54 protein-coding genes and 6 tRNA genes (2 of these 60 running past the window's edge) are annotated in these 56,202 nt (G+C 59.0%); 35 read left to right on the top strand and 25 right to left on the bottom strand.

The window, feature by feature from the left end:
- The 4 genes from QD357_RS01655 to tig all read left to right on the top strand — a co-directional run.
- Window positions 1-888: the 3' portion of a DUF2157 domain-containing protein gene (locus tag QD357_RS01655; protein ID WP_107107898.1), read on the top strand. Its footprint begins 267 nt before the window's first position; only the last 888 of its 1,155 coding nucleotides appear in the window; its start codon lies beyond the left edge, outside the window; the stop codon is at window positions 886-888.
- Window positions 885-1,502, top strand: coding sequence for a GDYXXLXY domain-containing protein (locus tag QD357_RS01650; RefSeq protein WP_107107899.1), 618 nt, complete (start codon window positions 885-887; stop codon window positions 1,500-1,502). Before QD357_RS01655 ends, QD357_RS01650 begins: the two co-directional genes overlap by 4 nt.
- Window positions 1,503-1,646: 144 nt before the next feature.
- Window positions 1,647-1,731 (top strand) — tRNA-Leu (locus QD357_RS01645).
- A gap of 277 nt (window positions 1,732-2,008) precedes the next feature.
- Window positions 2,009-3,508 (top strand): trigger factor, encoded by a 1,500-nt coding sequence (gene tig, locus QD357_RS01640; protein WP_107108135.1) that lies wholly within the window; start codon window positions 2,009-2,011, stop codon window positions 3,506-3,508.
- A 142-nt stretch (window positions 3,509-3,650) separates the two neighbouring features.
- Here the strand turns inward: tig and QD357_RS01635 are convergent, their stop codons facing one another.
- From QD357_RS01635 to phaC, 7 genes are all read right to left on the bottom strand, one after another.
- On the bottom strand, window positions 3,651-3,785 hold the full coding sequence (locus QD357_RS01635) for a hypothetical protein (protein WP_414123940.1): 135 nt from the start codon (window positions 3,783-3,785) through the stop codon (window positions 3,651-3,653).
- A gap of 230 nt (window positions 3,786-4,015) precedes the next feature.
- Entirely contained in the window at window positions 4,016-5,419 is a 1,404-nt protein-coding gene (sthA, locus tag QD357_RS01630) for a Si-specific NAD(P)(+) transhydrogenase (RefSeq protein ID WP_107107900.1), read from the bottom strand.
- A gap of 104 nt (window positions 5,420-5,523) precedes the next feature.
- Window positions 5,524-6,120, bottom strand: coding sequence for a dual specificity protein phosphatase family protein (locus QD357_RS01625; protein ID WP_107107901.1), 597 nt, complete (start codon window positions 6,118-6,120; stop codon window positions 5,524-5,526).
- A 258-nt stretch (window positions 6,121-6,378) separates the two neighbouring features.
- The gene (gene radC, locus QD357_RS01620) at window positions 6,379-7,191 is read right to left on the bottom strand and encodes a RadC family protein (RefSeq protein ID WP_414124013.1); all 813 of its coding nucleotides are present in this window, start codon (window positions 7,189-7,191) and stop codon (window positions 6,379-6,381) included.
- A 42-nt stretch (window positions 7,192-7,233) separates the two neighbouring features.
- Complete coding sequence (gene map, locus QD357_RS01615) at window positions 7,234-8,070, bottom strand: type I methionyl aminopeptidase (RefSeq protein ID WP_107107903.1); 837 nt, start codon at window positions 8,068-8,070, stop codon at window positions 7,234-7,236.
- 2 nt (window positions 8,071-8,072) lie between these two features.
- Window positions 8,073-8,822, bottom strand: coding sequence for a DNA/RNA nuclease SfsA (gene sfsA / locus QD357_RS01610; RefSeq protein WP_107107904.1), 750 nt, complete (start codon window positions 8,820-8,822; stop codon window positions 8,073-8,075).
- 13 nt (window positions 8,823-8,835) lie between these two features.
- Window positions 8,836-10,677 carry a class I poly(R)-hydroxyalkanoic acid synthase gene (gene phaC / locus QD357_RS01605; protein WP_107107905.1) on the bottom strand — a complete coding sequence of 614 codons (1,842 nt, stop codon included), beginning with the start codon at window positions 10,675-10,677 and terminating at the stop codon, window positions 8,836-8,838.
- 158 nt (window positions 10,678-10,835) lie between these two features.
- Here phaC and QD357_RS01600 point away from each other — a divergent pair, with 158 nt between their 5' ends.
- The 4 genes from QD357_RS01600 to recJ all read left to right on the top strand — a co-directional run bounded on the left by QD357_RS01600 (window position 10,836) and on the right by recJ (window position 15,985).
- Window positions 10,836-11,297, top strand: coding sequence for a hypothetical protein (locus QD357_RS01600; RefSeq protein WP_107107906.1), 462 nt, complete (start codon window positions 10,836-10,838; stop codon window positions 11,295-11,297).
- Window positions 11,298-11,520: 223 nt separating this feature from the next.
- Window positions 11,521-12,741 (top strand): LL-diaminopimelate aminotransferase, encoded by a 1,221-nt coding sequence (locus QD357_RS01595; RefSeq protein ID WP_107107907.1) that lies wholly within the window; start codon window positions 11,521-11,523, stop codon window positions 12,739-12,741.
- 60 nt (window positions 12,742-12,801) lie between these two features.
- Complete coding sequence (locus QD357_RS01590; RefSeq protein WP_107107908.1) at window positions 12,802-14,121, top strand: homoserine dehydrogenase; 1,320 nt, start codon at window positions 12,802-12,804, stop codon at window positions 14,119-14,121.
- Between the two features lie 58 nt (window positions 14,122-14,179).
- Window positions 14,180-15,985, top strand: a complete 1,806-nt coding sequence (gene recJ / locus QD357_RS01585; RefSeq protein WP_107107909.1) for a single-stranded-DNA-specific exonuclease RecJ — start codon at window positions 14,180-14,182, stop codon at window positions 15,983-15,985.
- A gap of 62 nt (window positions 15,986-16,047) precedes the next feature.
- Here recJ and QD357_RS01580 read toward each other — a convergent pair.
- Window positions 16,048-16,122 (bottom strand) — tRNA-Glu (locus tag QD357_RS01580).
- A gap of 119 nt (window positions 16,123-16,241) precedes the next feature.
- Window positions 16,242-16,316 (bottom strand) — tRNA-Glu (locus QD357_RS01575).
- Window positions 16,317-16,532: 216 nt separating this feature from the next.
- Between QD357_RS01575 and QD357_RS01570 the strand changes: the two genes are divergently transcribed.
- Entirely contained in the window at window positions 16,533-17,732 is a 1,200-nt protein-coding gene (locus QD357_RS01570) for a succinylglutamate desuccinylase/aspartoacylase family protein (protein ID WP_107108136.1), read from the top strand.
- A 137-nt stretch (window positions 17,733-17,869) separates the two neighbouring features.
- Here QD357_RS01570 and QD357_RS01565 read toward each other — a convergent pair.
- The 3 genes from QD357_RS01565 to QD357_RS01555 all read right to left on the bottom strand — a co-directional run bounded on the left by QD357_RS01565 (window position 17,870) and on the right by QD357_RS01555 (window position 19,553).
- Window positions 17,870-17,944, bottom strand: a tRNA-Glu gene (locus tag QD357_RS01565).
- A 157-nt stretch (window positions 17,945-18,101) separates the two neighbouring features.
- On the bottom strand, window positions 18,102-18,845 hold the full coding sequence (locus QD357_RS01560) for a hypothetical protein (protein ID WP_245407455.1): 744 nt from the start codon (window positions 18,843-18,845) through the stop codon (window positions 18,102-18,104).
- Between the two features lie 267 nt (window positions 18,846-19,112).
- Window positions 19,113-19,553, bottom strand: a complete 441-nt coding sequence (locus QD357_RS01555; RefSeq protein ID WP_107107911.1) for a VOC family protein — start codon at window positions 19,551-19,553, stop codon at window positions 19,113-19,115.
- A gap of 197 nt (window positions 19,554-19,750) precedes the next feature.
- Here QD357_RS01555 and QD357_RS01550 point away from each other — a divergent pair, with 197 nt between their 5' ends.
- The 5 genes from QD357_RS01550 to QD357_RS01530 all read left to right on the top strand — a co-directional run bounded on the left by QD357_RS01550 (window position 19,751) and on the right by QD357_RS01530 (window position 21,693).
- Window positions 19,751-20,329, top strand: coding sequence for a cold-shock protein (locus tag QD357_RS01550; protein WP_028753855.1), 579 nt, complete (start codon window positions 19,751-19,753; stop codon window positions 20,327-20,329).
- 1 nt (window position 20,330) lies between these two features.
- Complete coding sequence (locus QD357_RS01545; RefSeq protein ID WP_107107912.1) at window positions 20,331-20,840, top strand: DUF192 domain-containing protein; 510 nt, start codon at window positions 20,331-20,333, stop codon at window positions 20,838-20,840.
- A 127-nt stretch (window positions 20,841-20,967) separates the two neighbouring features.
- Window positions 20,968-21,044: transfer RNA gene (locus tag QD357_RS01540), tRNA-Pro, on the top strand.
- 172 nt (window positions 21,045-21,216) lie between these two features.
- Entirely contained in the window at window positions 21,217-21,522 is a 306-nt protein-coding gene (locus QD357_RS01535) for an ETC complex I subunit (RefSeq protein WP_107107913.1), read from the top strand.
- Between the two features lie 94 nt (window positions 21,523-21,616).
- Window positions 21,617-21,693: transfer RNA gene (locus tag QD357_RS01530), tRNA-Arg, on the top strand.
- A gap of 639 nt (window positions 21,694-22,332) precedes the next feature.
- Here the strand turns inward: QD357_RS01530 and QD357_RS01525 are convergent.
- From QD357_RS01525 to QD357_RS01500, 6 genes are all read right to left on the bottom strand, one after another.
- Window positions 22,333-22,494 (bottom strand): hypothetical protein, encoded by a 162-nt coding sequence (locus tag QD357_RS01525; RefSeq protein ID WP_181316043.1) that lies wholly within the window; start codon window positions 22,492-22,494, stop codon window positions 22,333-22,335.
- A 155-nt stretch (window positions 22,495-22,649) separates the two neighbouring features.
- Complete coding sequence (locus QD357_RS01520; protein WP_107107915.1) at window positions 22,650-22,889, bottom strand: hypothetical protein; 240 nt, start codon at window positions 22,887-22,889, stop codon at window positions 22,650-22,652.
- Window positions 22,890-23,038: 149 nt separating this feature from the next.
- Entirely contained in the window at window positions 23,039-23,812 is a 774-nt protein-coding gene (locus QD357_RS01515) for an amino acid ABC transporter ATP-binding protein (RefSeq protein WP_028754999.1), read from the bottom strand.
- A gap of 17 nt (window positions 23,813-23,829) precedes the next feature.
- The gene (locus tag QD357_RS01510) at window positions 23,830-24,984 is read right to left on the bottom strand and encodes an amino acid ABC transporter permease (RefSeq protein ID WP_107107916.1); all 1,155 of its coding nucleotides are present in this window, start codon (window positions 24,982-24,984) and stop codon (window positions 23,830-23,832) included.
- A gap of 1 nt (window position 24,985) precedes the next feature.
- Window positions 24,986-26,176 carry an amino acid ABC transporter permease gene (locus QD357_RS01505; RefSeq protein ID WP_107107917.1) on the bottom strand — a complete coding sequence of 397 codons (1,191 nt, stop codon included), beginning with the start codon at window positions 26,174-26,176 and terminating at the stop codon, window positions 24,986-24,988.
- A 93-nt stretch (window positions 26,177-26,269) separates the two neighbouring features.
- On the bottom strand, window positions 26,270-27,295 hold the full coding sequence (locus QD357_RS01500) for an amino acid ABC transporter substrate-binding protein (RefSeq protein ID WP_107107918.1): 1,026 nt from the start codon (window positions 27,293-27,295) through the stop codon (window positions 26,270-26,272).
- Window positions 27,296-27,671: 376 nt separating this feature from the next.
- Here QD357_RS01500 and QD357_RS01495 point away from each other — a divergent pair, with 376 nt between their 5' ends.
- The gene (locus QD357_RS01495; protein ID WP_107107919.1) at window positions 27,672-28,862 is read left to right on the top strand and encodes a cystathionine beta-lyase; all 1,191 of its coding nucleotides are present in this window, start codon (window positions 27,672-27,674) and stop codon (window positions 28,860-28,862) included.
- Here QD357_RS01495 and QD357_RS01490 read toward each other — a convergent pair whose 3' ends face one another.
- Both QD357_RS01490 and QD357_RS01485 read right to left on the bottom strand, forming a co-directional pair.
- On the bottom strand, window positions 28,863-30,026 hold the full coding sequence (locus QD357_RS01490; RefSeq protein WP_107107920.1) for an FAD-dependent monooxygenase: 1,164 nt from the start codon (window positions 30,024-30,026) through the stop codon (window positions 28,863-28,865). It lies immediately after the preceding gene.
- A gap of 28 nt (window positions 30,027-30,054) precedes the next feature.
- Window positions 30,055-30,300 (bottom strand): zinc-finger domain-containing protein, encoded by a 246-nt coding sequence (locus QD357_RS01485; protein WP_028755005.1) that lies wholly within the window; start codon window positions 30,298-30,300, stop codon window positions 30,055-30,057.
- Between the two features lie 189 nt (window positions 30,301-30,489).
- Here QD357_RS01485 and QD357_RS01480 point away from each other — a divergent pair, with 189 nt between their 5' ends.
- Complete coding sequence (locus tag QD357_RS01480; RefSeq protein ID WP_107107921.1) at window positions 30,490-31,275, top strand: alpha/beta fold hydrolase; 786 nt, start codon at window positions 30,490-30,492, stop codon at window positions 31,273-31,275.
- Window positions 31,276-31,281: 6 nt separating this feature from the next.
- Here the strand turns inward: QD357_RS01480 and QD357_RS01475 are convergent, their stop codons facing one another.
- Window positions 31,282-32,082 (bottom strand): enoyl-CoA hydratase-related protein, encoded by an 801-nt coding sequence (locus QD357_RS01475; RefSeq protein ID WP_107108137.1) that lies wholly within the window; start codon window positions 32,080-32,082, stop codon window positions 31,282-31,284.
- 75 nt (window positions 32,083-32,157) lie between these two features.
- Between QD357_RS01475 and cysE the strand changes: the two genes are divergently transcribed.
- The 5 genes from cysE (at window position 32,158) to clpA (ending at window position 37,323) form a co-directional block, all read left to right on the top strand.
- Window positions 32,158-33,021 (top strand): serine O-acetyltransferase, encoded by an 864-nt coding sequence (cysE, locus tag QD357_RS01470; protein WP_107107922.1) that lies wholly within the window; start codon window positions 32,158-32,160, stop codon window positions 33,019-33,021.
- A gap of 128 nt (window positions 33,022-33,149) precedes the next feature.
- Window positions 33,150-33,353 (top strand): DUF3126 family protein, encoded by a 204-nt coding sequence (locus QD357_RS01465; protein ID WP_107107923.1) that lies wholly within the window; start codon window positions 33,150-33,152, stop codon window positions 33,351-33,353.
- Window positions 33,354-33,771: 418 nt separating this feature from the next.
- A complete protein-coding gene (locus tag QD357_RS01460) occupies window positions 33,772-34,140 on the top strand; it encodes a phasin family protein (RefSeq protein WP_107107924.1) in 369 nt (122 codons plus the stop codon).
- A 290-nt stretch (window positions 34,141-34,430) separates the two neighbouring features.
- Window positions 34,431-34,784, top strand: coding sequence for an ATP-dependent Clp protease adapter ClpS (gene clpS, locus QD357_RS01455; RefSeq protein WP_028755011.1), 354 nt, complete (start codon window positions 34,431-34,433; stop codon window positions 34,782-34,784).
- A gap of 10 nt (window positions 34,785-34,794) precedes the next feature.
- On the top strand, window positions 34,795-37,323 hold the full coding sequence (gene clpA / locus QD357_RS01450) for an ATP-dependent Clp protease ATP-binding subunit ClpA (protein WP_107107925.1): 2,529 nt from the start codon (window positions 34,795-34,797) through the stop codon (window positions 37,321-37,323).
- 123 nt (window positions 37,324-37,446) lie between these two features.
- Here clpA and QD357_RS01445 read toward each other — a convergent pair whose 3' ends face one another.
- From QD357_RS01445 to QD357_RS01430, 4 genes are read right to left on the bottom strand one after another with little or no spacing between them, the layout of a single operon-like run.
- Window positions 37,447-37,875, bottom strand: a complete 429-nt coding sequence (locus tag QD357_RS01445; protein ID WP_107107926.1) for an HIT family protein — start codon at window positions 37,873-37,875, stop codon at window positions 37,447-37,449.
- 41 nt (window positions 37,876-37,916) lie between these two features.
- Window positions 37,917-39,104, bottom strand: a complete 1,188-nt coding sequence (locus tag QD357_RS01440; RefSeq protein ID WP_107107927.1) for a GNAT family N-acetyltransferase — start codon at window positions 39,102-39,104, stop codon at window positions 37,917-37,919.
- Between the two features lie 12 nt (window positions 39,105-39,116).
- Window positions 39,117-39,848: a glycerophosphodiester phosphodiesterase gene (locus QD357_RS01435; protein WP_107107928.1), complete on the bottom strand. Its 732-nt coding sequence runs from the start codon at window positions 39,846-39,848 to the stop codon at window positions 39,117-39,119.
- Complete coding sequence (locus tag QD357_RS01430; RefSeq protein WP_107107929.1) at window positions 39,848-40,315, bottom strand: RidA family protein; 468 nt, start codon at window positions 40,313-40,315, stop codon at window positions 39,848-39,850. Before QD357_RS01430 ends, QD357_RS01435 begins: the two co-directional genes overlap by 1 nt.
- A gap of 232 nt (window positions 40,316-40,547) precedes the next feature.
- Between QD357_RS01430 and QD357_RS01425 the strand changes: the two genes are divergently transcribed.
- The 14 genes from QD357_RS01425 to lpxD form a co-directional block, all read left to right on the top strand.
- Window positions 40,548-41,372, top strand: a complete 825-nt coding sequence (locus tag QD357_RS01425) for a cell envelope integrity EipB family protein (protein WP_107107930.1) — start codon at window positions 40,548-40,550, stop codon at window positions 41,370-41,372.
- 223 nt (window positions 41,373-41,595) lie between these two features.
- Window positions 41,596-42,675, top strand: a complete 1,080-nt coding sequence (locus tag QD357_RS01420) for a toxic anion resistance protein (RefSeq protein ID WP_107107931.1) — start codon at window positions 41,596-41,598, stop codon at window positions 42,673-42,675.
- 5 nt (window positions 42,676-42,680) lie between these two features.
- Window positions 42,681-44,255, top strand: coding sequence for a substrate-binding domain-containing protein (locus tag QD357_RS01415; protein ID WP_107108138.1), 1,575 nt, complete (start codon window positions 42,681-42,683; stop codon window positions 44,253-44,255).
- A gap of 7 nt (window positions 44,256-44,262) precedes the next feature.
- Window positions 44,263-44,880: a 5-bromo-4-chloroindolyl phosphate hydrolysis family protein gene (locus QD357_RS01410; protein WP_107107932.1), complete on the top strand. Its 618-nt coding sequence runs from the start codon at window positions 44,263-44,265 to the stop codon at window positions 44,878-44,880.
- Entirely contained in the window at window positions 44,880-45,986 is a 1,107-nt protein-coding gene (locus QD357_RS01405) for a substrate-binding domain-containing protein (RefSeq protein WP_107107933.1), read from the top strand. The genes QD357_RS01410 and QD357_RS01405 overlap by 1 nt, the downstream gene beginning before the upstream one ends.
- A gap of 190 nt (window positions 45,987-46,176) precedes the next feature.
- Complete coding sequence (gene rpsB, locus QD357_RS01400) at window positions 46,177-46,944, top strand: 30S ribosomal protein S2 (RefSeq protein ID WP_028755022.1); 768 nt, start codon at window positions 46,177-46,179, stop codon at window positions 46,942-46,944.
- A gap of 374 nt (window positions 46,945-47,318) precedes the next feature.
- Window positions 47,319-48,245 carry a translation elongation factor Ts gene (gene tsf / locus QD357_RS01395; protein ID WP_107107934.1) on the top strand — a complete coding sequence of 309 codons (927 nt, stop codon included), beginning with the start codon at window positions 47,319-47,321 and terminating at the stop codon, window positions 48,243-48,245.
- Window positions 48,246-48,398: 153 nt separating this feature from the next.
- Complete coding sequence (pyrH, locus tag QD357_RS01390) at window positions 48,399-49,118, top strand: UMP kinase (protein WP_107107935.1); 720 nt, start codon at window positions 48,399-48,401, stop codon at window positions 49,116-49,118.
- A 56-nt stretch (window positions 49,119-49,174) separates the two neighbouring features.
- Complete coding sequence (gene frr, locus QD357_RS01385; protein ID WP_028755025.1) at window positions 49,175-49,735, top strand: ribosome recycling factor; 561 nt, start codon at window positions 49,175-49,177, stop codon at window positions 49,733-49,735.
- Window positions 49,736-49,840: 105 nt separating this feature from the next.
- Window positions 49,841-50,587 (top strand): isoprenyl transferase, encoded by a 747-nt coding sequence (locus QD357_RS01380; protein WP_107107936.1) that lies wholly within the window; start codon window positions 49,841-49,843, stop codon window positions 50,585-50,587.
- Window positions 50,587-51,420: a phosphatidate cytidylyltransferase gene (locus QD357_RS01375; RefSeq protein WP_107107937.1), complete on the top strand. Its 834-nt coding sequence runs from the start codon at window positions 50,587-50,589 to the stop codon at window positions 51,418-51,420. The genes QD357_RS01380 and QD357_RS01375 overlap by 1 nt, the downstream gene beginning before the upstream one ends.
- A 23-nt stretch (window positions 51,421-51,443) precedes the next feature.
- On the top strand, window positions 51,444-53,117 hold the full coding sequence (rseP, locus tag QD357_RS01370; protein WP_107107938.1) for an RIP metalloprotease RseP: 1,674 nt from the start codon (window positions 51,444-51,446) through the stop codon (window positions 53,115-53,117).
- Between the two features lie 197 nt (window positions 53,118-53,314).
- Entirely contained in the window at window positions 53,315-55,648 is a 2,334-nt protein-coding gene (gene bamA / locus QD357_RS01365; protein ID WP_107107939.1) for an outer membrane protein assembly factor BamA, read from the top strand.
- A 50-nt stretch (window positions 55,649-55,698) separates the two neighbouring features.
- Window positions 55,699-56,202, top strand: the start of a protein-coding gene (lpxD, locus tag QD357_RS01360; RefSeq protein WP_107107940.1) for a UDP-3-O-(3-hydroxymyristoyl)glucosamine N-acyltransferase. Its footprint extends 561 nt past the window's final position; only the first 504 of its 1,065 coding nucleotides appear in the window; its start codon is at window positions 55,699-55,701; its stop codon lies off the right edge, out of view.

Genomic DNA, 56,202 nt, shown 5'->3' with positions numbered 1-56,202 from the left:
TCATTCGTGCGCGGGCACTCGATTCTGGCCTCGGCGGTGCTGATTCTCGGTACGATGAGTTTCGGCGGCGCCATGTCGCTGGTCGGCCAGATGTATAATATGTCCGGCGATGAACTGATGATGATGATCGTCTGGTTCGCCATCGCCAGCATCGCCGCCGCGTTGTTCCGCTCAAGCGCGCAGGTCGCTCTTGCCGGGTTCCTGGCTTGGGGCTTTTGCGGCTTCTATCTTTGGGATCATTATGACCAGTGGTACGGCCTCATGCCCTGGGCGCCGCCGGTTATGGCGGCCGTGCTGATCGCTCTCGTCAGATACGTCGATGCGCCGAGGTCCCGGCATCTTGCCTATCTGATGCTTGTCGGCTGGCTGACATGGATTTTCGCGCAGTATGAGAGCCTGCACGCGGCTATCGTGCTCGCCGCCGCCGGCATGATTGCCTTCCTGGCTGTCAGCCTGCCGGTTTCGCCCCTGATGCGGATCGCCCGGACCGCCGGTGCTGCGCCGGCCTTTTATTCCTTCCTCATCGCCGCCATCGGCCTCTTCGCAATCCACGGGGAGATCGGTAGTGGTATTTTTGAGAATAATATATGGGTTGAAAACAAGCTGCCTCTCATCGCGATCGCCTTCGCGACGCTGGCAAGTGCCGTCGTTGCGATCATTCTGAGCGGCCGCGACAACGGTGCGGTACGCTATCTCGCCTACGCTGTTTTTGCCTGGGAGATCCTCTATCTCGCGAGCGAAACTGTCGGTTCGATCATCGGCACGTCTGGCTTCTTCCTGATCTGCGGCGTGTTGGTCGCCATCGCCGCCTGGCTGGTCATTCGCCTTGAGCGGCGATTTTCCCATCATGATGGCCCGCGGAGTGAGAGTCAGGAGGTGCAGGCATGACGATGACAGCCGAGACGGGCACCGTTGCACGCGATCTCAGCCGACGCATGTGGATCGCCGCCATTATTGTCGCAGCGCTGCAGACGGCCATCCTCGGCTATATGGTTGGCGAACGGGCTTGGGGCCTGAGGAGCGGCGTCGAAGTCCTGTTGAAAACCGCACCGATCGATCCCCGCGATTTGCTGCGCGGCGACTATGTGACGCTGAATTACGATATTTCACGGGTGCCGGTATCGACCCTGATCGGCGGGGCGCCGCCGGAGAGCCGACAAAACCAGGTTCTGTCCGTCCGCCTGAAAAAGCAGGATGACGGCTATTGGGGCATTGTCGAATCGTCCTTTGGACCATTGGAACCGAAACCGGACACCGTCGTTCTCAAAACCCTGCCTTTCGACTATTTTTCCTATGGCGATAGCGCGCCCCCGCCGGCGACGATCCCAGTCACATACGGCATCGAGCGCTATTATGTGCCGGAAGGCGAGGGCCGCACCATCGAGGATGCGCGCAATCAGGACCGCGTCGCCATTGCCGCCCGCGTCTCGGCGGATGGCGAAGCGCATATCAGAAGCCTGCTCCTGGACGGTAAATCCGTCTACGAAGAGCCGCTTTACTGACCGGGTTTCCGCAGAAAACCAAACAAGGTCCATGGACGGTCGTGGAACCGTCATTTTTCCTTTGCGTGGTTTAAAACGGGTGATATAGAGACGCCGCGCTCCGGAAGGCCTCATGGGCAGGCATTGCCGTATGCTTTTGGGAACGCGGGTATGGTGAAATTGGTAGACACGCCAGATTTAGGTTCTGGTGCCGCAAGGCGTGGGAGTTCAAGTCTCTCTACCCGCACCAAGGCTGCCTTGTGGACGGGAGAGGCTTAACGGCCTGTCTCCTGACCCGCTGTTGGAGGCGCCATTTTGCCTAGAGCATCCCGCTTTCTAGTGGAAAGTGGACAAGATGCCCTAGATTCCGAGAGGGGAGAGCGACCTTTTGCGCGTTCGTTCGAACGCGCGGCGCTCTAGCAGAATGATGAGGAATTGCATGCAAGCCACGCTCGGGATTTTCCGGCGTCGTGCTCATCGAAACGAACGGCTGTCTGGGCACGGCCGCCATGAATGAAGGTAGGACAATGCAGGTTATCGAAACGCTCGCTGAAGGGCTGAAGCGCGAAATCAAGGTGGTCATCCCGGCCAAGGACATGGAAGTTCGCATGAACGAGCGCCTGGCCGAGGTCAAGGACAAGGTCCGTATCAACGGTTTCCGTCCGGGCAAGGTGCCGGTTGCGCATCTGAAGAAGGTCTATGGCAAGTCGATCATGGCCGACCTCGTCAACGAGATCGTTCGTGACCAGCCGCCGGCAATCCTGACTGAGCGCGGCGAAAAGTCGGCAACCCAGCCGGAAATCGCAATGACCGAGGACAAGGACGAGGCTGAAAAGATCCTCGCCGCTCAGGCCGATTTCGAATTCACGCTCTCCTATGAAGTCATCCCGGCGATCGAACTGAAGTCCGTCAAGGGCATCAAGGTTACCCGCGAAGTCGCTGAAATCGCTGAGGACGAAGTCACCGAACAGATCCTCAAGATCGCCGAAAGCGCGCGTAGCTACGAGACGAAGAAGGGCAAGGCCGCCAATGGCGACCGCGTTACCATCGACTATCTCGGCAAGGTTGACGGCGTTGCCTTCGACGGCGGCAAGGACGAAGACGCTCAGCTCGTCCTCGGCTCCAACCGCTTCATCCCGGGCTTCGAAGAGCAGCTCGTTGGCTTCAAGGCTGGCGACGAGAAGACCATCACCGTAACGTTCCCGGCCGAATACCCGGCCAAGAACCTTGCCGGCAAGGAAGCCACCTTCGACATCAAGGTGAAGGAAGTTGCTGCTCCCGGCGATATCGAAATCAACGACGAACTCGCCTCCAAGCTCGGCCTCGAATCCGCCGACCGCCTGAAGGAAATCGTCCGCGGCCAGATCGAAAGCCAGTACGGCTCTGTTACCCGCCAGAAGGTCAAGCGCCAGATCCTCGACCAGCTCGACGAGATGTACCAGTTCGACACCCCGCAGAAGCTGGTTGACGCCGAATTCGCCAGCATCTGGCGCCAGATCCAGACCGATCTGGATGAATCGGGCAAGACCTTCGAAGACGAAGACACGACGGAAGAAAAGGCACGCGAAGAATATCGCAAGCTCGCTGAACGCCGCGTTCGCCTGGGCCTCGTTCTTTCCGAAATCGGCGAAAAGGCCGGCGTTGAAGTGAGCGAAGACGAAATGCAGCGCGCGCTCTATTCGCAGCTTCAGCAGTTCCCGGGCCAGGAAAAGGAAATCCTGGAATTCTTCCGCAACACGCCCGGCGCTTCCGCCAACCTGCGCGCGCCGATCTTCGAAGAAAAGGTCATCGACCACCTGCTGACCGAAGTCGACGTCACCGACAAGACCGTTTCCAAGGAAGCGCTGCTGGCTGACGACGAAGCCGAAACCGAAGACAAGCCGGCAGCAAAGAAAGCTGCTCCGAAGAAGAAGGCTGCTGCCAAGGCTGAAGCAACCGAAGCTGCCGCCGAAGGCGAAGAAGTTGCCGCTGCTCCAAAGAAGAAGGCCGCTCCGAAGAAGAAGGCTGCTGAAGACAGCGCCGAATAACTCGGTTCTCTTCCGTAACGAAATCAGGCCCTGCCGTTCGCGGCGGGGCCTTTTTTGTTGGTTGGAGAAAAGAAAAGCTCCCTCTCCCCGCCTGCGGGGAGAGGGCTGGGGTGAGGGGCAGAGCTATAGGCTTGCTGGAGACCTATGGTCTGTTTCGATATCGCGATAAGGACATCGACATTCCAAAAGCTAACGACGACCAGTCTTCCTCATTCATAAAGGCATCGCGCCGTAGATCCCGAGAACTATCGAGATGCTGGCTTCCATCGAGTTCCACAGCGAGACGTTTCTCCCTGGGGCGAAATCGGCAAAGTATGGTCCAGTGGGATATTGCCGAACGAACATAAAGCCGTTGACGGTCGCGCGGTTCGGACCAAAGCTTTGGGCTATCTGTGTCGTTTCCGATTTAGGGCCACGCAAACTGAGTGTCCCCGAGAAATGCCCCTCACCCTAACCCTCTCCCCGCAGGCGGGGAGAGGGGACTGTCTCGACAACTGCGGAGACCCCTCAAAGCTCCGACTTGATATCGCCCATCCGGTTCCACGCATCGAGGCCTGCGATTTTGTAGGCTTCGGCGAGCGTCGGGTAGTTGAAGGTGTTTTCGACGAAATATTCGACCGTGCCTTTGAGGTTCAACACCGCCTGGCCGATGTGGACGAGTTCGGTCGCGCCTTCGCCGACGATGTGAACGCCGAGCAGGCGGCGGGTCTTTAGCGAGAAGATCATCTTCAAGAGGCCGGTATCGAGGCCCATGATATGGCCGCGGGACGTTTCGCGAAAACGGGCGATGCCGCATTCATAGGGAATATGGCGTTCCTTGACCTCTTCCTCGGTAAGGCCGCAGGTGGAGATTTCCGGCACGGCGTAGATGCCGTAGGGAAAGTATTTCGGCGGCTCCTTGGCGATGGCGCCGACGGCGACGCGCGCAGCGATACGGCCCTGTTCCATCGACGTCGAGGCAAGGCTCGGAAAACCGACGACATCGCCGGCCGCGAAGATGTGGGGGACGTTGGTGGCAAAGGTCTCGGGATTGACGCTGAGGCGGCCGCGATTGTCCGCCTCCAGACCGGCCGCCGCCAGATTGAGCGTATCGGTAGCACCCATGCGGCCGGCCGCAAACAACACCATGTCGGTGACGATGTGGCGGCCATTGTCCAGCAACAGCTCCACTTTGCCGTCCTGCCGGGTGACCTTTTCGGCCTTTTGCCCCAGCAGCAGTTTCATGTTGCGGTCGCGTAGCTGATAGATGAAGTCCTCGACGATTTCCTTGTCGATGAAGTCGAGCATCGTCGATTTCGGATCGATCAGCGTCACCTGCGTGTCGAGCGCACTGAAGATCGTCGCATATTCGATGCCGATGACGCCGGCGCCGATGACGACCATCGAACGTGGCAGCTCCTCGATCTCCAGCAGCTCGTCGCTGTCGAGAACGGTCCTGCCGTCGAAGGGCATGTAATCCGGACGGAAGGGCTTGGTGCCGACCGCGAGCAGGATGCTGGCGCCGGTGACATGGATCACTTCGCCGTCGTCCTTGACGACCTGCATGGTCTGCGGATCGACGAAGCTTGCCTTGCCGCGAATGTGATGCACGCGATTGCGGGCGAATTGATGCTCCAGCACTTCGACTTCATGGTCGAGAGTGATCAACAGGCGGCGCCGCAAGTCCGAGGCGCTGATTTCCTGCTTTACGCGATAGGCGCGGCCGTAGAAGCCGCGCTCGCGCCAGCCGGAGAGATTGAGCGCGGTTTCACGCAGCGTCTTCGATGGAATAGTGCCGGTATGGACGGAAACACCACCGACCCGCTTCCCTTGTTCGATGACCAGCACCCTCTTGCCGAGCTTGGCGGCCTGAATGGCGCCTCTGCGGCCTGCGGGGCCACTGCCCACGACTATGAGATCGAATCGGTCCATCGGAAGCCTCGGGTGCTGAAATTTATAGAATCAATGTCGCAACGCAACATGCTGCCCGTCAACCGGTAGCCGCTCAATGTTACAGATTATCTAACAGGAAATGATCAGGAGCTGGAAAGGCCAAGCCAAGGCTCGAGCTTTTCGAAAGTCCGGTCCATGGCATAGGCATCGGTAAAGGAAAGTGGCAGATGTCCGTAGATGATCGACATCTGACGTTCCGAAACCGCTTCGCCGGCTTTGGCGATAGCAGCGAGATAGAGGGCCGAGGCAAGCCCCGTGCGGTCTGCGCCGGCTTGGCAATGAATTAACAACGGCTTCGGTGCATCGCGCATGATCTGGACGAGTTGAGCTGCTTGCTCCCGGGTCAGTTCGCGACTGGCAGACATCTTGAAGTCGATGTGGTTGATATTGAGTTCCTTCGCCTGGGCGATTTCGTTGTCATACCAGGTGCGACCGTTGTTTTCGCCGCGCAAGTTTATGATGGTCTTGATGCCATACTGCTTCTGAAATTCGGCGATCGTCGCCGGCGACGGCTGAGACGAGCGGTAGACCTCTCCTGCGATGACGGGATGAAAATTCGTCGTCCAGAGCATATGGGCGTAGAAACCGCAGGCGATCAGCGCGAAGGGAGACAATGCAAAAAGAACACCGCGGCCGATACGGCGCAGACGTTGAGAAAGCGTCGAGGACGTCTTTTGCATGCAGTCTCCGGATACGCCGAACCTCGGGCGGATAAGGCGCAAATAAAACAACCGCTTCCCCCGACAAACGCGCCGATCTGGAGGCATTATCGTTTTGTCAGAACATCCTGACAATTACCTTAAAAGTGGAGGAGATATCGGGAGGCTGGAAACGATCGACGCTTCAGCGCCTCCAGAGCGCTACTCGCATCTTAAGGTAGAATAAAAACAATATAGTGCAATAATATTCTAATGTCTGAATGTATCTGGGAGGCCGATTCAGACCAATCGCAGCGCTCTGAAGCTGACATGGCCGTTCTTGCCGATGATAATATGATCGTGAACGGTGATACCCAAAGGACCGGCCGTGTCGATGATCGTCTTCGTCATCTCGATATCGGCGCGCGAAGGGGTGGAGTCCCCGGAGGGATGGTTGTGGACGAGAATCACGGCGGTGGCCGAGAGTTCGAGCGCCCGCCTGACCACCTCGCGCGGATAGACCGGCGTATGGTCGACCGTACCCAAACCCTGCACCTCGTCGGCGATCAGGGCATTGCGCTTGTCGAGAAACAGGATGCGAAACTGTTCGCGCGCCTCGTGCGCCATTGCTGCGTGGCAATAGTCGATCAGAGCCTTCCAGGAGGAGAGCACCGGCTTGCCCGTCAGCTCGCTTTTCAGCATGCGCTGCGCAACGCTCGCCACCAGCTTCAGGTCAAGGGCCACGGCTTCGCCGACGCCGCTGATTTCCTGCAGCAGATTGGTCGGCGCGCCGAAGACACCGCCAAGCGTGCCGAAACGGGCAAGCAGCGCCTTGGCAATTGGCTTGGTGTCGCGGCGCGGAATCAGCCGAAACAGCAGGAGTTCTAGGATTTCGTAATCGGCAAGCGCCGCATCGCCGCCATCGCGATAGCGATTGCGCAGCCTTTCGCGATGGCCGTGATAGTGAGCCTCGGCATTGGCCGGCGTGCTCGGCGGTTTTGCCGGTTTATCGCGCAGCGCGGCTTTGGCGGGTTGATGGGCGAAAAACAGCCGCTCGTCGAAAAGCGATGCGTCTTCAAGATCATCCGCCGCCCCGCCGCTATCGACGGTCATGTCGCCATGTCCGGAAGAGGAAGCGGGGCGCTTCGCCATCTATTACCCCTGCAGCGGCGGCAGGCCGGGACGGTCGAGGCCGCCGGGCGACAGGGTGAAGATCTCGCAGCCCGTGGCGGTGACGCCGACAGTGTGCTCATACTGCGCCGACAGCGAGCGGTCGCGCGTGACCGCCGTCCAGCCGTCGCCAAGCACTTTCACATGCGGTCGTCCGAGATTGATCATCGGCTCTATGGTGAAGATCATGCCTTCGCGCAGTTCCGGGCCTTCGCTGGCGCGGCCGTAATGCAGGATGTTCGGTGAATCATGGAAGAGGCTGCCGACGCCATGGCCGCAGAAGTCCCGGACGACGGAGCAGCGCTCCGCTTCGGCATAGGTCTGGATCGCCTCGCCAATGGCTCCGGTCCGGGCACCGGGGCGAACGGCGGCAATGCCGCGCATCAGCGATTCATAGGTCACTTCCAGCAGCCGTTCCGCCGAGCGCTTGATCTCGCCGACAGGATACATGCGGCTGGAATCTCCATGCCAGCCGTCGAGCACATAGGTCACATCGATATTGACGACATCGCCGTCGCGCAGCGGCTTGTCATTGGGTATGCCGTGGCAGACGACGTGATTGATCGACGTGCAGGAGGATTTCATATAGCCGCGATAGTTCAGCGTCGCCGGATAGGCGCCGTGATCCATGCCGAACTCGAAGACGAAGCGGTCGATGACGTCGGTCGGTACGCCGGGCCCGACAACGGCAGCCAGTTCGTCTAGGCAGCGTGCAGTCAACTGGCATGCCTTGCGCATTCCTGCGAAAGCATCCGGGCCGTAGAGGCGGATGGCACCTGTATTCTTCGACGGCGCCGTTGCCGCTTCGATGTAATTCACCATGATCAGCCTTCAGCAGAAATCTTTATACTGGTATTTAATGCAGCTATGCCGGGTTCGTCTATCGGGATCAACCCAGCCGGCGTTATTTCCGTCGACGAAACCCTGCATTTCAACGCGTAGACTTCGACGCCGCGTTTCAAAGCTCGCTCGAAGGCTGCCGCGTAAACCGTGTCGAGATCGCAGCAAACACGAAAGCGCTGGCAGTCGTGCCGTTGGATCACGAACAGCATGACGGCGCGGTATCCCGCTTCCGCCATATCGCCGAGTTCTTCGAGATGCTTGGCGCCGCGGGCTGTCACCGTATCGGGAAATTCGGCAAGGCCCGGCTGGCGCATGAAATGTACATTCTTGACTTCGACATAGGTGGTCGTCCGCAAAGGGTCGGTCAAGAGCAGGTCGATGCGGGAATTGCGACCATAATTTTGCTCGCGCCGCAGGGTCGTGTAATCGCCGAGGTCGGAAATCTGGCGGAGAGCGATCGCTTCCGCAGCCAGCCGGTTCGGCATGGCGGTATTGACCCCGACCGTGGTGCCATCGGCCTCGATCAGTTCGAAGACGTGACGATATTTGCGCTTCGGACTTTCGTGTTCTGAAAGCCAGATGCGCGAACCCGGTGTCGTCAGGCCTTGCATCGAGCCTGTGTTCGGGCAAGAGCCGGTGATGATCTCGCCGCTCTCCAGTTCGGCATCGAAAAGGAAGCGTTTATAGCGGGCGATCAGCCGCGCGGGGACGAGGGGCGGGTTGAACAGCATGGATAACAGCCGCTTAGGCGCGCTCCATGACGAAGCTGCCGGGTGCTTCTTCGATGGCGTTCAATGCTGCGCCACCGGGCTTGCGAGCGGGCACCATACGGCTGTCGTTGCTCTTGATCCATTCGAGCCAATGCGGCCACCAGGAGCCTGGCGTCTCCTTGGCTTCGCCCAGCCATTGATCATAGTCACCCTTGACCGCGCCGCCCGTCCAGAACTGGTATTTGTGCTTGTCCGGCGGGTTAACGACGCCGGCGATATGACCGGAGCCAGTCACCACGAATTCCACCGGCCCACCGAAGAACTGGCTGCCGATGAAGACGGATTTGGCCGGCGCGATGTGGTCCTCGCGTGTCGCCAGATTGTAGACGGGTATCTTGACGTCCTTCAGAGACAGCTTTTTGCCGTCGAGCACCATCTTGCCTTGGCTCAGAGCGTTGTCGAGATAGCAATTGCGCAGATAAAACGAATGGTTGGCTGTGGCCATTCGTGTGGAATCGGCGTTCCAGAAGAGGAGATCGAAGGGCAGGGGTTCCTGGCCCTTCAAATAGCTGTTGACGAAATAAGGCCAGATCAGCTCGGAGGCGCGCAGCATGTTGAAGGCCGTCGCCATTTTCGAACCTTCGAGATAGCCGACCGCCTTCATCTGCTCTTCCAGCGACGAGATTTGCTCCTCATCGACGAAGACCTTGAGATCGCCGGCAAAGGTGAAGTCGACCTGCGTGGTCAGAAAGGTCACGGTGCGGATACGCTTGTTCTTTTCCTTGGCATGCAGGGCGAGCGTTGCCGCCAGCAGCGTACCGCCGACGCAATAGCCGACGGCGTTGACCTCTTTCTCTCCAGTTGCCTTCTCGATCGTATCCAGCGCGAAATCGATGCCTTCGCGCGCATAGGACGTCCAATCCTTGGCCGCGTGGCGCTCATCCGGGTTCACCCAGGAGATGACGAAGACGGTGTGCCCCTGTTCGACACACCATTTGATGAAGGATTTCTGCGGATTGAGATCGAGAATGTAGAATTTGTTAATCCAGGGCGGGCAGATCAGCAGCGGCCGCTTCAACACCTTGTCCGTTGCCGCCTCATATTGAATGACCTGGCAGACGTCGCTCTGCGCGATCACCTTGCCCGGCGTCAGTGCCATGTCCCGTCCGACAGCGAATTTCGTCATATCGGTCTGGCGCAACCGCAATTCGCCGCGGCCGGCGCTGATATCCTCGGCAAACATCTTCATGCCGCGCACCAGGTTTTCCGCATTGGACGCGACGGTCTCGCGGTAGAGCTGCGGATTGGTGGCGACGAAATTGGTCGGCGACAGCGCCGCGGTGATCTGCTTGGTGTAGAAGGAGGCCTTGTGGCGCGTGTGCTCGTCCAGCCCTTCGGCATCGGTGACCAGCTTGTCCGCCCAGCCGGCGGTCAGGAGATAGGTCTGACGCAGGAAATCGAAGAAAGGATTTTTCTGCCAATCCTCGTCGGCGAAGCGTCTGTCCTTCACCGGTTCAGCCTCGGCAGCCGAATCGCCGCTGAGCCGCTGCATGGTTTTCGTCCACAGGCCGAAATAGCCGGATAGCAGATAGGTCTGCGCCTCCAATGTCCGGCGTGGATCGGAAAGCCAGTATTCGCTGACCTTGGAGAGCGTCTTGACGATATCGGTCATCGGATCGGCGACGGTGTCGATCTTCTCGCCGCGCTCGCGTGGCGCAAGCCATGCGGAAGCGGCCTTGCCGAGATTTTCCAACGCACGGGCAAAGTTGACGGCCATCGCCTCGGGGTCTTTGACAATGTAAGGCTCGACCGACTTCGGGTCGAAGCCGGGAAAGGTGCCGTGGCTATCACTGTTGTCCCGCTTGCTGTCGGTCACGCATCATCCTCCCGGCGGCAGCTCACTTTTGTTTTCCATTTGTACATCTTGCTGGAAAAGGAATACAAGTCGAATGAAACGCAACCCTGCTCTTGCTTTGCCGCTGCGACAAATTTAACAGTCGCAACCCACGGCAAGGAATAGAGCAGGACGACAATATGGGCGGCGGCATGGTGGCAAGACTCAACCGGTATTCCGTACTCTGCGGTGCTTTGTGCGGCATTCTCGCGCTGGCGCTTGCCGGCTGCACGACGCCTGAGGAAAAGGCGGCCTTTGCCAAGAGCAAGCAGGCCCCACAGGCTGTGGTCGTCAAGTCCGCCGAGGGCAAGCCGGTCGACGAGGGCAACACGCAGCAGCACTACAAGGACGGTTACCCCTCCTTCAACGCTCCCCCGACGGCGGCGAATGTCCAGATCAACGACCAGCAGGCGGCCGATATCGGCAAGCAATTGACGGCGCTCGGTGCACAGCACAAGGCCGGCACGATTACCGACGCCGAATATCAGAAACGCGTGGCCGAGATGCGCAAGCTCGCCGCCGAACACGGCCAGGATACGTTGTCGGAAATTCAGCAGCAGAGCGCCGAGCCCAGCCAGACGCCCGCGCCGACGCAGAATTAGCCTTGCGTTTGAGGCGATTTGGACGCAAAGCGTTCAGCTAGGCTGAATTTCGATGTTTCTTCCTGGGTTGATAGTAGATTGCGTCTATAACCGCCAAAGATTCACCGTATCCTTCGCGTCAGTATAGTTGCGGCGCCGCGATTCCGGAGTTCGTATCGCGGCTCACCGAGAGATTGACGAACTTCATTGCGGTTGTAAGGGCCGCTGTCCCATGGGGAAAGAAATGGAAGAGTTTCATAAAGTCCGGCGCTTGCCGCCCTACGTCTTCGAACAGGTCAACCGTTTGAAGGCCAGCGCGCGAGCGGGCGGGGCCGACATCATCGACCTCGGCATGGGCAATCCGGACCTTCCGACCCCCAAGGCCATCGTCGACAAGCTCTGCGAAGTGGTCCAGGACCCGCGCACGCATCGCTATTCCTCATCCAAGGGCATTCCCGGTCTGCGCCGCGCGCAGGCCGCCTATTATGCCCGCCGCTTCGGCGTCAAGCTCAATCCGGATACGCAGGTGGTCGCCACCCTCGGCTCCAAGGAAGGCTTCGCCAACATGGCGCAGGCGATCACGGCGCCGGGCGACGTTATCCTGTGCCCGAACCCGACCTATCCGATCCATGCCTTCGGCTTCCTGATGGCTGGTGGCGTTATCCGCTCGATGCAGGTCGAACCGGACGACAGCTTCTTCCCGCCGCTGGAACGGGCCGTGCGCCATTCGATCCCGAAGCCGCTGGCACTGATTCTCAACTATCCGTCCAACCCGACGGCCTATGTTGCGACGCTGGATTTCTACAAGGAAGTCGTCGCCTTCGCCAAGAAGCACGACATCATCGTGCTGTCGGATCTTGCCTATTCGGAAATCTACTTCAACGACGATCCGCCGCCGTCCGTCCTGGAAGTTCCGGGCGCGATGGACGTCACGGTCGAGTTCACCTCGATGTCGAAGACCTTCTCCATGCCCGGTTGGCGCATGGGCTTCGCCGTCGGCAACGAGCGTCTGATCGCGGCTTTGACGCGCGTCAAATCCTACCTCGATTACGGTGCCTTCACGCCGATCCAGGTGGCGGCGACGCATGCGCTGAACGGTGACGGCTCCGATATCGCGGAAGTTCGCAACATCTATAAGCGCCGCCGCGACGTGCTGGTCGACAGCTTCGGCAAGGCCGGCTTCGATGTGCCGCCGCCGGCAGCGACGATGTTTGCCTGGGCGAAGATCCCGGAAAAATTCCGTCATCTCGGTTCGTTGGAATTCTCGAAGCTTCTGGTCGAGAAGGCCGATATCGCAGTGGCGCCCGGCATCGGCTTCGGCGAGCAGGGCGACGATTACGTCCGCATCGCGTTGGTCGAGAACGAGCATCGCATCCGTCAGGCGGCGCGCAATTTGAAGCGCTTCCTCTCCACCGCGGATGAGACCATGCATAATGTGATTTCACTGAACGCCCATCGCTCCTAATTTTTCACGGCAGCCGTTTTCGCGGCTGCCGTGCCCCAAGACATTGATCAGGAATTCCTCATGGCAGATGCCCTCAAAATCGGCATTGCGGGCTTGGGCACCGTTGGTGCCTCGCTTGTCCGTATCATTCAGAGCCGCGCCAACGAGCTTGCCGTTACCTGCGGCCGTCCCGTCAAGATCGTCGCCGTCACGGCCCGCGATCGCAGCAAGGATCGTGGTATCGACCTTACCGGCATCGAATGGTTCGGTGGTCCGGTCGATCTGGCGCAGAAGGCCGACATCGACGTCTTCGTCGAATTGATCGGCGGTGCCGAAGGGGCGGCCAATGCCGCCGTGCGCGCAGCCCTTGCCCGCGGCCTGCATGTCGTCACCGCCAACAAGGCGCTCCTTGCCTATCATGGCGTCGAACTGGCCGAGATTGCCGAAGAGAAGGGCGCGCTGCTTAACTTCGAAGCGGCGGTCGCCGGCGGCATTCCCATCATCAAGGCGCTGCGTGAATCCCTGACCGGCAACACGATCTCGCGCGTCTACGGCATCATGAACGGCACCTGCAACTACATCCTGACCCGGATGGAGAAAGAGGGCCTGTCCTTCGCCGATTGCCTGAAGGAAGCCCAGCGTCTCGGTTATGCCGAAGCTGATCCGGCCTTCGACATCGAGGGCAACGACACGGCGCATAAGCTCGCCATCCTGACGACGCTTGCCTTCGGCAACCGCATCGCGGCCGACGATATCTATCTCGAGGGGATCACCAATATCTCCATCGAGGATATCCGCGCCGCTGCCGACCTCGGTTATCGCATCAAGTTGCTCGGCGTCGCCCAGCGCACTGAGACCGGCATTGAACAGCGCGTTCACCCGACCATGGTGCCGCTCGAATCGGTCATCGCCCAGGTCGACGGCGTCACCAATGCCGTCGCGGTCGAATCGGATATTCTCGGCGAACTGCTGATGGTCGGCCCTGGCGCCGGCGGCAATGCGACGGCTTCCTCCGTGCTCGGCGATATCGCCGACATCGCCAAGAGCCAGCCGGGTGCGCAGCGCGTGCCGGTGCTCGGTCATCCGGCGAAGGCGTTGGAACCCTATCGCAAGGCGCAGATGCAGAGCCACGAAGGCGGCTACTTCATCCGCCTGACCGTTCTCGACCGCACCGGCGTTTTCGCCAGCGTCGCGACCCGCATGGCGGAAAACCACATCTCGCTGGAATCGATCGTGCAGCGTGCAACGCAGCACCTGGCCCCGGCTCATCATCAGACGATCATCCTCGTTACCCATGCGACGACGGAGGATTCGGTGCGCAAGGCCGTCGCCGCAATCAAGACCGAGGGCTACCTCGTCGGCGAGCCGCAGGTCATCCGCATCGAGCGGCCGAAGGAATAATTCTGACGACCAAGGCCCGTTCCGACAAATCGGAATGGGCCTTCCAATTCTGGGAGAGATGGTGGAACAGCCGGCAGATCCTGTGCAGCGGGCATTTCTGGGCGTCGAACGCTCCGTCTCCGGCAACCGCTGGATTTCCCGGCTCGACCAGGCCGGCCAGAACCGGGCGCTGGCCATCGCTCAAACTCATGGACTGCCGGATCTGATCGCCCGCGTTCTAGCCGGCCGCGGCGTCGGCCTCGAAGAGGCCATGGCCTTCCTCGATCCCACGATCCGCAGCCTGATGCCCGACCCCCATCTGCTGACAGACTGCGAGAAGGCGGCGCAACGCCTGCTGCGCGCCATCAAAACGGGCGAGACGGTCGCGATCTTCGGTGATTACGATGTCGACGGCGCAGCATCCTCGGCGCTGCTCTATCGTTTTCTCACTCATTTCGGCGTGACGGCCAGCATCTATATTCCAGACCGCATCTTTGAAGGCTATGGCCCGAATCCGGTTGCCATCAACCAACTCATCGATAACGGCGCAACGTTGATCGTTACCGTCGATTGTGGTTCCACCAGCTTCGAATCGCTGGAAGCGGCGAAGGCTCGCAATATCGACGTCGTCGTCATCGATCATCATCAGGTTGCGCATGAGCTGCCGCATTGCCACGCGCTGGTCAATCCGAATCGGGAGGATGATCTGTCGGGGCAGGGACATCTCTGCGCCGCCGGCGTTGTCTTCCTGGTTTTGGTTGCGGCCCTGCGGCAGTTGCGCGAGGCAGGCGATGCCCGGGTCCGCTCCATGGACCTGCTTGCCTGGCTCGATATCGTCGCCCTGGCGACGGTTTGCGATGTCGTACCCCTGAAGGGGCTGAACCGCGCCTACGTCGTCAAAGGCCTGATCGCAGCGCGCCATCAGGGCAATCCCGGCCTTGCCGCTCTGTTTCGAAAAGCTGGGCTCGGCGGCCCCGTAAGCCCTTATCACTTTGGTTTCATGATCGGCCCGCGCATCAATGCCGGCGGGCGTATCGGCGATGCGGCGCTTGGCGCCCGGCTGCTGACGCTCGACGTTGCCTCCGAGGCCGAGACGATCGCCGAGAAGCTGGACGAGCTCAATCGCGAGCGCCAGGCGATGGAAGCCGCCATGCTGCAGGAGGCGGAAGCCGAAGCGCTGGCCGAATATGGCAATGGCGACGGAGCCTCCGTCATCGTCACGGCGCGGGAAAGCTGGCATCCCGGCATCGTCGGTCTGATTGCCTCGCGGCTAAAGGACAAGTTCCGTCGCCCGGCTTTTGCCATTGCTTTTGATAGGATGGGGCGGGGCACGGGCTCCGGGCGCTCGATCAACGGTTTCGACATGGGCCGCATGGTGCGCGCCGCCGTCGACGCCGGCCTGCTCGTCAAGGGCGGCGGTCATGCCATGGCGGCGGGCCTGACGGTCGAGCGCGCCAATCTCGGCAAACTCCGCGCCTTCTTCACCGAGAAGGCAGAAAGACAAGTCGCCGGCCTCGTCGCCAATGAAACACTGAAGATCGATGGCGCGCTCGGTGCCGGCGGTGCGACGGTGGAGCTGGTCGACCAGCTCGAAACCGCCGGCCCCTACGGCTCCGGTCACCCACAGCCGATTTTCGCCCTTCCAAGCCACCGCCTGCGTGATTCACGCCTCGTCGGCCAATCTCACATCAAGATCACCCTGGAAGCCCAGGATGGCGGCCGCCTCGACGGCATCGCTTTCCGCGCCGTTGAAACGCCCCTCGGGGAGCTTCTGCTCTCCTCCCGCGGATCACAGATCCACATCGCCGGCACGCTCGGTGCCGATCATTGGCAGGGCGCAAGGCGCGTGCAGTTGCGCGTAATGGATGCCGCCAAGGCGCCGTGAACTGCGAACGGAAAATCGCCGCTTTAGCACAGAGAAATCAGAGTTTTAGGGAAGGGAAGCAGTGGCACGCCCTAGGGGAGTCGAACCCCTCTTTACAGAATGAAAATCTGTCGTCCTAACCGATAGACGAAGGGCGCGTGCTGTGGCGCCCTTATAGTCAGCACCTTTTGTTCTCGCAAGCGGAAAATCGAGAAAAATCTACGGGTAGAGGCGGATTTTTCGAGGCAATTGTGGAAAAGCTCGGAATGGGTCCTGTTGGTACGCCCTAGGGGAGTCGAACCCCTCTTTACAGAATGAGAATCTGTCGTCCTAACCGATAGACGAAGGGCGCAGGCTGCGCTTGCGATCATATAGGAATAGCGCAAAGCCGCCGCAAGCGGAAGCTGGATCATTGATCGCAACCCTCGACATAGGTCTTGCAGCAATCATGCAACCTTGCGAATTCGCCGGCATACCGGTATTTTAAGTTGAGCGGGATTTTGCGACCGATATGCATGCCGTGCTGCCGCACGAACGTTGCCTTTCACAATCACAAAAGGATCCCATCATGCCGGACAAGTCTGCAAGCGGTATCGATCGCCGCGATCTGATAATGGCATCCATCGCGACGGTCGGCGCCGTTGCCACAGCCGCCATCACCGTCAACGCTGGTCCAGCGAATGCTGAGGACGCAGCGATACCTCCTGCCAATCCGTCATCGGGAACGGTCTATACCGGCGATGTTATCGAAGGCAAAAAGGTCGTCAGCGCGCTCGATGTCAACGACCTGGAGCCCGGCAAGAAGCACCTCTTGTATTTCCGGGGTGTTGAGATGCCGACCGGACAGCACTGGCATGTGTCTGTGATGGTCGCCAAGGGAGTAAAGCCGGGCAAGCGCGGTGTCCTGACCAGTGGCGTACATGGCGACGAGATGAGTTCCATGCATACGGTCCAGCTCGTGATGAACCAGCTCGACCCGGCGCAGATGTCGGGCACGGTGATGGCGGTCACAGACGTATCCCCCGCGGCCCTGGGAAGCATGCAGCGCAGATGGCCCAACCAGGGCAGGGGCATCGATCTGATCGATATGAATCGGGAGTGGCCCGGGAACGAGAACGGCGCCACCGCGCCCAGCCGACACGCCGGGCTTCTGTTCAATCGGCTGCTGCGACCGAACGCCGACTTCGCGATCGACTTCCACACCGGGACAACCGGATTTGAAGTCACGGCATTCAATATTGGCGGTATGGATGTGCCCGAGGTCAAGGCGATGGTGGAGTTGTACCCCGTCGGCCAGATCTTCGACAATCACGTCTATCCCGGTGTCCTGCACAACGCGTTCATGGATGTGGGCATCCCGGCATTCACGCCGGAAATCGGCGCTCCGCGCGTCTTAGACCTAGAAATGATCTCGCTCTTCGTGGAAGGCACAATGAACGTCCTCAAGCATCACGGCATCGTTGCCGGGCCGATGGGGCGTACAGGCAAGGACGTGACGGTTTTTGTCGGTAACAGCGCGTTCCCGATCCTGGCCACCGCGGGCGGGCTCGTTGAGCATCTGGTCAAACTCAATGATAAGGTCGGAGCCGGACAGAAGGTTGCCATCCAGCGCAATAGCTTCGGCGAGGTGGTTGCGGAATATACAAGCGGCGTGGCCGGAGAGATAACGGGCCAGCGCAGCGATGCAATGTCCGAGCCGGGCAATCCCTTGGTGTTCATCCTTTTCAACAAGCCGGCGCCGGAGGATGTTCAGGTCTATCCCGAGTAGTCACATCGAGCACCACACATCAGACTTTTTCAACATTCTCGGTCATTGCCGTAAGTTCGGCTGATGACGAACGCGTTTCCGCTTGGGGTCGATCGCGGACCCAAGTACTCGGTTTTGTTCTGAAGTGATGGAAACAGTGGCACGCCCTAGGGGAGTCGAACCCCTCTTTACAGAATGAAAATCTGTCGTCCTAACCGATAGACGAAGGGCGCGTGCTGTTGTGTGGCGCGCTTATAGCGGGGTGATTTCATTCCCGCAAGCGCCTATTTCGCTTTTTCTTGGAAAAAATGACAGAAGCATAACGCTTCGGCGAAGTTTGAATAAGCATGCCTTAACAGCATGTTGCGCCAATTTGCAGAAGGGGCGGGCTTAGAGCCCCCCGCCACTCTGCGGCTGCGTTATCAGCGGCTTGCCATCCTGGCCCTGGCCCTTCGAGGCAACGATATGCGCCAGCATCAGGGCCTCCTTGCTGTCTATCCTACGAGCGTTGGAACCGCGAGCGGGCAGGATTTTCGAGGGCGTTGCGTCCGCAGTCGGCTTCATCGGGCTCCCCGATGCATAGGCGGCGTTGCGGACGACGGGTGGCGGAATCACCGCCTGCGACGTTTGGTCGACGGGCATTCCGCCGTTACCCTGTTGTGGCGTGACATTCTGCGTCGCGCTTGGCGGCATGCTATAGACGCTGCGCATGATCGGCGTGATTCCCTGCGATTGTCCCGGCTGGGTATTGGCCAGCGTTCCGTCCGGATTGACGGCAATCGGCGGGGGTGCCGAATAGATGCTGCTTCTGTTGGCGTTGACACCCGTCGGCTGCGTCACCAGGCCGGCAATGCCGGCCGGCGCATCGGTGGCCACAGGCGTTGCCCCGGCTGGTGCCGGCGGGAAGAAGGATTGGCTGTTCGTCTCTTCGGCGACCATCTGTTGCCGGGTGCCATGCACGCTGTGCACCATTGGATCGCGATAGGCGAGATCGCCCTTTTGCCGTTTCGCGTCGGCTTTGGTGTTGAGGGCATCGGCAAGCTGTTCGGCAGCACTGGGCTGCGGTTCGGCCGCGGCCGCCTGTTTCTGTTTGTCACCTGCCGTCGCGCAGCCAGCGAGCATCAGAAATGACATGGCGACGGCAATAGAGCTTGCGAGCTTTTTATTGCCGGATAAAATCTGCTGATCGCACAAAGGACGTTCCCCGCTTAAAAGTTGGCACCGGAACGGCCTCTTGCGAGGGACGATGATCTCGCGCGGTTCTAAACTGGGAACGATGACCGCGCGAAATCCGATGCATGATGCTTCGAGTCGTTCCAAGCATGCCGGAGAGCGGGTATGGCCGGCAAGCGCGAAACCGATGGCTCCGCGCGCGCCGCAAGCCTCACGAAAGCTAGCGCTTTACCAAGCGCCAGTATTGGGCATCGAAGCCCAGGGCTCGGCGGAAGCCAGGTTGGCGCCCTTCTGCAGGATCTCGATGGAAATGCCGTCCGGAGAACGCACGAAAGCCATGTGACCATCGCGGGGCGGCCGGTTGATTGTAATGCCATTGTCCATAAGCTTCTGGCAGATTGCGTAGATGTCATCGACCTCATAGGCGAGGTGACCGAAGTTGCGTCCTCCGGTATACTCCTCAGGGTCCCAGTTGTAGGTGAGCTCCAGACTGGGGGCACCGCTGCTTCGGGAAGCCTCTGCATCTTCGCTGGCAGCAAGGAAAACGAGTGTGAAACGGCCTTTCTCGTTTTCATAGCGACGGGTTTCGGTGAGGCCGAAGAGAGTGCTATAAAAGTGCAGTGAAGCGTCGAGATCGGTAACGCGGACCATGGTGTGGAGATAACGCATACTGTTTCCTCTCTAATGTTTGTGCTGAGACGATCATGAAACGAGACACCAGCTTCAGGCAAGACTCGGCGCGCTAATCTACGGATGGGAATAAACGAAAACTAGGACTTGCGCTTTTCCGTTACCAAGATGTTAATCTTGATTTCAAGGAATCAGTTAACTGTAACAGTGTGACGCGTAATCGAGGGCTGGCTAAGATGGGTGACAGAATTTCATCGAAGGGAATCGTCGACTTCGGAGAGATGTCGGGCGAGGCCGTCGAGCTCATCGAAATCTCCGGCGTCGTCAAATGGTTCGACGTCGCCAAGGGTTTTGGCTTCATCGTTCCGGATAACGGCATGCAGGACGTTTTGTTGCATGTGACGTGCCTGCGCCGCGACGGTTATCAGACCATTCTCGAGGGAACGCGCATCGTTGCGCTGATCCAGCGTCGCGAACGTGGGTATCAGGCTTTCAAGATCCTCTCCATGGATCAGTCGACCGCCGTGCATCCGTCGCAGATGCCGCCGGTGCGCACCCATGTGCAGGTCACGGCGACAAGCGGCCTAGAGCGCGCCTTGGTCAAGTGGTTCAACCGCACCAAGGGCTTCGGTTTCCTGACGCGCGGTGAGGGCACGGAAGACATCTTCGTGCATATGGAAACGCTGCGTCGTTTCGGTCTGGCGGAGTTGCGGCCGGGGCAGGTGGTTCTCGTCCGCTTCGGGCCGGGTGAGAAGGGACTGATGGCGGCGGAAATCCATCCGGATGCGCCAAGCCCGGTGACGCGGCCGCATTGACATGATCAGAGCTACGTTTTCTGCTGTTTTGAAGAGCGCCGTCGTGGCGCTTTTTCTTGTCGGGGCATCCGTTCCAGCCTTCGCGGCGCAAGCGGCCAGCGAGAAAGCGGTAACGTTCGATTCGGAACCTCTGTCGATCAAAACGGCAAAGGGCGTGACACACAAATTCACCGTGGAATTGGCTTTGACCGAGCCGCAGCTCGAGTACGGCCTGATGTATCGCAAGAGCATGCCGGCTGATCACGGCATGCTTTTCGATTTCGGTGCGCCGCGCCCCGTCATGATGTGGATGAAGAATACCGTATTGCCGCTCGATATGCTCTTCCTGGACAAGAGCGGCGTCGTAACGCACATTCAGGAAAACGCCTCACCCTATTCGGAAGCGATCATCAATTCCGGCGGGCCGGTGCTTTACGTTATTGAGCTAAACGGCGGTACCGCCAGAAAACTCGGCCTTGCCGTCGGCGACAAGGCGACCAGCGCCACGATTTCCGCCAAGCTCGGCAAATAGATTTTCCCCGGGGATCAGCGCTTCAACGCCATTTTAGCTGTTGCAGCACGGAGATGAACCGTGTATCTCCCCACTCGTTCCGCTGAGCGGAACAACGCGATCTCCTGAAGGGATTACGCGACAGGTACGGAGTGTAGCGCAGTCTGGTAGCGCATCTGGTTTGGGACCAGAGGGTCGGGAGTTCGAATCTCTCCACTCCGACCATTTAAATCCCCCTAATATCTATGAATCAGAATGCCGCCTGGCAGCCTTTTTGCTTGAAAACAAAGGGATTCGCGGCTAAGCAAATCCCACAATGCTCTGCCATTATAGGCTGGGCGAAGACGAGAGAAGCAAAAAGGCGGGACTGTCCCGCTTATCCGGAGGCGCTGCAGCGATGCCTGCCAAGATTTACCGTCCCGCAAAAACCGCCATGCAATCCGGCAAGGCCAAGACCCATTTGTGGGTTCTGGAATTCGACCAGGAAATTCCGCGCAGGATCGATCCGATCATGGGCTATACCTCCTCGGCCGATACGCGCCAGCAGCTCAAGCTGACTTTCGAGACGCAGGAACAGGCCGAAGCCTATGCACAGCGCAACGGCATCGAATACCGCGTCCTTGCCCCTAAGGACGCCAACCGCCAGGTTGTCTCCTATACCGATAACTTCCGTTTCAATCGCATTCAGCCCTGGACCCATTGATCCAGCATTCGTTGAATTCGATGGCCATTGAGTTTGACGGAAGTTTCAGGCATGTGTTGTCAGCCGCGAACGGTTCGCGGCGGCTTGGTTTTCAGGCCCCTTAGCTCAGCTGGATAGAGCACCTGCCTTCTAAGCAGGTGGTCGCAGGTTCGAATCCTGCAGGGGTCGCCATCTCCTTTTTAACTAATTGATTTTGAATGATTATTTTCCTGCTCCTCCTCGCTGGATCGGAGTGAGGGGTTAGGATGTTCTCGTTTCACTGAGTTTGTCCGCATTCAGCCCGAGGCTGCGATATAGCTTGTGACACGCGGCGAACGATAGGGCGGCGAGGAAAAGGTGGGGCTGGAGTACCGGTTACTGTCCATCGCACGGGAATCCCAATAGCCTCTAGTTTCCACTCGTTGCAAAATCGAATAACATCTCTCTTTATGACAGGTGGTCAAAGAGAGCATTAGGGGTGTCTATGCAGCCGATCTACTACAGGCTCGCGAGAGCAGTCGCCTTCGGCATTCTGATTATTTTTCCCGCTGTTTTCGTGGCTTCCTGCTCGACGGTCGGCGGACAATCTGGTTCCGCAACCGCAAGAAAATCGACAGATCCCGCCACCGCCAAAGACAAAGCGGCTGACCGTCGGCGATGGTCAGAGAGAGTCCAACGAGATAATCAGTTAGCTCCAAGCGGGTCGCAACCGGGTTCCTATGGCTCTGTCCGTCCTCTCTTGACTTGGTGAGCGATAGACTTGTGGACTGCCCTGTTGCATCCATTATTTGTCAGTCTGTTGCAGCACACAACGCCACAACAGAGCCAGACTCAATGCGTCTCCATTGGCCAACCGCCAGCATCTGCCGGTCTGGTTGCATTCACTGCCATGTCGATGAGGTCATAACCGGCCACTGCACCGATCACTCTTACAACGATGATTGCTGCGCTGAGAAGCGCCAGCGCAGCGATTATCCTGTCGCTTTTCTTCACGTGCCGTCTCGTCCCCCCGATGCCTATAAACTGCATCCCCAAGCAGCGGTCGGCAATATATCGAGTTTAGGGCGGGGCGCTACGACTATGTTCTTGCCGCCGGCCTTTACGTTACGGCGCCTCAGAAAGGGACGCCTTTGAGCGGCGACAATCGGTCAGGCGACGTTGAGGTCGGCGATCTCCCCGTGCCGGGCTAGGAGGCGAGGGGAGGTCATGTCGCCGGTCTCTTCGTCGACCATGACCGCATAGGCGGCGACGCCGACGAAACGCGCGGACATGGAAGAGGCGATCTTTTCGGCGCTGGCGGCGCTCGACGCCTGCCGCATCTCTCCTGGGACCAGATTTCCACGGTTCTTCTTATAGGGAAGGATAATAAATTTTTCGCCGGATGCCATTGTGCTCGCCCTGATTTGTTCACACAATGTTCTGGTTTGCACCAAGTGTCAATATGGTTAACTGCAGTAGCCGTCGCAAATCCGAATGCATATAGAAAAACCCGCCGGCTGGGTCGCAGCCGACGGGTTTTGATTGTCGTGTCGTCCGTTCAGTGCAAGATCTGGCTCAAGAACAGCTTGGTGCGTTCGTGCTGCGGATGTTCGAAGAATTCCTTCGGCGAGTTTTGCTCGACGATCTGGCCCTGGTCCATGAAGATCACGCGGTTGGCGACCTGGCGGGCGAAGCCCATTTCGTGGGTGACGCAGAGCATGGTCATGCCTTCTTCGGCGAGACCCACCATCGTATCCAGCACTTCCTTGATCATTTCCGGGTCGAGTGCCGAGGTCGGCTCATCGAACAGCATGATCTTCGGGTTCATGCAGAGCGAACGGGCGATCGCCACACGCTGCTGTTGACCGCCGGAAAGCTGGCCAGGATATTTCTTCGCCTGCTCCGGAATCTTGACGCGGGTGAGGAAGTGCATCGCAATTTCCTCCGCCTGCTTCTTCGGCATCTTGCGCACCCAGATCGGCGCCAGCGTGCAGTTTTCCAGGATCGTCAGATGGGGGAAGAGGTTGAAGTGCTGGAACACCATGCCGACTTCGCGGCGGACTTCGTCGATCTTCTTCAGGTCGTTCGTCAGTTCCGTGCCATCGACGATGATCTGGCCCTTCTGATGCTCTTCAAGGCGGTTGATACAGCGGATCATCGTCGATTTGCCCGAGCCGGAAGGCCCGGCAATAACGATTCGCTCGCCGCGCATGACCTTAAGGTTGATGTCGCGCAGCACGTGGAAATCGCCGTACCACTTGTTCATGTTGATCATTTCGACTGCAACTTCCGTGTCGGAAATGGTCAGTTTTTTGGGTTGGGCGTCAGCCATATTTTTTCCCTCAGTTTTTATCGTTTGTGGCCAGTGTCGAGATGGCGTTCCATGAAGCCTGAATAGCGCGACATGCCGAAGCAGAACAGCCAGAATATGAAGCCCGCGAAGACCAGACCCGTAAGCGGTGTCACGGCGCTTGCCCAATTTGCGTCGGAAAAGTTTTGTCGAACGATGCCGAGCAGGTCGAACATGCTGATGATCGACACCAGCGACGTGTCCTTGAACATGCCGATGAAGGTGTTGACGATGCCGGGTATGACGAGCTTGATCGCCTGCGGCAGAACAATCAGGCGCATCTTTTGCCAGTAGCCGAGGCCGAGCGAATCGGCACCTTCGAACTGCCCCTTCGGAACCGCCTGCAGACCGCCGCGGATGACTTCGGCCATGTAGGCCGAGGTGAAGATCGAAACGCCGACGACGGCGCGCAGCAGCTTGTCCACCGTCCAGCCCTGCGGCAGGAAGAGCGGCAGCATGACGCTGGCCATGAACAGTACCGTAATCAGCGGAATGCCGCGGATGACCTCGATGAAGAGGACGCACAGCATGCGGATGACGGGCATTTTCGAGCGTCGTCCGAGCGCAAGCAGGATGCCCAAAGGAAATGATACGATGATTGCGACGAAGGAAAGGACCAGCGTTACCATCAGGCCGCCCCACTTCTGCGTTTCCACGACCGGGAGGCCGAAGCCGCCGTAAAGCAGGAAAAACGAGACGATAGGGAGGACGATAAACGCCAAAATGGCATTCAACCCCTTTTTAGGCACCGACGGTATCATCATCGGCGCAAACAGGATGATGGTGAGAATGGCGACCAGTGCCGGACGCCAGCGCTCATCCGGCGTGTAAAGGCCGACCATGAAGATGGTGAACTTCGCCCGGACGAAGGCCCAGCAAGCGCCGCTCCAGCCGTCAGGTTGCGTCCCGCCTTGCACGGTCGTGGCGCAGAATGTGCGATCGGTACCGTTCCACACCGCCTGGACGAACAGCCAGTTGACGACATGCGGAATGGCCCAGGCGAGAAAGGCTATGGCAAGGATGGTTAGAACGACATCCTGCGGCGTCGCCAGTAGATTTTTCCTGACCCAGTGAATGACGCCTTTTTCGCTTGAGGGCGGCGGCAATTGGGGGAGGATGGTTTTGCTCACAAAGCTTTGGCTTCCGTTGGACATCTTATCTCTCCACCAAAGCCATCTTGGCGTTGAACCAGTTCATGAACAGCGACGTCGCGATGCTGAGCGTAAGATAGACAAGCATCCAGATGACGAAGACTTCGATGGCTCGACCAGACTGATTGAGAATAACGCCGCCGACGGCGACCAGATCGGCATAGCCGATGGCGATCGCGAGCGAGGAGTTCTTCGTTAGATTGAGATACTGGCTCGTCAACGGCGGAATGATGATGCGCATTGCCTGTGGAATGACGATGAGCCGCGTGATGGCGCCGGAGCGAAGCCCGAGCGCGCCGGCAGCTTCCGACTGCCCCTTGGCAACGGCGCGAATGCCGCCGCGAACGATTTCGGCGATATAGGAAGCCGTATAGAAGGAAAGCGCCAGGAATAGCGAGATGAATTCCGGTCCAATGACAGAGCCGCCTGTCAGATTGAACTTGCCTGCGACAGGATAGTCAAAGGAAAGCGGCATGCCAGCTGCGAAGAAGGTCAGGAGCGGTAAACCGATGAATATCGCCACGGCCACCCAAATCGTGTGAAATTGCTTGCCGGTCGCCGCCTGGCGCTTGTGCGCCCAACGGGCCACGAAGAATATGGCGATGATGGCGACCACGACGGCGATGCCGACAGCCCACATCCCGGCACCGAAAATCGGGCTTGGAAAGGCAAGGCCGCGATTGCTCAGATAGCTGGAGAACGGCAGGTGCAGGGCCTCACGAGCCTGCGGCAGCAGCACCAGCACGCCGCTATACCAGAAGAAGATAACGAGCAGCGGCGGGATATTTCGGAACAACTCGACATAGGCCTGGCAGAGCTTAGCGATCAGCCAGTTATGTGAAAGCCGGCCGATACCGACGATGAAGCCGATGATCGTCGCTGCGATGATGCCGGATATTGCGATGAGAATGGTATTGAGCAGGCCGACGACGAGCGCGTTGATGTTTGTGGAATCGCTCGAAAATGGAATCAGCGCTTGGCCGAGATTGAAGCCGGCGCGTCCGCCCAGAAACGAAAATCCAAAAGGCTGGTTTGACGCACGCAGATTCTCGGCGGTGTTGTGGATAACGAAGCCGATGAGCGCCAGCAGAATTGCGATGGTAAAGACTTGGTAAACCAAGCCTCGGACTTTGGGATTATTGATCGCTGATCCGGACGATCGTTCGCCCTCGGGCGAATTTATTGTAATTGCCATGCAGACTTTTTCCCCTCTGTGCCCGTTTCGGGCTTGTTTTCTTAAGGGAGGAAAGGCGGAAAACCGCCTTTCCCAATGTCATGCGGTCGCGGCTTAGCGGACCGGGGGTGCGTACTGAATGCCACCCTTGTTCCACAGAGCGTTCAGGCCACGCTGGATCTTCAGCGGGCTGCCGGCGCCGATGTTGCGGTCGAAGACTTCGCCGTAATTGCCGACGCCCTTGATGATATTATACGCCCAATCGTTGGTCAGGCCGAGGTCCGTGCCGATGGTCGAGCCCTGCTCGGCGCCGAGGAAGCGCTTGATGTCCGGGTTGGCCGAATTCTTCATCTCGTCGACGTTCTTCTGCGTAATGCCGAATTCTTCGGCATTGATCAGAGCATAAGCCGTCCAGCTCACGATATCGAACCACTGGTCGTCGCCCTGGCGAACGGCCGGTCCGAGCGGCTCCTTGGAGATGATTTCCGGCAGAACGACGTTGTCGTCAGGGTTCTTCAGCGTCAGGCGCAGCGCATAGAGGCCGGACTGGTCGGTAGTATAAACGTCGCAACGGCCGGAGTCGTAAGCGGCGTTGACTTCTTCGAGCTTGTCGAAGACCACCGGATTGTACTGAAGGTTGTTGGTCTTGAAGTAGTCGGCGAGGTTGAGCTCGGTCGTCGTACCGGATTGAACGCAAACGGCGGCGCCGGAGAGTTCCAGAGCCGACTTTACGTTCAGCTCCTTACGAACCATGAAGCCCTGGCCGTCATAATAGGTGACCGGGCGGAAGTTGAGGCCGAGCGCGGTATCGCGGTTGATCGTCCAGGTGGTGTTGCGCGAAAGCAGGTCAATTTCACCGGACTGCAGCGCAGTGAAGCGGTCTTTCGCGCTGAGAGGGGTGTACTTCACCTTGGTTACGTCGCCGAAGACAGCAGCAGCGACAGCCTTGCACAGGTCAACGTCGAAGCCGGCATAGTTCCCGGAGGCGTCGGGCTGTGAAAAGCCAAGAAGGGCACTATTTACGCCGCATTGAACAAAGCCCTTGGCCTTCACATCGCTCAACGTCGAAGCCGACGCGCCAGAAGCGGTGTATGCCAAAGCTGCCGCTCCGAGGAATACGGACAGAGCAATCTTTTTCATCTTTCCCAACCTTTGTCTATTGTTTTATAGTTAAAGCTTATCGCTCCCGAAGCAGGCTCTCGGAGAACCGTGTTCCTCACTCTCCCGGTGCGAGTGATCCTATCACAGTCGTAAATGCATTTGCGGTCAAGACACAGCCCAACTTATTGAGGAATAATTCGGCGTTTTCGCTGGTTTAGGTTCGAAATCGGGCGTTTGGCTTCTATTTGAGCAGCATTTTGCCAAAAAACTGCGCGAAAATGACGGATTATTCCGTCATTCCCGTATTTTAGCTTGTGCATAAATATTAGAATTTTCTGGATCGTTCGGGGGTTGACCCCGCCGCGCTTGGCAGCCACTAATCGAAGTCTCCACAGCGCCAAAGGCATACCCAGACATGAAAGACAAAGACACATTGCTGCAGAACGCCGGCATCAACACGCGTTTGTCCCACATCGGTAATTCGCCCTCCGATTTCCACGGCTTCGTCAATCCGCCGGTCGTGCATGCCTCGACGGTGCTGTTCCCGAATGCGCGAACCATGGAGCTGCGTGACCAGAAATATACCTATGGCACGCGCGGCACACCGACGACCGATGCGCTTTGCGAGGCTATCGACGCACTGGAAGGATCGGCCGGAACAATCCTGGTGCCGTCCGGCCTTGCAGCGATCACCGTGCCGTTCCTTGCCTTTCTGTCGTCAGGCGACCACGCACTGATCGTCGATTCAGTCTACGGGCCGACGCGCATCTTCTGCGATACCATGCTGAAGCGTCTGGGTGTCGAGGTCGAATATTACGATCCTTTGGTCGGCGCCGGCATCGAGCTGCTGATCAAGCCGAACACCAGGCTGGTGCACACAGAAGCGCCGGGCTCCAATACCTTTGAAATGCAGGATATTTCCGCGATTTCGACCGTCGCTCATCGTCATGGCTGCGTCGTCACCATGGACAATACCTGGGCGACGCCTGTCTATTTCAAACCATTGGATCATGGCGTCGACATCTCCATTCACGCGTCGACGAAATATCCGGCCGGTCACTCCGATATTCTGATGGGGACGGTATCCGCCAATGCCGCTCATTGGGAGCAGTTGAAGGAAGCCAATATCCAGCTCGGCATCTGCGGCGCGCCGGATGATGCCTATCAGGTGCTGCGGGGCCTGCGCACCATGGGCGTGCGCCTCGAGCGCCATCAGGAAAGCGCGCTCGCCATCGCGCAATGGCTGGAGAGCCGCGACGACGTCGCACGCGTGCTGCATCCGGCCTTGCCGAGTTTCCCGAGCCATGAACTTTGGAAACGCGACTTCAAGGGATCGAGCGGCATTTTCTCCTTTGTGTTGGCCACCGACCGTCCAGAGAAATTCAAGGCCAAGGCGCACGCCTTCCTCGATGCGCTGCGGATTTTCGGTCTGGGCTATTCCTGGGGCGGTTTCGAAAGCCTCGCGTTGCACGTCAATCTCAACGACCGACGCATCAGCAAAGCGCCGTCGGAAGGGCCAGTGCTGCGCCTGCAGATCGGTCTTGAGGACGTCGCCGATATCAAGGCCGATATCGAAAAAGGCCTTGCTGCCGCGAAAGAGGCCTGATCAGCCCATGGCGCGATAGCCGTAGACCCAATCCAGATCCGCCGCGAGCTTTTGCGGCGGACGCATGGAAAGAACGAAATTGCGGGCCAGCCGCACGGGTCCGCGGGCATGATAGGCGAATTGGTTGAGGGCAGCGCGTTGGCGCAGGCGCGCGATGCGCGGCGTGCGATGCTTTTCGAAAAGATCGAGTGCTTCGGTGAGGGGATGAGACGCCACCATACCGGCGAGTTCGAAGGCATCCTCGATCGCCATGGCAGCCCCTTGCGCCGCAAAGGGCATCATCGCATGCGCTGCGTCGCCAATTAATACGACATCCTTGCCATTGTGCCAGCGACCGACGCTTGCTTCGTAGAGCGGCCAGAAGGTGGCTTGTTCCTGGCGCTCGAGCATTGTCGTGATGGCATCGTTCCAGCCTGAGAAGTGCCGCAGAAGATGCTCGCGTTGCGCCTTGGTGCCGGTGGCGCTCCAATCATGGCTCGCACTGCTTCCGGACATAATCGCAACGATGTTGAAGGCGGCATGTTCCTTGATCGGATAGCTGACGAGATGTGCCGAAGAACCAAGAAACGCCGTGACGCTCGTTCTGTCCAGGACGCTCGAGGCGGATACCTCGGGGATGGTGAAACGCCAGGCAATATTGCCGGAGAAATGCGGCGAGGGGGCGCCAGGCACCAATGCGCGCGTCCTCGACCAGACGCCATCGGCGCCGACGATCAGATCCACGTCCATGCCGCCGATCTCGTTCAATCCGTTCGCGTCTGTCCTATTGATATCGTGGCCGAGATGCAGCGTGCACAACGGGTTGGCCGTCACCGCGGCGAGAAGCGCCTTTTGCAGCGTCGCACGATGAACAGCGCCATAGGGGGCGCCCCAGCGCTCCCTGGCGAAACTGCCGCAGGGCACGGATGCGAGCAGCCGCAAGGACGAACCGGAGACCAGCCGCACCTCTTTCGGTTCCAGCCAGACAGGCCGAAGGGTGTCGAGCACGCCGAGCGTGTCGAGAATGCGGGATGCGTTGGGAGAGATTTGCAGGCCGGCGCCGACTTCGGTCAGCGCTTCGGCCCGTTCGAAAATGTCCGAGCGAATGCCATGCCTGGCAAGCGCTAGCGCCGCGGTGAGGCCGGCTATTCCGGCACCGATGATCGCGGCAGTCTTGATCGGCATTTGAGCTATGTCCGATCCGCTCTCAGGATCAGGCGGCCTTGAAATGGAAGACGCAGCCTGCCGGATTGGTCTCGTCGGCCTTCAACGACGGATTGTAGCGATAGAGTGTCGAGCAGTAGGAGCAGACCTTCTCGCTTTCATCGCCCATGTCGATGAAGATATGCGGATGGTCGTAGGGGACCGAGGCGCCGGTGCACATGAATTCCTTCACGCCGATCTCGATAACGCGGTGTCCGCCGTCGTTCTGGAAATGGGGAATGTTGTGGCCGGCCATGGTGATCTCCGAATGCGTCTTGCCTTAGATGGCGCCAGACTTGATTGCCCTTCTTTATAATTCTTCTCGCCGATTGTGTAGTGCGAAAGTCCGGCTCGGCGCACAGATTTTCGCAAGCGCGGGGTTCACCTGATATTGCTGATAAAATAAGGTCCGCAACAAAGAGACGATGTTCACGAAGATCTTGCCATGAATTTGAATAGCCCTGCCTTTTCCTATTTCGTCCATGACGGTCTCAAGCTGGCCTATTTCGACGAAGGCGATCCGAATGGCGCGCCGGTCCTGTTGATTCATGGTTTTGCCTCGACCGCGATTGCCAATTGGGTCAATCCGGGCTGGCTGAAGTCGCTGGGCGAGGCGGGTTATCGCGTCGTCGCCATCGACAATAGAGGCCACGGCTTGAGCGACAAAGCCTATGATGCCGATGCCTATCGTCCCTGGGTCATGGCAGAGGATGCGATCGCGCTGCTCGATCATCTCGGCATCCCCCAAGCCCATGTCATGGGATATTCCATGGGTGCGCGCATCTCGGCGTTCCTCGCGATGGCCCATCCCGATCGTGTCCGCTCGCTCGTCTTCGGCGGGCTCGGTATCGGCATGGTCGATGGTGTCGGTGATTGGGATCCGATCGCCGATGCGCTATTGGCGCCGTCGGTTGACGATGTCGCGCATCTGCGCGGCCGCATGTTCCGCGCCTTCGCCGATCAGAACAAGAGCGACCGTGAGGCGCTCGCCGCCTGCATCAGGGGCTCGCGCGATCTGGTCGCCAAGGAAGACGTGGCAAAGATCCAGGCGCCGACCTTGATCGGCGTCGGTACCAAGGATGATATCGCCGGTTCGCCGCAACAGCTCGCGGCGCTGATGCCGCATGCTGAAGCGCTGGATATTCCGAACAGGGACCATATGCTCGCCGTCGGCGACAAGGTGTTCAAACAGGCCGTCCTGGAGTTCTACGAACGCCTCGCCAACCAATAGATCAAGTCACTTGCCGGTGAAATGCGGTTTGCGCCGCGCGGCAAAGGCTGCACGGCCTTCGGCATAGTCGGCGCTGTCGAAGGTCTCGGCGCCGATCACCTCGGCCTCGCGCAGGAGGTCGCTATCCTGTTCGATCACGGCACGAACCGCGAGCTTGGAGGCATGCAGTGCGATCGGCGCATTGGCGGCAATAGCGCGGGCGAGGGCCGAAACCTCGTCGTCGAATGCGTCTGTTGTAATCTCTTCCAGCAGAAAGCCGGCCGCGACCATCTTGTCGGTCGACATCTGCGCGCCGGTGAAAAGCGTGACCCTGGCCATCTGAGGCCCGAGCGCGTTGACGATGTCTTGCACCGCATCGGCTGGATAGGCGATGCCGAGGCGGACGGCGGGCACCGAGAAACGAGCTCCCTCTGCGGCGACACGCAGGTCGCAGGCGGCGGCAATGCCGAAACCGCCGCCGTAACAAATGCCCCGGATTGCTGCGATCGTCGGCACACGGCAATGGCGGATCGCTGTAAAGGCGGCGCTGTTCAACGCCTCATAGGCGACAGCGGTTTCGGCATCCTTGCGCAGGCTGTCAAATTCGCTGATATCGGCGCCGGTCGAAAAATCCTGGCCAGCACCGCGGATGATGATCACATGCGCCTGTGCCTTGTCGGTCAAAAGGCGAATGGCCTGCGGTATGGCGCGCCACATTGCCGCGGTGATGGCGTTCTTGCGGCCGGGATTGTCGATGGTGAGTGTACCGATGGCGTCGCTACAGGTAGCGCGCAGGAGACCACTAGCAAAATCATGCTCAAAACTCATGCGCGCCCGCCCCATTTATGTTGTCGCAGTTTTACTCTATATAATGTTTCACCGACAGGAAATCAGGAGACCGCAATGGTCGCAGCAACGGACATTCGCCAGGTCGAAGGCGTAGGCTCTGTAAAGGTCGTCGATCCCATCTGGGGCAGCGTGCGGGAAGAAGCGCGTGCAGCCGCCGAACGGGATCCGCTTCTGGCCGCCTTCCTCTATTCCACGATCATCAATCACAAGTCGCTGGAAGAATGCGTCATCTATCGCATCTGCGAACGTCTCGACCATCCGGATATGCAGGGCATCCTGCTGCGCCAGACTTTTGAGGAAATGCTGGCCGATTGGCCGGAATGGGGCTCGATCCTGCGCGTCGACATTCAGGCCGTCTATGACCGCGATCCGGCTTGCCTGCGCTTCATGGAACCGGTCCTCTATTTTAAGGGATTCCACGCCCTGCAGACGCATCGCCTGGCTCATTGGCTGTACAATCGCGGCCGCCGGGATTTTGCGCTCTATCTGCAGAGCCGTTCCTCCAGCGTTTTCCAGACGGATATCAACCCGGCCGCGCGCATCGGCAAGGGCATTTTCCTCGATCACGCGACCGGCCTGGTGGTCGGCGAAACGGCCGTCATCGGCGACAACGTCTCGATCCTGCACGGCGTCACGCTCGGCGGTACGGGCAAGGAAGGCAGCGACCGTCATCCGAAGATCGCCCATGGCGTGCTCATCGGTGCCGGCGCAAAGATTCTTGGCAATATCCAGATCGGCCATTGCTCGCGCATCGCCGCCGGCTCGGTGGTGCTGAAGGAAGTTCCCCCGAAGACGACAGTGGCCGGCGTGCCGGCCAAGGTGGTCGGGGAAGCCGGCTGTTCGGAACCGTCCCGCTCCATGGATCAGCTCCTTGCAGAGCAGATCGTCGCCGACCAAATCATGGGTGCCGGTATCTAACGGAAATCCCACCTGATTGTCAGGATTTTGCTCCGGCGGCACAAGCAGAAGGCGCGCTTCTGGTCTTTACACCGCCGCTTTTCCTATGCAAGAAGCGGCCAACCCGAGAATCCCGACGGAGATGAATTGTGAAGCCTGACGAAATCAAGAAGCTCGACGCCTACTTCAAACGCACGTTCAACCCGCAGATCGTGGTCAAGGCCCGCCCGCGCAAGAACGATTCCGCGGAAGTCTATCTTGGCGAAGAGTTCCTGGGCGTTGTCTATATCGACGACGAAGACGGCGACCGTTCCTACAACTTTTCCATGGCGATCCTGGACGTCGATCTCTGATCGACAGCTCCTGCTGTCAGGTCGGCGCTCGACCCCTGGTCGATCTCTCGATTTCCATAGAGATGATATCAAGAGCCGCATTCCACTGAAATGCGGCTCTTTTTTTAGATGATTACCAGGAAATAAGCCGGATACGCGTTATTTGCGATCGAGTTTGGCCGATTTGGTGCCGAAATTCGGATTTTTCCATCGAAATCGAATATTTTTCTCAAAGCCGGAAGTTGCATACCGGTTGATATATATTAGCAAAAACAGGAACATGCCCGGGGCCCTCTCCGGCAGTCGCTTGCCTGTCATTAAGAATGCAATCCTGGGGTGATACTGCGTTGCACAAGACTACTTGACTATTTGTGCGCCGCATTTAGTTTTCGTCCAGGTAACCCGGCCGTCGGCCAAACCAACAAAGGGACGGAGAAGCATGTTCAATTTCGATGAAGCGAACAAGAAGGGCAAGGAAGCCATGGACACGGCTCTGAAGAGCTATTCCGATGTGACCAAGGGTTTCCAGGCGATTGCTGCTGAAGCCGCCGAATATTCCAAGAAGTCGTTCCAGGACGGCGTTACGCATTTCGAAACGCTGGCCGGCGTGAAGAGCTTCGAAGCTGCTTTCGAGCTGCAGACCGGCTTCGTAAAGTCCTCCTATGAAAACTTCGTAGCCGAGGCGACCAAGCTGGGCGAAATGTACGCCGATCTCGCCAAGACCGTCTACAAGCCCTACGAAGCTCCGGTTGCCGCCGCCACCAAGGCTGCCAGCAAGACCGCCGCTTCGATTGCACCTGCTGCATAAGCGTTTCGCTTAAGAACAGCGATATTCACGAGAGACCGGCTGCGCGACCCGCGGCCGGTCTTTTGCGTTCTTTATTGTCGATCTCGGCTCGATCGTGGCCGCGACTTTTTTGATCATGGCCCGCTTTGGCAACGAATTCTGATTGCAGTGTCCGGTAGGGGGCTTAAAATCGCACCAATATGAACTAAGTTAGGGGTTCGGATATCCGGCCCGACGGAGTCAGTTACCCAATCCAGTTTGCCAAGTCGGAATGCGATAGCTTCTGCCGGATGATTTGAGGAATGAATGAAATGATCGCTGAGCCGATCCGGATGCAAAACGACAGCGAAAGGAACGGGGACAACGGAAATCGCGGGACCTCGGTGATCACGCGCACCAAGCCCAAAACCAAGAAACCCAACCTATACCGCGTGCTGCTTCTAAACGACGACTACACGCCCATGGAATTTGTGATCCACATCCTGGAGCGTTTCTTCCAAAAGGATCGAGAGAGTGCCACCCGCATCATGCTTCATGTCCACAACCACGGCGTCGGCGAATGCGGGATATATACATATGAGGTAGCTGAAACGAAGGTGAGTCAGGTGATGGATTTTGCCCGGCAACACCAGCATCCGCTGCAATGTGTTATGGAAAAGAAGTGAGGATCTGAACGTGCCAACATTTTCGCCTAGTCTTGAGAAGGCGCTGCATCAGGCACTGACCTACGCGAACGAGCGGCATCACGAATATGCCACGCTGGAACATCTGCTATTGGCTTTGGTGGACGACGCCGACGCCGCGGCTGTCATGGGCGCGTGCAATGTTGATCTCGACGCGCTCCGTAAGACGCTGACTGAATACGTCGATAATGAACTGTCAAATTTGATCACTGGTTATGACGAGGACTCGAAGCCCACTTCCGGCTTCCAGCGCGTCATCCAGCGCGCCGTCATCCATGTCCAATCCTCGGGCCGCGAGGAAGTGACGGGCGCCAACGTTCTCGTCGCAATCTTTGCGGAACGGGAAAGCCATGCGGCCTTCTTCCTGCAGGAGCAGGAAATGACCCGCTACGATGCGGTCAACTACATCTCTCACGGCATCGGCAAGCGGCCGGGTTCCTCCCAGACCCGCACGCCGCGCGGCGCCGAGGATACCGAATCGGAAAGCAAGCCGACCTCGCGCGGCGAGCAGGAGGAAGGTAACAACAAGAAGCAGCAGGATGCGCTGAAGGCCTATTGCGTCAATCTCAACGAGAAGGCGAAGAACGGCAAGATCGATCCGCTGATCGGTCGCAACTCCGAAGTCAGCCGCACCATCCAGGTGCTGTGCCGCCGTTCGAAGAACAACCCGCTCTATGTCGGTGACCCCGGCGTCGGCAAGACCGCGATCGCCGAAGGCCTCGCCAAGCGCATCGTTGAAGGCAAGGTGCCGGAAGCCTTGGCTGATGCGACCATCTTCTCGCTCGACATGGGCACGCTGCTGGCCGGTACCCGCTATCGCGGCGATTTCGAAGAGCGTCTGAAGCAGGTCGTCAAGGAGCTGGAAGAATATCCGGGCGCCGTGCTGTTCATCGATGAGATCCATACCGTCATCGGCGCCGGTGCCACCTCCGGCGGTGCGATGGATGCGTCTAACCTGTTGAAGCCGGCTCTTTCCTCGGGTGCGATCCGTTGCATCGGTTCGACCACCTACAAGGAATACCGTCAGTTCTTCGAGAAGGACCGGGCTCTTGTCCGCCGCTTCCAGAAGATCGACGTCAACGAGCCGACCATCGAGGATGCCATCGAAATCATGAAGGGCCTGAAGCCCTATTTCGAAGAGTATCATCACCTGCGCTATTCGAACGACGCCATCAAGTCGGCGGTCGAATTGTCGGCTCGTTACATCTCCGACCGCAAGCTGCCGGATAAGGCGATCGACGTGATCGACGAAACCGGTGCTGCGCAAATGCTGCTGCCGCCGTCCAAGCGCCGCAAGCTGATCACGGAGCGGGAGATCGAGGTAACGATCGCCACGATGGCTCGCATCCCGCCGAAGACGGTGTCCAAGGATGACGAGATGGTTCTTGCCAATCTCGAACAGGAACTGCGTTCGGTTGTCTACGGCCAGGATACGGCGATCGAAGCTCTGTCGACCTCGATCAAGCTCGCTCGTGCCGGTCTGCGCGAACCGAACAAGCCTATTGGCTGCTACGTCTTCTCCGGCCCGACCGGCGTCGGTAAGACGGAAGTCGCCAAGCAGCTTGCCTCCTCGCTTGGCGTCGAGTTGCTGCGCTTCGACATGTCGGAATATATGGAGCGTCACACGGTTTCCCGTCTGCTTGGCGCACCTCCCGGCTATGTTGGCTTCGACCAGGGTGGCCTGCTGACCGACGGCGTCGACCAGCATCCGCACAGCGTCGTTCTGCTCGACGAAATCGAGAAGGCGCATCCGGATATTTTCAATATCCTGCTGCAGGTCATGGACCATGGCGCACTGACCGACCACAACGGCAAGAAGATCGACTTCCGCAACGTCATCCTGATCATGACGACCAATGCGGGCGCATCGGAAATGGCCAAGTCCGCTATCGGCTTCGGTTCGTCCAAGCGGACGGGCGAGGATGAAGAGGCTCTCAACCGGCTCTTCACCCCGGAATTCCGCAACCGTCTGGATGCGACCATTCCGTTCGCAGCGCTGCCGACCACGGTCATTCACAAGGTCGTGCAGAAGTTCATCATGCAGCTTGAGGCTCAGCTTTCCGAACGGAACGTGACCTTCGATCTGCACGAGGACGCGATCGCCTGGCTGTCCGAGAAGGGTTACGATGACAAGATGGGTGCCCGCCCGTTGGCACGCGTCATCCAGGAACACATCAAGAAGCCGCTGGCGAACGAAATCCTCTTCGGCAAGCTGAAGAAGGGTGGCGTCGTCAAGGTCACCGTCGGCAAGAAGGAAGACGGTACGACCGGCATCTTACTCGACTCCATCGCGGATACCGCACCGATCCGGCCGAAGCCGGAAGCCGAAGTGGTCGACTCCGTGGTCGATGTGGAAGAGGATGATGGCGACACCGTCAAGACCAGAAGCCGCGTCGGCAAGGCGGATGCTGCTTCCGATACCCGCCGCTCGCCGAAGACGCCGTCCTCTGCCAGCGATGGTGAACCGGACGGCAAGTCGCCGCGCAAGGGCAGCACGGTGCCGAAGGTACCGCGCAAGTAATCGGCGATTGATCGTCTGAGAAAGCGAAAACGGCTGCATTGGAGACAATGCAGCCGTTTCCATATGTTTACGCGCTATATCTCACAAAGAGATTTAGAGGGATCGATGCTTGCTCGGCTTTGATCAGCTCAGCGCCTCGATGATCTTCTTGGCATTCTCCGCCAAAACGGCGCCATCTTCCATTTTGCCCGAATGCGGCTTCAGGGCGATACCCTCATGGCGCGGGATGATGTGGAAGTGCAGGTGAAACACGGTCTGGCCGGCGGCCGGCTCGTTGAATTGGGCGATGTAGACGCCATCCGCCTCGAAAGCCTCCTGAATCGCGACGGCGACTTTCTGGACCGTGGTAATCAGATGCGGCAGGACGGTCGGATCGGCATCGAGAAGGTTGCGCGAAGCGGACTTCGGTAGCACCAGCGTATGGCCGGGCGCCTGTGGCATGACATCCATGAAAGCGACCGTGTGTTCATCCTCGTAGATACGATAGGACGGGATCTCGCCTTTCAGGATCTTTGCGAAAATATTGTTGGGGTCATAGGCGGGGCTGGTCATCCAGGGTCTCCTCGTCTTCCGATTATAATTGTCCAGAGCAGCTAGATATCTTGCCGCTCGCCTTTGCGGAAGGGGCTGTGCTCGGCCAGGATCTCACTCATCTCCTCAACTTGCTCGCGCTCGTGTCTGAGATAGTCGGCAACGGCGCGGCGCAAGCCTTGATGGCCGATATAATGCGCCGAATGCGTGATGACCGGCAGATAGCCGCGGGCGAGCTTGTGTTCGCCCTGCGCGCCGGCTTCGACGCGCTTCAGCCCCTTGGCCAGCGCGAAATCGATCGCCTGATGATAGCAGACTTCGAAGTGCAGGTAGGGATGATCTTCGACGCATCCCCAGTGCCGCCCATAGAGCGTTTCGCCGCCGATGAAGTTGATGGCGCCGGCGATATAGCGGCCCTCGCGCTTGGCCATCACCAGCAGGATATCGTCGGCCATCCGCTCGCCGATCAGCGAGTAGAACTTGCGGGTGAGATAGGGCCGGCCCCATTTGCGGCTGCCGGTATCCATATAGAAAGCGAAGAACTGGTCCCAGATACGCTCGGTGAGATCGCTACCCGTTAGCCAGTCGATGCTGATGCCGCCTTCAAGGGCGGCGCGACGCTCCTTTTTCAGCGCCTTGCGCTTGCGCGACGCCAGTGTTTCAAGGAAGGCGTCATGGTTGGGATAACCATCATTGATGAAATGGAACTGCTGGTCGGTACGATGCAGGTAGCCATCGCCTTCGAAGACGGAAATCTCGTCTTCCGGAAGGAAGGTGATGTGGGCGGAGGAGACGCCGAGCTGCCGGGTCACCTCCTTCAGGCTTTCGGCCAGCGCCGGCTGAATCACATCGCGATCCTGTCCCTCGGCTACAAGCAGGCGCGGGCCGGTTGCCGGCGTGAAGGGAATGGAGCACTGCAGCTTCGGATAATAACGGCCGCCCGCGCGCTCGAAGGCATCGGCCCAGCCGTGATCGAAGACATATTCACCCTGGCTATGATTCTTGAGATAACCGGGGACGGCGCCGATCAATTCGCCGCTGTCGGTTTCGAGCAACAGGTGATTGCCGAGCCAGCCGGTCTTGTCGGTGGCGGAGCCCGACTCCTCCAGGGATGACAAAAAGGCATGCGAGACAAACGGATTATACGGCCGCACCGTACCCGTCCTCGACGCCCCGGCGAGCTTGGACCAGCCCTCCGGAGCAATGTTTTTGAAAGAACGCTCGACTCGAATGGATAATTCGTCTGTCATCAAATTCGTCTGTTAGGAAGGAAAGGCAGGGCTCTCCCTTGGGTCGAACCCTTCGAAGGTCATTTGATCTGCGTTGGCAAATGTGTGTTTGCGGGCCGCTTCGTCGCGCACGGTCCAGGTGATGACCGGGATGCCGCGCTGGCGCTGCGCCGTGATGAAGGGGTTCGGCAGGTGGCCATAGAAATACGAGATGAAGTCTAGCCCAAGCTGCATGGCTTCGTCATGCTTAAAAAATGTCTCGGGCTCATTTCCATCCGCCGTCAGGCCGACAGGGTAGGGCGCGTTGAGCGCCTTCAGGTCCTTGAGCAGCCAATGGTCGAAGCTCATCAGCGCGACATGACCGTTATAGCCCTCCAGGACTTCCAGCACGGATTCCGCAAAGCCCTCATCGTCACCTTCGCGGCCCTTCAGCTCCAGCACCAACGGCACCTTGCCGTCGCAGAGCTTGAGGAGCTGTTTCAGCGTCGGGACCTTGTCGTTGGTGCCGCCGACCGAGAGCAGGCCGAGTTCGGCCGAGGTCCGGTCACGAAGCTGGCCGGGAAGATTGCAGACGCGCTGCAGATCGTCATCGTGAAAGACGACCGGAACGCCGTCGGCGGCGTAATGGAGATCGCATTCGATGGAAAAACCCGCCTCGATCGCGCGGCCAAAAGCCGACAAGGTGTTTTCCCAAACCTGCTTGTTCATGTCGTGAAAGCCGCGATGGGCGACAGGACGTTCGGTAAGCCAGGCAATCTTGCTCATTATGCAATTTCCATGATGGCATCGATTTCGACGGCGGCATTCAGCGGCAGTGCTGCCATGCCGACCGCAGCGCGCGCATGCTTGCCAGCGTCGCCAAGTACATTTGCCAGAAGATTGGAGGCACCGTTGATCACAAGATGTTGTTCGACGAATTCGGGTGCCGAGGCGACGAAGCCGTTCAGCTTGATGATGCGCTTGATGCGGCCGAGATCGCCGTCCAGGGCTGCCTTTGCCTGGGCGAGAATATTGATGGCGCAAAGCTCGGCAGCGCGTTGGCCGCCGGCAACGTCGACATCCCTACCGAGGAGGCCGGTGACACCAAGCTTGCCGTTTTCCATCGGCAACTGCCCGGACAGATAAAGAAGATTGCCGCTGATGACATAGGGCACATAGTTGGCGGCTGGCGCGGCAGCCTGCGGCAGGACGATGCCAAGCTCCTTCAGACGGCTCTCGATGGCGTCGGACATTTTCATCTCCCGTTTTGTTGTAAAATCTTCAAAAATCCGGCATCAAGCTTAGATTCCCTTTGCCGGGAAAGGCAGCCTCGATTTAAGCACGATCCCGAAATACCAGAAGCGATCTTGGACGAGATCACGCCAAATCAAAAGGCAGAGTGAGATGACGAATTGATGACGGTCCGCCTCACTCTAGCCGAAGCGTTCTTATAGCATCGCGTGCGAGTCCAACAGGAGATAATGAATGTTCCGCTCGAGTCTTGCCGCCGTTGTTGTTTCGAGTTTAGGCGTCGCGTCTCTGGGCGCATCCGCCATGGCGGCAGGTCCAAGCGGGTTGATCGCGCATCGCGCCGTCTATGATCTCGAACTGAAGGACGCTTCCGACCGGTCTGGTATCGCCGGCATGTTCGGCCGTATGGTCTATGAGTTCGACGGCTCCGATTGCACCGGTTTCACCACCAATTTCCGCTTCGTCACGCAGATCGACACGGGTGACACGACACGCGTCAGCGATCAGCAGACGACCACATTCGAGGATCTCACCAAGCGCGTTTTCCGCTTCGAGACCAAATCCTATACGGACGACCAGCTCGATAAGGACGTGCGTGGTGCGGCGGCGGACGACCAGAAGGGCATCAAGGTCGATTTGACCCAGCCGCAGGCCAAGCAGGTCGAGCTCATTCAGAGCCGCTTTCCGACAGAACATATGCTCGACATCATTCATAATGCGAAGCTCGGCAGGAATTTCTTCGAAGCCGAGGTTTTCGACGGCTCCGACGATGGCGACAAGTCGTTGATCGCAACAACCGTCGTCGGCAAGCAGTCGACGCCCGCCACCGACGATCCCGATGCCGACAAGGCCGGTATGTTCGCGAAAACACCGTTCTGGCCGGTGACCGTTGCCTATTTCAACGACAAATCCAAGGGCGACGCCATCCCGGTCTATCGCATGTCGTTCAAGCTCTATGAAAACGGCATCACCCGCGACCTCACCATGGACTATGGTGACTTCGTGCTGACCGGCAAGCTTTCCAAGCTTGAAGTGCTCGACACCAAGGCCTGCCAATAGGCTTGGCCACGGCGCCAAGCCACAGGGCAAAATCTTCGTCATAAAATTGTATTCGAAGCTTCACTATTCTGGGGTGCATCCGGCACGCCCGTGAGTGAGTCTCATGTCCCGCTGTGCCGATCTGGAATTGTAGCGGGCCATGCGGGCCGCGTCGCTTATTGTGGGAATAATCGGCAGGCTTCCGCAGACAGGTCCCGTGTTGATAGACGAGAAAGCACGACCTATGGCCAATACCGATCTCGCCCCTGCCTCTAACGCTGCTTTGCCGGTTGTCACGGCCGATCCGGCGGAAATTGCCCGCATCGGCGATACCATCGATTTGAACGACCGCGCCGGTATTTCGGTCTATGGGGACCGTGCCCAGCAGTCCGTCTCCGACTATTCCGACCGGATTCTCCGCGAGGTCCGCAATCGCGATCTTGGTGAGGTCGGCAAGCTGCTGACCGATATCATCATCAAGTCGAAGAAGCTCGACCCGGCATCGCTGAAGGATGAGGGCTTTCTTTCCAAGATTTTCTCGTCCTTCAAGGCGAGGTTGGAACGCTTCAAGGAGGAGTTCGAGGATGTGGCCGGCCAGATCGATCGCATCGGTCTCGAGCTCGACCGGCACAAGGATACGCTGCGCCGCGACATCGCACTTCTCGATGATCTCCATGAGGAGACAAAGCGGTCGATCCTGCAGCTCGACGCCTACGTGCAGGCGGGCAAGACGTTTGCAGAGCATTTCCGCAGTGTCGAACTGCCGAAGCTGAAAAGCGCTGCTGATGCCGCGGCTGCCAATCCCGGCGGCGGCATGCTGGAGGCGCAGACCTATCAGGACAGCCTGCAGGCCCTCGACAGGCTGGAGAAGCGGGTATTCTACCTGCAGCAGGCCCGCCAGCTCGGCATTCAGCAATTGCCGCAGATCCGCATCGTGCAGGCCGGCGACGAAACGCTGATCGAGAATCTGCAGGCGACATCGGCGCTGACGGTGCCGGCCTGGAAGCAGAAGATGGTGATCCTGCTCGGGCTGTCGCGGCAGAAATCGGCGCTCGAATTGCAGAAGACGGTGACTGACGCCACCAACGAGATGATCCGCCAGGCATCCGAGATGATGAAGGACCAGGCGATTGCCATCGAACAGCAATCGCAGCGCGGTATCGTCGATATCGATACGCTCGCCGCCGCCAACCGCGACCTGATCGATACGATCGGCGGTGTCCTGAAGGTGCAGGAAGAAGGCCGCAGGAAGCGGGCCGAGGCCGAGCAGCAAATGGAGAGAATGACCGTCGAACTCAAAAAGGCGATGATCGAGGCACGATGAGCGGCATGATGATCCGCACACTTCTCACCGGCCTGGCGCTGACGGCGGCGCTCGCCTTGGCGGGCTGCGATGCCGGCGGCAAAGGTCCGAAGTTCTCGATCGTCTCCGGCTCGGAAAACACGGTTATCCAGCCGATCGTCGAAGAATTCTGCAAACAGAAGAACGCCACCTGCAGCTTCACCTACGAAGGCACGCTGGATATCGGGCTGGCGCTGCAGAGCGAAACTGGCGTCGAGCAGGACGCCGTCTGGCCGGCATCGAGCGTCTGGGTCGATATGTTCGACACCAAACGCCGCGTGAAGACGCTGACCTCGGTGGCGCAGACGCCCGTTATCCTCGGCGTGCGCAAATCGAAGGCGCAGGCGCTCGGCTGGATCGGCAAGCCTGTGTTCATGAAGGACATCTTGGCGGCGGTGAAAAACGGCTCGCTGAAATTTCTCATGACCTCGGCAACCCAGTCCAATTCGGGCGCCAGCGCCTATCTCGCCATGCTCTCCAGCGCGCTCGGCAACAAGCCTGTCATCGAGCCGGGCGATCTCGACAAGCCGGAGGTTCAGGGTACCGTCAGGGCGCTGCTTGCCGGGGTCGAACGCTCGTCGGGTTCCTCCGGCTGGCTCGCGGACCTCTATACGGATTCTGCTGGCCAGGGCACGCTCTACGATGCCATGTGGAACTACGAGGCGGTGCTGAAGGAGACCAACGACAAGCTTATCGGCATGGGCAAGGAGCCGCTTTATGCGATCTATCCGGCCGATGGCGTGGCGATCGCGGACTCACCGATCGGCTTCATCGATCACGGACGAGGACCCGAGGTCGAAACTTTCTTCAACGAACTGGTCGCCTATTTGCGGTCCGCACCCGTGCAGAAGCGCATTGCCGACACCGGCCGACGCATTCCATTGGGAGATGCTGTGACGAAAGGGGACCCGAGTTGGAATTTCGACCCGAGCCGGTTGGTGACCGCGATCCGCATGCCGGAGCCGACCGTGATTCGCCAGGCGCTCGATCTCTACCAGGGCGCATTGCGTAAGCCGTCGCTCACGGCCCTTTGCCTGGATTTCTCCGGCTCCATGGGAGGCACGGGCGAAAATCAATTGCAGGCTGCCATGCGGTTCCTGTTCAATCCGGATGAAACCGGAAAGGTGCTGGCGCAATGGACGCCGGCGGACCGCATCATGGTCATTCCGTTCGACAGCCGCGTACGGACGACGCTTTTGGCCACGGGCGACCCCGCACAACAGAAGAACCTTGTCGATAAAGTGTCGCTGCAGCATGCCGATGGCGGCACCGATATGTATGCTTGCGCAAGCAGGGCGCTTGAGCGCATGAAGGATACCCAAAATCTTTCGTCCTATCTGCCGGCGATCGTCATCATGACCGACGGAAAGTCCGATGATGCGAGCCGCGATTTTCTGAGTGAGTGGATGGCAACCAACCCGCATGTGCCGGTCTTCGGCATCACCTTTGGCGACGCCGACAAGTCGCAGCTCGATGCCTTGACCAAGGCGACATCGGGGCGTGTGTTCGATGGTCGTGGCGATCTCGTCAGCGCCTTCCGCGCGGTGCGTGGCTACAACTAGGACACCGATGCGCAATTGGTTCGGCAATGACTGGAATTGGATCGTGGCGGGGCTTACCGCCGCGATCGTCGTTCCCGTCTTGAGCTTCTTTGCGAAGATGCCGTTGTGGATCGCGGCCGTCATCGGTCTGCTCGTCTTTACAGGCCTCATCTTTACATTGTCGCCGCGTCGGCTTTTCGAAGGTCTGGATGCGAAAGCCATCGGCAAGGGACGTCTCGATTTCGCGCGCGATCTTTTGAGTGCGGCCGCACCGGCAGCGCAAAGGCTGGAAGTCTCGGCGGATCACATCGCCAACAAAGAGACGGCAAAGCGCGTGCGGCATCTGGCCGAAATCGCCGCCGATGTCTTTGCCAAGGTGGAGGCGAGCCCGGAAAGCGCCGGCACCGTGCGGCGCTTCCTCAGCTATTACCTGCCGCGAGCGGCCGAAGTCGCCGAGGGTTTCGCCACGCTCGAGGCCAAGCGCGTGCCGGACCAGAAACGATTGCAGGACGTTGAGCTGGTGCTCACCAAACTCGAGGATGCCTTCGTGCACTATTCGGACAGTCTCGTCGACGACAGGCTCGATACGCTGGACACCGAGCTGCGCCTCATACAGGCCTCGCTCAAAGAGGATATCGGACGCTGATGGCTATCTCTCGCCGCGCCTTTGGAGTGGGACTTCTTGCTACCGGCGTTGCCGGCACCGGTGGCTATTTCGCCGTGAAGGACCGGCCGGAGTTCCAGGGACTGCTCGGCAACCGCACGAAGCTCTTCGGCTTCATCGGCGGTGAGAAGGTGGCGTTTCTGGCGGACGAGGATGTTGTCGGCGCTCTGCATGGATACGGACTGGATATAGACAGCCGTGTGGCCGGCTCCGTCGAGATGGTGCGCGAGCAGGCACTTCTGTCGCAGAATCCTGCTTTCCTTTGGCCGTCGTCCTCGATCATGGTCGATATCGCCCGGCAGCGCGGCGTCAAGATCCGCGACGACCGCGTCGTGCTGAACACGCCGGTCGTCGTCTACACCTGGCAGCCGGTGGTCGACGGGTTGATGAAAGCCGGGCTGGTCACCGTGACGCCCACCGGACAGCATCAGCTTGATCTGAAGGCATTGCTCGATGCCGTCCTTGCTGGAACGAATTGGTCCAAGCTCGGGGTCGACGCGCTCTACGGGCAGGCGCGCATCGTCTCGACCGATCCGAATCGCTCCAATTCCGGCTTCATGTTTGCCGGATTGGTACTGAGCCTGTTTGCCGGCAACGTCGCGACGGTCGCCGATCTCGCGCGGTCGGGCGACAAGGCGCAGATGATCTTCCGCAATATGGGCTTCAAGTCGCCGTCATCAGGCAAGCTTTTCGATCAATATCTCGCCGGCGGGCTCGGCGGCGAACCGATGATCGTCGGCTACGAGAATCAGTTGGTCGAATGGATCATCGCCGATCCCGGACGGTGGAAGCGCGTTCAATCGAGCTCCACGGCAAAGCCGGTTGTGCTTTATCCGCATCCGACCGTCTATTCGTCGCATCCTCTGATCGTCGTGGATGAAACCGCCAACCGGATGATGGATGCGCTGACAAGGCCGAAGCTGCAGGAACTCGCCTGGACCAAGCACGGCTTCCGCGGGCCATTGGGCACGGCGACCGGTAATGCACATGATGCGATTGCAGGCCTGCTGCCGGCCGAGATCGACGCGGTCTTGCCAATGCCGGACGCCAACGTCATGCTGGCGTTGCTCGACAAGGTGGCGAGCTAAAGGGCAGGGGTCTGCCGTATTTTTTCCACCTAAGCCTTGCATTCCCGGCAAATCGAATGTATGGGCAGCCGCATTCCACACGTAAGGCATGGGATTGTCCGGGAGAAATCCGGATCGTTCCGCCCGGTGGCATCTTCGAAGAGGATGCTGTTCGCCTTGCGGAGGTTCAACCGGAAAAGGAGTCAAAGGCATGGCATTGCCTGATTTTTCTATGCGTCAGCTTCTGGAAGCTGGTGTTCACTTCGGCCACCAGACGCATCGCTGGAACCCGAAGATGAAGCCGTACATCTTCGGCGATCGTAACAACATCCACATCATCGACCTCGCCCAGACGGTTCCGCTGCTGAGCCGCGCCCTGCAGGTTGTCAGCGACACCGTTGCCCGTGGCGGCCGCGTTCTGTTCGTCGGCACCAAGCGTCAGGCGTCCGAACTGATCGCCGACAGCGCCAAGCGCTCGGCCCAGTACTACGTCAACGCCCGCTGGCTCGGCGGCATGATGACCAACTGGAAGACGATTTCGAATTCCATTCAGCGTCTGCGCAAGCTCGACGAAATCCTCAACGGCGAAGCCCAGGGCTTCACCAAGAAGGAACGTCTGAACCTTGAGCGCGAGCGCGAAAAGCTGGACAAGGCTCTCGGCGGTATCCGCGATATGGGCGGCACCCCGGACCTGATGTTCATCATCGACACCAACAAGGAAAAGATCGCGATCGACGAAGCCAAGCGCCTCGGCATTCCGGTCGTCGCCATCATCGACTCGAACTGCGATCCGGACCTGATCGACTATCCGATCCCGGGTAACGACGACGCTTCGCGCGCCATCGCTCTCTACTGCGACCTGATCTCGCGCGCTGCCATCGACGGCATCGCCCGCCAGCAGAGCGCATCCGGCCGCGACCTCGGCGCTTCCGTTGAAGCTCCGGTCGAGCCGACACTGGCGGACGGCACCGAAGCCTGATCGCGTCTTGTGGCGGGCAGAAGCTTGTCCGCCCGAGCGTATTGATATCCGGGATAAGGCCGTTTGCGACTTCAAGGAGTTCGAGCGGCCTTATCGCGTTTTTGGTAACTGCTGGCCTACTGCATAATTCCTTAAATCGGAATCGATTTAAGGGTAAATTATGCAGCAGATTTAAAGTGCTACAGCGACCTTTACGCGTCACCATGACGCGTGGCGCTGTAGGCGGAAAATCCAGGCATGTTCCAAACAGAATTCCACAGTATGACGCTGCTTCATAACGCTGTCATACTTACGGGTACATTTCGTCCCTCAAATCGGTGCCGCTTCGGCTTAACGCCGTTTGCCGCACCGTATGAACCGACAAGAGGAAGCTTATGACCGAGATTACGGCTGCACTGGTGAAAGAACTGCGCGAAAAGTCTGGCGCAGGCATGATGGACTGCAAGAAGGCGCTGACCGAGACGAACGGGGATATCGAAGCCGCGATCGACTGGCTGCGCGCCAAGGGCATCTCCAAGGCCGACAAGAAGTCCGGCCGCACCGCCGCTGAAGGCCTGGTCGCCATTGCCGGCGCCGGTCACAAGGCCGTCGTCGTCGAGCTCAACTCTGAAACCGACTTCGTTGCCCGTAACGATGCCTTCCAGGATCTTGCTCGCGGCATCGCCGAAGTTGCGCTGTCCACCAACGGCACTGTCGAAGCCATTTCGGCTGCGACCTATCCCGCATCCGGCAAGCCGGTTGTCGACACCATCAAGGACGCGATTGCAACCATCGGCGAAAACATGGCGCTTCGTCGCGCGGTCAAGCTGGAAGTTGAGCACGGCGTCGTGGCGACCTACATCCACAACGCTGCTGGCGACGGTATCGGCAAGCTCGGCGTTCTGGTTGCCCTGAAGTCCGTCGGTGACAAGGCCGTTCTGACGTCGATCGGCCGCCAGGTTGCCATGCACATTGCTGCTACGAACCCGCTCGCCATCCGTCCGGAAGAAGTTGACGCTGCCGTCGCCGAGCGCGAACGCAACGTCTTCATCGAGCAGTCCCGCGCCTCCGGCAAGCCGGACAACATCATCGAAAAGATGGTCGAAGGCCGCATGCGCAAGTTCTTCGAAGAAGTCGCTCTTCTGTCGCAAGCTTTCGTCATCAACCCGGACCTGACCGTCGCCGCTGCCATCAAGGAAGCTGAAAAGACCGCCGGTGCGCCGATCGAAATCACCGGCATGGCCCGTCTTCTTCTCGGCGAAGGCGTCGAGAAGGAAGAGACCGACTTCGCTGCCGAAGTCGCCGCTGCCGCCAAGGGCTGATCAACGAATTCATTTCGTCTGTTGACGAAACGAAACCATATCCCAGATAGGTGAAACCATATCAGGGGAAACCCGTGGGCATCGCGTGACAACGCGGTGCCCTTCGTGTATCCGGCTTTCACTATTACCCCGCGATCACTTCAAGGAGCGACAATGTCCCAGCCGATCTACAAGCGCGTATTGCTCAAGGCCTCCGGCGAAGCTCTGATGGGCAGCCAGGGGTTCGGTATCGACGTTACCGTCGCTGACCGCATTGCATCCGATATTGCCGCAGCGCGCGAAATGGGTGTCGAGGTCGGCGTCGTCGTCGGCGGCGGCAATATCTTCCGCGGCGTTGCCGTGGCCTCCAAGGGCGGAGACCGCGTAACCGGCGACCACATGGGCATGCTCGGCACCATCATCAACGCGCTGGCGCTGGCCACCTCGCTGCGCAAGCTGGATATCGACACGGTGGTGCTGTCAGCCATTTCCATGCCGGAGATCTGCGAAAGCTTCTCGCAGCGTGCGACGCTCTATCATCTCTCGCTGGGCCGCGTGGTGATCTTTGCCGGCGGCACCGGCAATCCCTTTTTCACCACCGATTCCGCCGCTGCGCTGCGCGCCGCCGAAATGGGCGCCGAAGCAATCTTCAAGGGCACGCAGGTCGATGGCATCTATTCCGCCGATCCGAAGAAGTTCCCGGATGCCGAGCGTTTCGAACATCTGACCCACAGCCAGGTGCTGGAAAAGGGGCTCGCCGTCATGGATGTGGCCGCCGTGGCGCTTGCACGGGAAAATTCAATTCCGATCGTCGTCTTTTCCATTCACGAAAAGGGCGGTTTCGCAGAAATCTTGACCGGCGGCGGTCGTAAGACCATCGTATCCGACAATTGACGTTCCTGTGGCACCGGGCCTTCCCGGCGCCGCCTATTACACGGGAGTATAAAAACATGAGTGAAGGCACCGACCTCAAGGAACTGAAGCGCCGCATGGACGGCGCCATCGCGGCATTCAAGAGCGATATCGCCTCGCTGCGCACCGGCCGCGCGTCCGCCAACATTCTCGATCCGGTCACGGTTGAAGCCTATGGTTCGCGCATGCCGCTGAACCAAGTTGCCAACATCACCGTACCCGAGCCGCGCATGCTGACCGTTTCCGTTTGGGATAAGTCGATGGTCGGCGCCGTCGAGCGGTCGATCCGCGAATCCAATCTCGGCCTCAACCCGATCGTCGATGGCCAAAATCTGCGTATTCCGCTGCCGGAACTCAACGAGGAGCGCCGTCGCTCGCTGGTCAAGGTTGCCCATGAATATGCCGAGAAGGCGAAGGTGGCGATTCGCCATGTCCGCCGGGATGGCATGGACGGTCTCAAAAAGGCCGAAAAGGACGGTGTAATCGGTCAGGATGAAAGCCGCGCTCAGTCTGAGCGTGTGCAGAAGATGACGGACGATACGATTTCGGATATCGACCGCTTGCTAGCCGACAAAGAAAAGGAAATCATGCAGGTCTGATTGCCACTAGAGCATCCCGCTTTCGATCAAGAAACATTGAAAGCGGTGAGGGTGCGCTAGATTTGAAGTCCTGGAGCATTTCCTGCCGAACGAAACCGGATCCATATGTCAGTTCCCACGTTCTCTGCCATACCCGATCACCTCGCCATCATCATGGATGGCAACGGGCGTTGGGCCAACGCGCGCGGCCTGCCGCGCACCATGGGCCACCGTAAGGGCGTGGAGGCGGTGCGCGAAACGGTACGGGCGGCAGGGGATGTCGGTATAAAATATCTGACGCTCTTTGCCTTTTCCTCGGAGAATTGGCGCCGCCCGGAGACTGAAGTGAGCGACCTTCTCGGCCTGCTCAAGGCGTTCATTCGGCGGGACCTTGCGGAACTGCATCGCCAGAATGTCCGCATCCGCGTGATCGGCGACCGCTACAATCTGCGCAGCGATATCTTGCCGCTGTTGATCGAAGCGGAAGAGACCACCAAGGACAATACCGCGCTGACGCTGATCATCGCCTTCAACTATGGCTCGCGCGACGAGATCACCCGCGCTTTCGTCAGCCTGGCCAAGGACGTCGAAGCCGGGCGCCTGCGCCCGCAGGATATTCGTCCCGAATTGATCGATGCACGACTGGATACGGCCGGAATCCCTGATCCTGATCTCATCATCCGCACCAGCGGCGAAGAGCGGCTGTCGAACTTCCTTCTTTGGCAGGCGGCCTATTCGGAATTCATGTTCATGCCGGAGTACTGGCCGGATTTCAGCCGGGACCTCTTCTTCTCCGCGCTGGAAAAATACGCCGCGCGTGATCGGCGCTTTGGCGGGCTTTCCGCCAAACAGGCGGCGGCCGTGGGGTCCTGATGAGCCGTGAACTCAGGCTGCGCATCATTTCCGGCATCGTTCTTGCCGCGGTCGTTCTGGCTGCGACTTGGTATGGCGGTCTGAGCTTTCGTATCCTGGCGGCGGCGATCGGCTTGCTCGTCTACTATGAATGGTCTACGATAACGGACCTGCATGGTCGCGATCCGCAGGGCAATGCGCTTGGCTGGCTCGGCCTCCTGCTGATAGCCAGCGCGACACTAGCGGCGGAATCCGTCTATTCCCTCGAATTGCTGATCATCTTTGTTGCGGTCACGGCGATCATGGTCGCCATGCGTAGCAAAAGCTGGTGGCTGCCCGGCGGAATATTCTATGCGGGATTGACGGCAATCGCCCTTGCCGAGATCCGGGATGACGATCTGCGCGGCTTCGTGCTGATGCTGTTCATCTTCGCCACCGTTTGGGCGACGGATATTTTTGCCTATTTCGTTGGCCGCGCCATCGGCGGGCCGAAGCTTGCGCCGCGCATATCGCCGGGCAAGACCTGGTCGGGCGCGATCGGCGGGGCCATTGCCGCGGTGATTGCCGGAACAGCGGTCGTCTGGAGCTTTTTCTCGGCAGATGGTTTATGGATTCCTGCGCTCACTCTGGTGCTGTCAATCTGCAGCCAGATCGGCGATCTTTTCGAGTCTTTCATCAAGCGCCGCTTCGGAGTCAAAGACTCCAGCCACCTGATTCCCGGCCATGGCGGCGTCATGGACCGGGTCGACGGACTAATTTTTGCTTGTTTTGCAGCGTTTTTCTTGGCTATCGTAATATCGCTGACAATAAGCGGCGAGACTATGTCATTGGGCGGCGTTCTGCTCGGTGTCTGAAATCAACGCGAACAGGATCGTGCATGGGTAGCGTGGCAGGCATTATCGGCTTCTTGACGAACAACGTCATAACGTTTGTTTTCGTACTGTCTTTGCTCGTTTTCGTGCACGAAATGGGTCACTATCTGGTTGGCCGTTGGTCCGGTATCCGCATCATGGCCTTTTCGATCGGCTTCGGTCCGGAAGTCGCTGGTTTTACCGACCGCCATGGTACGCGCTGGAAGCTGTCAATCATTCCGCTCGGCGGCTATGTCCGCTTCTTCGGCGACGAGGATGCCTCGAGCAAGACCGATGTCGATCAGCTCGCGGCCATGACCGAGGAGGAGCGCGCCCGGTCCTTCGCCGGCGCCAAGCTCTGGAAGCGGGCGGCCACCGTTGCGGCCGGCCCGATCGCCAATTTCATTCTCGCCATCGCAATCTTCGCCGTACTCTTTGGCGTCTATGGCCGCACCGTCGCTGATCCGGTCGTCGCCGTGGTCATGCGCGGCGGTGCCGCCGCTGAAGCGGGAATCGAGCCAGGCGACCGTCTTGTTGCCATCGATGGCAACAAGGTGACGACGTTCGATGAGGTGCAGCGCTATGTCGGCCTGCGTCCCGGTCGCAATATCGTGCTGTCCGTCGAGCGCGACGGCCAGAAGCGCGATTTCAGCATCCTGCCGAAGCTCGTGGAAGACACAGATCAGTTCGGCAACAAGATGGAAATGGGACGCATCGGCATCGCGCTCGTCGATCCGCTGGTGACGGCGGTTGAGCCGGGTGGACCGGCAGCGCAGGCGGGCGTGCAGGCGGGTGACCGCCTGGTCGCCGTCGACGGCAACAATGTCGCGACCTACTATGATATCGCCCGCTACGTCGGCGATCGCCCCGGCAAGAGCCTCGTCTTGACGGTCGAACGCAACGGTCAGATCCGTGATTTTCCGATGGTGCCGGAAACGTTGAGCGCGACCGACGCCTCTGGAAAGAAGAAGGACGTCGGTAGCATCGGTATTTCGCCGATCGACCCGCTCGTCGCTTCGATCGCACCGGACAGCCCGGCGCAACAGGCCGGTCTCGCGCTTGGCGACCGTATCCTCTCCGTGGATGGGCATGTGGTCGATTCCATCGGCGACGTGCAGCGTTATTTGGCATCCGGTGCGGACAAGCCGGTGGTGTTGTCCGTCGAGCGCAGCGGTGGCACACGCGACGTTCAAATACTTCCGAAGAAAACCGAAGAGCCCGATGCCTTCGGCAACCAGACGCAGATCAGCAGCATCGGGATTACTGACGGCCAGAAGCCCATCAAGCTCCGTTATGAGGCATATGGTCCGTTCCAGGCGCTGGGCGAAGGCGTCAGACAGACCGGCAATATCGTGTCCGGCACCTTCGAATATCTCGGCAATGTCATCGGCGGCTACATGAAGGCGGATCAGCTCGGCGGCCCCATTCGGGTGGCTCAGCTTTCCGGGCAGATGGCAACCCTGGGCTTTTCGGCGGTGCTCCAATTCGCCGCCATACTTTCTGTTTCCATTGGGTTATTAAATTTGATGCCGGTGCCGGTACTTGATGGCGGGCACTTGATGTTCTATGCGATTGAAGCCGTAAGGGGAAAACCGCTGGGTGCTCGGGCACAAGACATCGCTTTTCGAATTGGTTTTGCGATGGTCCTGTCACTCATGGTGTTTGCGACATGGAACGACATCAGCTCCAGGATAGGCTGATGGGGCAGTAGAGGAAATTACGATTTATTTACGATGTTTCAAAGCTGTAGTGGCGAATGAGCCACGGTTTGAAATGAAGTAAACAGAAATTAACTTGCTCCCTTGCTTGTATGTCAAAAGCGGGTAAAACGACACACGTGGCCGGAATCGGGTTCGCTCGGGGCTGGGGACGACTGATAAAAAGGTAAGAAGTGAAAATGAAGGCTGGTTCAAGATTTTTGAACGCAGTGTCGGCGGTAGCGCTGTCTGCTGGTGTTGTTGCGTCGGGCGCTGGTGTTATCACCCTTGCTTCTGCCTCAGTCGCAGAAGCCGCTGTTATTCAGCGGGTTGATGTCAGGGGAGCTGAACGCGTTGGTCCCGAGGCTGTTCGCGACAATATCACGATCAAGCCTGGCAAGAGCTTCTCGCCAGCCGACATCGACAATTCGGTAAAGCAGCTTTATGCGACCGGATACTTCTCCGATGTACACGTAACCGTCTCTGGCAGCACGCTGGTCATTTCCGTCAAGGAAAACCTGCTGATCAATGCCGTGGTCTTCAACGGCAACCACAAGATCAAGGACGACAAGCTTCAGGGCATCGTTCAGACCCACGCGGCCGGCCCTTACAACGAGAGCCAGGTTCAGGCTGACATCAAGACCATCAAGGACGCTTACGCCGCAATCGGCCGTAATGAAGTCCAGGTGACGACGCAGACCGTGCCGGTCGCGCAGGGCCGCATCAATGTGGCCTTCGTCATCAACGAAGGTGACCGCACCAAGATCGACAAGGTCAATTTCTCGGGCAACCAGGCTTACAGCAGTGGCCGTCTTGCTTCGGTGATCAGCACCAAGAAGAGCAACTTCCTGTCGTTCCTGACCCGCAAGGACGTCTACAGCCCGGAACGCCAGCAGGCCGACCAGGATGCGCTGCGTCAGTTCTACTACAATCACGGTTATGCCGATTTCCGCGTCGTTAGTGCCGATGCGACGCTGAACGAGCAGACCAACGAATACACGCTGAACTTCAACGTCGATGAAGGTCCGCGCTACACCTATGGCGACATCAACGTCGTCTCGACGGTCGAAGGCGTCAACGCCGATGACCTGAAGAGCCTGGTCATTACGCATAAGGGTGATGTCTACAGCGCCAAGGACATCCAGACCTCGATCGAAAATATTTCCAAGCGCGTCGCTGCTGCCGGCTATCCCTTTGCCCGCATCACGCCACGCGGCAATCGTGACCTGACTGGCCACACGATCGGTATCGAATATCTCGTCGACCAGGGCGAGCGCGCCTATGTCGAGCGCATCGAAATCCGCGGCAACACCCGCACGCGCGATTACGTCATTCGCCGCGAGTTCGACCTCAATGAAGGCGACGCTTTCAACCAGGAAATGATCACCCGCGCCAAGCGCCGTCTCGACGCGCTCGGCTATTTCACCAAGGTTGATATCACCACCGCCCAGGGCAGCGCTCCGGACCGTGTCGTCGTGATCGTCAACGTCGAAGACCAGCCGACCGGTTCGTTCGGTATCGGTGCTGGTTACGCTGTCGGCAACAATGGCGGCCTGCTGCTGGAGGCTTCGGTCGAAGAAAAGAACTTCCTGGGTCGTGGCCAGTACATCCGTATTGCTGCTGGTGCCGGCACGGAAGGCAACCGTACCTATAACATCTCGTTCACCGAGCCCTATTTCCTCGGCTATCGTCTGGCTGCCGGCTTCGACATCTTCCGGAACCAGACCTCGAGCGATGATTTCTACGATTATTCGGAAGAAGGCTTCTCGCTGCGCGTCACCGCGCCGATCACCGAGAACTTCGCGACGACGCTGCGCTACAACTACAAGCGCCTGCAGTACGACGGTACCAACGACTGGGAAAACAATCTGTCTGCTCCCTACCTGAACCTCGTGAACAACAGCCCGTGGGTTCAGTCGACGATTTCGCAGACCTTCACCTACAACACGCTGGACGACCAGAACCTGCCGCGCGAAGGTATCATCGCCAAGTTCACGCATGAATATGCGGGTCTGGGTGGCGACTCCGACTTCTACAAGCTGAGCGGCAAGGCGCGTTACTATAAGATGATCAGCGACGAAGCCGACATCATCGGCTCGCTGACGGTCGGCGCCGGTTATGTCATGCCGACGGGCGATCACCTGAACGTCTTCGATCAGTTCACGCTTGGTGGTCGTGAAATCCGCGGCTTCGAAAATGCTGGTATTGGTCCGCGTTCGTCGCATGGCGATGCGCTGGGCGGCACGACCTACTTCACGGCTTCGGCTGAAGCAAGCATGCCGATGCCGGGCGTTCCGCAGGATATCGGTCTGCGCGTCGCAGCCTTTGCCGATGCGGGCACGCTCTATGGCAACAAGGCTGATCTCTTCGGTGACGTCCTGCACAACGACAGCTCGATCCGTGCTTCGCTGGGTGCAGGTCTGATCTGGTCGTCGCCCTTCGGTGTCATCCGTGTTGACTATGCTGTGCCGGTTCTCAAGGAAGATTACGACAAGACCGAGAATTTCCGGTTTGGCATCGCCAACCAGTTCTGATATCGGCAGCCCAGAACTGCGGGCTTAACACCGTTCTGGAGCTGGTGCTTATGGAACATATCGGTTTTTTTCCGCCCCATGATGGCGTCAGCCTAAGCGCGCTGGCCGAGTATCTTGGGGCGGAGCTTGTTGACGAGGCCTTTGCCGGCGTCGTCATCAAGTCCATCGCTCCCGTCTATCGGGCGGGCGAAGGCGACGTTTGCTACATTCTCTCCCGGAAGAATCGTGCGGAATTGGAGACCTGTCGGGCTTCGGCGATCATTTGTTTGCCGGCGCTGAAGTCTTTCGTTCCCGCGCATATCCCGGTTCTCCTTTCCAAAAAGCCGCATACGGATTTCGCGCTGGCGGGTGCTCTTCTGCATCCGCAAGCCATGCGTCCGGTTGCGCTGACGTCTGCGCCAACGCTGATTTCGCCGGCGGCTTTCATCGATCCAACCGCCAAGCTTGAGGCGAATGTCGGCGTTGAGCCGTGCGCGGTTATCGGGCCTGGTGCCGAGATCGGCGAGGGCACACGCATCGGATCTGGCGCGATGATCGGGCCGGGCGTCAAGATC

The sequence above is a fragment of the Rhizobium sp. BR 317 genome (assembly GCF_047445835.1).
In the GTDB taxonomy this organism is placed as follows: domain Bacteria; phylum Pseudomonadota; class Alphaproteobacteria; order Rhizobiales; family Rhizobiaceae; genus Rhizobium; species Rhizobium paranaense.
The sequence above is the reverse complement of the archived record's forward strand: the minus strand, read 5'-3'. Positions and strand labels throughout refer to the sequence as shown.

What these genes read in the sequence shown, in the direction of transcription:
- sfsA (WP_107107904.1), bottom strand. Translation starts at nt 8,822, where the DNA reads ATGCTGTTCAACCCGCCCCTCGTCCCCGCGCGGCTGATCGCCCGCTAT.
- QD357_RS01545 (WP_107107912.1), top strand. Translation starts at nt 20,331, where the DNA reads ATGATCAGAGCTACGTTTTCTGCTGTTTTGAAGAGCGCCGTCGTGGCG.
- QD357_RS01535 (WP_107107913.1), top strand. Translation starts at nt 21,217, where the DNA reads ATGCCTGCCAAGATTTACCGTCCCGCAAAAACCGCCATGCAATCCGGC.
- QD357_RS01555 (WP_107107911.1), bottom strand. Translation starts at nt 19,553, where the DNA reads ATGCGTTATCTCCACACCATGGTCCGCGTTACCGATCTCGACGCTTCA.
- QD357_RS01560 (WP_245407455.1), bottom strand. Translation starts at nt 18,845, where the DNA reads ATGTCATTTCTGATGCTCGCTGGCTGCGCGACGGCAGGTGACAAACAG.
- QD357_RS01510 (WP_107107916.1), bottom strand. Translation starts at nt 24,984, where the DNA reads ATGTCCAACGGAAGCCAAAGCTTTGTGAGCAAAACCATCCTCCCCCAA.
- QD357_RS01475 (WP_107108137.1), bottom strand. Translation starts at nt 32,082, where the DNA reads ATGAGTTTTGAGCATGATTTTGCTAGTGGTCTCCTGCGCGCTACCTGT.
- tsf (WP_107107934.1), top strand. Translation starts at nt 47,319, where the DNA reads ATGACCGAGATTACGGCTGCACTGGTGAAAGAACTGCGCGAAAAGTCT.
- QD357_RS01430 (WP_107107929.1), bottom strand. Translation starts at nt 40,315, where the DNA reads ATGTCCGACGCCATCGAGAGCCGTCTGAAGGAGCTTGGCATCGTCCTG.
- QD357_RS01570 (WP_107108136.1), top strand. Translation starts at nt 16,533, where the DNA reads ATGCCGGACAAGTCTGCAAGCGGTATCGATCGCCGCGATCTGATAATG.
- recJ (WP_107107909.1), top strand. Translation starts at nt 14,180, where the DNA reads ATGGTGGAACAGCCGGCAGATCCTGTGCAGCGGGCATTTCTGGGCGTC.
- frr (WP_028755025.1), top strand. Translation starts at nt 49,175, where the DNA reads ATGAGTGAAGGCACCGACCTCAAGGAACTGAAGCGCCGCATGGACGGC.
- QD357_RS01380 (WP_107107936.1), top strand. Translation starts at nt 49,841, where the DNA reads ATGTCAGTTCCCACGTTCTCTGCCATACCCGATCACCTCGCCATCATC.
- tig (WP_107108135.1), top strand. Translation starts at nt 2,009, where the DNA reads ATGCAGGTTATCGAAACGCTCGCTGAAGGGCTGAAGCGCGAAATCAAG.
- QD357_RS01415 (WP_107108138.1), top strand. Translation starts at nt 42,681, where the DNA reads ATGATGATCCGCACACTTCTCACCGGCCTGGCGCTGACGGCGGCGCTC.
- QD357_RS01425 (WP_107107930.1), top strand. Translation starts at nt 40,548, where the DNA reads ATGTTCCGCTCGAGTCTTGCCGCCGTTGTTGTTTCGAGTTTAGGCGTC.
- QD357_RS01505 (WP_107107917.1), bottom strand. Translation starts at nt 26,176, where the DNA reads ATGGCAATTACAATAAATTCGCCCGAGGGCGAACGATCGTCCGGATCA.
- QD357_RS01460 (WP_107107924.1), top strand. Translation starts at nt 33,772, where the DNA reads ATGTTCAATTTCGATGAAGCGAACAAGAAGGGCAAGGAAGCCATGGAC.
- rseP (WP_107107938.1), top strand. Translation starts at nt 51,444, where the DNA reads ATGGGTAGCGTGGCAGGCATTATCGGCTTCTTGACGAACAACGTCATA.
- map (WP_107107903.1), bottom strand. Translation starts at nt 8,070, where the DNA reads ATGGTGAATTACATCGAAGCGGCAACGGCGCCGTCGAAGAATACAGGT.
- QD357_RS01595 (WP_107107907.1), top strand. Translation starts at nt 11,521, where the DNA reads ATGGAAGAGTTTCATAAAGTCCGGCGCTTGCCGCCCTACGTCTTCGAA.
- QD357_RS01485 (WP_028755005.1), bottom strand. Translation starts at nt 30,300, where the DNA reads ATGGCCGGCCACAACATTCCCCATTTCCAGAACGACGGCGGACACCGC.
- rpsB (WP_028755022.1), top strand. Translation starts at nt 46,177, where the DNA reads ATGGCATTGCCTGATTTTTCTATGCGTCAGCTTCTGGAAGCTGGTGTT.
- radC (WP_414124013.1), bottom strand. Translation starts at nt 7,191, where the DNA reads ATGACCGTCGATAGCGGCGGGGCGGCGGATGATCTTGAAGACGCATCG.
- QD357_RS01625 (WP_107107901.1), bottom strand. Translation starts at nt 6,120, where the DNA reads ATGCAAAAGACGTCCTCGACGCTTTCTCAACGTCTGCGCCGTATCGGC.
- bamA (WP_107107939.1), top strand. Translation starts at nt 53,315, where the DNA reads ATGAAGGCTGGTTCAAGATTTTTGAACGCAGTGTCGGCGGTAGCGCTG.
- QD357_RS01495 (WP_107107919.1), top strand. Translation starts at nt 27,672, where the DNA reads ATGAAAGACAAAGACACATTGCTGCAGAACGCCGGCATCAACACGCGT.
- QD357_RS01590 (WP_107107908.1), top strand. Translation starts at nt 12,802, where the DNA reads ATGGCAGATGCCCTCAAAATCGGCATTGCGGGCTTGGGCACCGTTGGT.
- QD357_RS01490 (WP_107107920.1), bottom strand. Translation starts at nt 30,026, where the DNA reads ATGCCGATCAAGACTGCCGCGATCATCGGTGCCGGAATAGCCGGCCTC.
- pyrH (WP_107107935.1), top strand. Translation starts at nt 48,399, where the DNA reads ATGTCCCAGCCGATCTACAAGCGCGTATTGCTCAAGGCCTCCGGCGAA.
- QD357_RS01600 (WP_107107906.1), top strand. Translation starts at nt 10,836, where the DNA reads ATGGGCGGCGGCATGGTGGCAAGACTCAACCGGTATTCCGTACTCTGC.
- QD357_RS01375 (WP_107107937.1), top strand. Translation starts at nt 50,587, where the DNA reads ATGAGCCGTGAACTCAGGCTGCGCATCATTTCCGGCATCGTTCTTGCC.
- QD357_RS01550 (WP_028753855.1), top strand. Translation starts at nt 19,751, where the DNA reads ATGGGTGACAGAATTTCATCGAAGGGAATCGTCGACTTCGGAGAGATG.
- QD357_RS01500 (WP_107107918.1), bottom strand. Translation starts at nt 27,295, where the DNA reads ATGAAAAAGATTGCTCTGTCCGTATTCCTCGGAGCGGCAGCTTTGGCA.
- sthA (WP_107107900.1), bottom strand. Translation starts at nt 5,419, where the DNA reads ATGGACCGATTCGATCTCATAGTCGTGGGCAGTGGCCCCGCAGGCCGC.
- QD357_RS01410 (WP_107107932.1), top strand. Translation starts at nt 44,263, where the DNA reads ATGCGCAATTGGTTCGGCAATGACTGGAATTGGATCGTGGCGGGGCTT.
- QD357_RS01405 (WP_107107933.1), top strand. Translation starts at nt 44,880, where the DNA reads ATGGCTATCTCTCGCCGCGCCTTTGGAGTGGGACTTCTTGCTACCGGC.
- QD357_RS01420 (WP_107107931.1), top strand. Translation starts at nt 41,596, where the DNA reads ATGGCCAATACCGATCTCGCCCCTGCCTCTAACGCTGCTTTGCCGGTT.
- QD357_RS01435 (WP_107107928.1), bottom strand. Translation starts at nt 39,848, where the DNA reads ATGAGCAAGATTGCCTGGCTTACCGAACGTCCTGTCGCCCATCGCGGC.
- clpS (WP_028755011.1), top strand. Translation starts at nt 34,431, where the DNA reads ATGATCGCTGAGCCGATCCGGATGCAAAACGACAGCGAAAGGAACGGG.
- QD357_RS01650 (WP_107107899.1), top strand. Translation starts at nt 885, where the DNA reads ATGACGATGACAGCCGAGACGGGCACCGTTGCACGCGATCTCAGCCGA.
- QD357_RS01515 (WP_028754999.1), bottom strand. Translation starts at nt 23,812, where the DNA reads ATGGCTGACGCCCAACCCAAAAAACTGACCATTTCCGACACGGAAGTT.
- QD357_RS01480 (WP_107107921.1), top strand. Translation starts at nt 30,490, where the DNA reads ATGAATTTGAATAGCCCTGCCTTTTCCTATTTCGTCCATGACGGTCTC.
- QD357_RS01445 (WP_107107926.1), bottom strand. Translation starts at nt 37,875, where the DNA reads ATGACCAGCCCCGCCTATGACCCCAACAATATTTTCGCAAAGATCCTG.
- QD357_RS01440 (WP_107107927.1), bottom strand. Translation starts at nt 39,104, where the DNA reads ATGACAGACGAATTATCCATTCGAGTCGAGCGTTCTTTCAAAAACATT.
- QD357_RS01520 (WP_107107915.1), bottom strand. Translation starts at nt 22,889, where the DNA reads ATGGCATCCGGCGAAAAATTTATTATCCTTCCCTATAAGAAGAACCGT.
- cysE (WP_107107922.1), top strand. Translation starts at nt 32,158, where the DNA reads ATGGTCGCAGCAACGGACATTCGCCAGGTCGAAGGCGTAGGCTCTGTA.